At 73.5% G+C, this 40,481-nt stretch carries 34 protein-coding genes and 1 riboswitch (1 of these 35 running past the window's edge); of the genes, 19 read left to right on the forward strand and 15 right to left on the reverse strand.

Features of this window, described 5'->3' with window-relative positions; translation table 11 throughout:
• Positions 1-256: the final stretch of a cellulase family glycosylhydrolase gene (locus tag ACFYZF_RS10365; RefSeq protein ID WP_387017960.1), read on the forward strand. The gene continues 1,202 nt to the left of window position 1, outside the view; the window shows 256 of its 1,458 coding nt (coding positions 1,203-1,458); the start codon falls outside the window, past its left edge; it ends in the stop codon at positions 254-256.
• 62 nt (positions 257-318) lie between these two features.
• Here the strand turns inward: ACFYZF_RS10365 and ACFYZF_RS10370 are convergent, their stop codons facing one another.
• Positions 319-1,458 (reverse strand): DUF3103 family protein, encoded by a 1,140-nt coding sequence (locus ACFYZF_RS10370; protein ID WP_387017963.1) that lies wholly within the window; start codon positions 1,456-1,458, stop codon positions 319-321.
• Between the two features lie 411 nt (positions 1,459-1,869).
• Between ACFYZF_RS10370 and ACFYZF_RS10375 the strand changes: the two genes are divergently transcribed.
• Entirely contained in the window at positions 1,870-2,421 is a 552-nt protein-coding gene (locus ACFYZF_RS10375) for an STAS domain-containing protein (RefSeq protein WP_387017966.1), read from the forward strand.
• Between the two features lie 57 nt (positions 2,422-2,478).
• Here ACFYZF_RS10375 and nhaA read toward each other — a convergent pair whose 3' ends face one another.
• Positions 2,479-3,828, reverse strand: coding sequence for a Na+/H+ antiporter NhaA (gene nhaA, locus ACFYZF_RS10380; protein WP_387017968.1), 1,350 nt, complete (start codon positions 3,826-3,828; stop codon positions 2,479-2,481).
• A gap of 280 nt (positions 3,829-4,108) precedes the next feature.
• Between nhaA and ACFYZF_RS10385 the strand changes: the two genes are divergently transcribed.
• Positions 4,109-5,404 carry a PHB depolymerase family esterase gene (locus ACFYZF_RS10385; protein WP_387017971.1) on the forward strand — a complete coding sequence of 432 codons (1,296 nt, stop codon included), beginning with the start codon at positions 4,109-4,111 and terminating at the stop codon, positions 5,402-5,404.
• Positions 5,405-5,546: 142 nt separating this feature from the next.
• On the forward strand, positions 5,547-6,716 hold the full coding sequence (locus tag ACFYZF_RS10390) for a M20 family metallopeptidase (protein WP_387017974.1): 1,170 nt from the start codon (positions 5,547-5,549) through the stop codon (positions 6,714-6,716).
• Between the two features lie 126 nt (positions 6,717-6,842).
• On the opposite strand, the gene ACFYZF_RS10395 is transcribed toward ACFYZF_RS10390, so the two are convergent.
• Entirely contained in the window at positions 6,843-7,445 is a 603-nt protein-coding gene (locus tag ACFYZF_RS10395) for a CGNR zinc finger domain-containing protein (protein ID WP_387017976.1), read from the reverse strand.
• Positions 7,446-7,529: 84 nt separating this feature from the next.
• On the opposite strand from ACFYZF_RS10395, the gene ACFYZF_RS10400 reads away from it, so the two are divergent.
• Genes ACFYZF_RS10400 through ACFYZF_RS10410 form a run of 3 tightly spaced genes read left to right on the forward strand, consistent with a single transcriptional unit; the run spans position 7,530 to position 10,988 of the window.
• Positions 7,530-8,096 carry a hypothetical protein gene (locus ACFYZF_RS10400; RefSeq protein ID WP_387017978.1) on the forward strand — a complete coding sequence of 189 codons (567 nt, stop codon included), beginning with the start codon at positions 7,530-7,532 and terminating at the stop codon, positions 8,094-8,096.
• A 40-nt stretch (positions 8,097-8,136) separates the two neighbouring features.
• A complete protein-coding gene (locus ACFYZF_RS10405) occupies positions 8,137-10,206 on the forward strand; it encodes an ATP-binding protein (protein ID WP_387017981.1) in 2,070 nt (689 codons plus the stop codon).
• Positions 10,207-10,235: 29 nt separating this feature from the next.
• Complete coding sequence (locus ACFYZF_RS10410) at positions 10,236-10,988, forward strand: aminotransferase class IV (protein WP_387017983.1); 753 nt, start codon at positions 10,236-10,238, stop codon at positions 10,986-10,988.
• Between the two features lie 24 nt (positions 10,989-11,012).
• Here ACFYZF_RS10410 and gcvH read toward each other — a convergent pair whose 3' ends face one another.
• Both gcvH and ACFYZF_RS10420 read right to left on the reverse strand, forming a co-directional pair.
• Positions 11,013-11,390, reverse strand: coding sequence for a glycine cleavage system protein GcvH (gcvH, locus tag ACFYZF_RS10415; RefSeq protein WP_387017986.1), 378 nt, complete (start codon positions 11,388-11,390; stop codon positions 11,013-11,015).
• Between the two features lie 35 nt (positions 11,391-11,425).
• On the reverse strand, positions 11,426-11,854 hold the full coding sequence (locus ACFYZF_RS10420) for a hypothetical protein (RefSeq protein ID WP_387017989.1): 429 nt from the start codon (positions 11,852-11,854) through the stop codon (positions 11,426-11,428).
• 139 nt (positions 11,855-11,993) lie between these two features.
• Positions 11,994-12,085, reverse strand: a riboswitch (glycine riboswitch).
• A 437-nt stretch (positions 12,086-12,522) separates the two neighbouring features.
• Here ACFYZF_RS10420 and ACFYZF_RS10425 point away from each other — a divergent pair.
• Entirely contained in the window at positions 12,523-15,069 is a 2,547-nt protein-coding gene (locus tag ACFYZF_RS10425; protein WP_387017992.1) for a collagenase, read from the forward strand.
• Positions 15,070-15,187: 118 nt separating this feature from the next.
• Here the strand turns inward: ACFYZF_RS10425 and ACFYZF_RS10430 are convergent, their stop codons facing one another.
• The 10 genes from ACFYZF_RS10430 to ACFYZF_RS10475 all read right to left on the reverse strand — a co-directional run bounded on the left by ACFYZF_RS10430 (position 15,188) and on the right by ACFYZF_RS10475 (position 25,654).
• Complete coding sequence (locus tag ACFYZF_RS10430; RefSeq protein ID WP_387017995.1) at positions 15,188-16,573, reverse strand: FAD-dependent oxidoreductase; 1,386 nt, start codon at positions 16,571-16,573, stop codon at positions 15,188-15,190.
• Positions 16,570-16,824: a (2Fe-2S)-binding protein gene (locus tag ACFYZF_RS10435; protein WP_387017997.1), complete on the reverse strand. Its 255-nt coding sequence runs from the start codon at positions 16,822-16,824 to the stop codon at positions 16,570-16,572. The genes ACFYZF_RS10430 and ACFYZF_RS10435 overlap by 4 nt, the downstream gene beginning before the upstream one ends.
• Entirely contained in the window at positions 16,811-17,959 is a 1,149-nt protein-coding gene (locus ACFYZF_RS10440) for an NAD(P)/FAD-dependent oxidoreductase (protein ID WP_387017999.1), read from the reverse strand. Before ACFYZF_RS10440 ends, ACFYZF_RS10435 begins: the two co-directional genes overlap by 14 nt.
• Positions 17,956-19,302: an aminopeptidase P family protein gene (locus ACFYZF_RS10445; RefSeq protein WP_387018418.1), complete on the reverse strand. Its 1,347-nt coding sequence runs from the start codon at positions 19,300-19,302 to the stop codon at positions 17,956-17,958. Before ACFYZF_RS10445 ends, ACFYZF_RS10440 begins: the two co-directional genes overlap by 4 nt.
• 118 nt (positions 19,303-19,420) lie before the next feature.
• Entirely contained in the window at positions 19,421-20,815 is a 1,395-nt protein-coding gene (locus tag ACFYZF_RS10450) for an aldehyde dehydrogenase family protein (RefSeq protein ID WP_387018001.1), read from the reverse strand.
• Positions 20,812-21,813, reverse strand: coding sequence for a proline racemase family protein (locus ACFYZF_RS10455; RefSeq protein WP_387018002.1), 1,002 nt, complete (start codon positions 21,811-21,813; stop codon positions 20,812-20,814). Before ACFYZF_RS10455 ends, ACFYZF_RS10450 begins: the two co-directional genes overlap by 4 nt.
• On the reverse strand, positions 21,813-22,706 hold the full coding sequence (locus ACFYZF_RS10460) for a dihydrodipicolinate synthase family protein (RefSeq protein ID WP_387018005.1): 894 nt from the start codon (positions 22,704-22,706) through the stop codon (positions 21,813-21,815). Before ACFYZF_RS10460 ends, ACFYZF_RS10455 begins: the two co-directional genes overlap by 1 nt.
• A gap of 148 nt (positions 22,707-22,854) precedes the next feature.
• A complete protein-coding gene (locus tag ACFYZF_RS10465; protein ID WP_387018008.1) occupies positions 22,855-23,565 on the reverse strand; it encodes a GntR family transcriptional regulator in 711 nt (236 codons plus the stop codon).
• A 252-nt stretch (positions 23,566-23,817) separates the two neighbouring features.
• Entirely contained in the window at positions 23,818-24,453 is a 636-nt protein-coding gene (locus tag ACFYZF_RS10470; RefSeq protein ID WP_387018010.1) for a response regulator, read from the reverse strand.
• A complete protein-coding gene (locus ACFYZF_RS10475; protein ID WP_387018013.1) occupies positions 24,446-25,654 on the reverse strand; it encodes a sensor histidine kinase in 1,209 nt (402 codons plus the stop codon). The genes ACFYZF_RS10470 and ACFYZF_RS10475 overlap by 8 nt, the downstream gene beginning before the upstream one ends.
• A gap of 171 nt (positions 25,655-25,825) precedes the next feature.
• Between ACFYZF_RS10475 and ACFYZF_RS10480 the strand changes: the two genes are divergently transcribed.
• The 11 genes from ACFYZF_RS10480 (at position 25,826) to ACFYZF_RS10530 (ending at position 40,344) form a co-directional block, all read left to right on the forward strand.
• A complete protein-coding gene (locus tag ACFYZF_RS10480) occupies positions 25,826-26,914 on the forward strand; it encodes an ABC transporter permease (RefSeq protein WP_387018016.1) in 1,089 nt (362 codons plus the stop codon).
• A complete protein-coding gene (locus tag ACFYZF_RS10485; protein ID WP_387018019.1) occupies positions 26,911-27,594 on the forward strand; it encodes an ABC transporter ATP-binding protein in 684 nt (227 codons plus the stop codon). The genes ACFYZF_RS10480 and ACFYZF_RS10485 overlap by 4 nt, the downstream gene beginning before the upstream one ends.
• Positions 27,595-27,870: 276 nt before the next feature.
• Positions 27,871-28,872, forward strand: a complete 1,002-nt coding sequence (locus tag ACFYZF_RS10490; RefSeq protein WP_387018021.1) for a LacI family DNA-binding transcriptional regulator — start codon at positions 27,871-27,873, stop codon at positions 28,870-28,872.
• A 142-nt stretch (positions 28,873-29,014) separates the two neighbouring features.
• Positions 29,015-30,697 carry an ABC transporter substrate-binding protein gene (locus ACFYZF_RS10495; RefSeq protein WP_387018024.1) on the forward strand — a complete coding sequence of 561 codons (1,683 nt, stop codon included), beginning with the start codon at positions 29,015-29,017 and terminating at the stop codon, positions 30,695-30,697.
• Between the two features lie 88 nt (positions 30,698-30,785).
• Complete coding sequence (locus ACFYZF_RS10500) at positions 30,786-31,880, forward strand: ABC transporter ATP-binding protein (protein ID WP_387018026.1); 1,095 nt, start codon at positions 30,786-30,788, stop codon at positions 31,878-31,880.
• Positions 31,877-32,857: an ABC transporter permease gene (locus ACFYZF_RS10505; RefSeq protein ID WP_387018030.1), complete on the forward strand. Its 981-nt coding sequence runs from the start codon at positions 31,877-31,879 to the stop codon at positions 32,855-32,857. The genes ACFYZF_RS10500 and ACFYZF_RS10505 overlap by 4 nt, the downstream gene beginning before the upstream one ends.
• Before the next feature lie 3 nt (positions 32,858-32,860).
• The gene (locus ACFYZF_RS10510; RefSeq protein ID WP_387018033.1) at positions 32,861-33,898 is read left to right on the forward strand and encodes an ABC transporter permease; all 1,038 of its coding nucleotides are present in this window, start codon (positions 32,861-32,863) and stop codon (positions 33,896-33,898) included.
• On the forward strand, positions 33,895-34,899 hold the full coding sequence (locus tag ACFYZF_RS10515; RefSeq protein ID WP_387018036.1) for an ABC transporter ATP-binding protein: 1,005 nt from the start codon (positions 33,895-33,897) through the stop codon (positions 34,897-34,899). Before ACFYZF_RS10510 ends, ACFYZF_RS10515 begins: the two co-directional genes overlap by 4 nt.
• 59 nt (positions 34,900-34,958) lie before the next feature.
• Positions 34,959-36,362, forward strand: coding sequence for a GH1 family beta-glucosidase (locus ACFYZF_RS10520; RefSeq protein WP_387018039.1), 1,404 nt, complete (start codon positions 34,959-34,961; stop codon positions 36,360-36,362).
• 140 nt (positions 36,363-36,502) lie between these two features.
• Positions 36,503-38,158 (forward strand): pectinesterase family protein, encoded by a 1,656-nt coding sequence (locus tag ACFYZF_RS10525; RefSeq protein WP_387018041.1) that lies wholly within the window; start codon positions 36,503-36,505, stop codon positions 38,156-38,158.
• Positions 38,159-38,433: 275 nt separating this feature from the next.
• Positions 38,434-40,344, forward strand: coding sequence for a ricin-type beta-trefoil lectin domain protein (locus ACFYZF_RS10530; RefSeq protein ID WP_387018043.1), 1,911 nt, complete (start codon positions 38,434-38,436; stop codon positions 40,342-40,344).
• The last annotated feature ends 137 nt before the right edge of the window (positions 40,345-40,481 follow it).

Here is a 40,481-nt window from a genome sequence, read left to right on the forward strand (position 1 = left end):
CACCGAGTTCGGCACCGTCACGTACACCGGTGGCGGCACCGTGGACGCGGCCAGCAGCACCGCCTGGCTGGATCTGCTGGACCGGCTGAAGATCAGCTACGCCAACTGGACGTTCTCGGACGCCGACGAGGGCAGCGCCGCGTTCCGCCCGGGCACCTGCTACGGCGGGACCTACACCGGCCCCTCCGTGCTGACCGAGTCCGGCACCTTCATGCGCAACCGGATCCGCACCCCGGACAACTTCCCCACCAGCTGAGCCCCGCCACCCGTACCCGGTGGGACCGCCCGCGCTCGGCGGCCCCACCGGGTACGTCGTGGTCAGAGCGGCTGCACGAAGTACGGGGAGACCTCGAACCAACCGTTGCCGGCCGCGCCGCCCAGCCGGCCGCTGCTGGCGGTGGACAGGGTGTACCAGGAGTCCACGTAGTCCGGGTCGTCGGTGTACCAGGAGGTCGGGATGGCGTCGAGGATCGCGCTCACCAGCGGCTGGTACACCCCGCCGTCCACGATCACCAGCAGCGCGCCGACGATCGCCTGGACCAGGGCCTTGTAGTTGGTGTCGCCGTCGTCCTCCATCATCACCACGTCGGCCAGGTTGTACTTGTAGGCCGAGAAGTGCACCAGGAGCTGGTTCGGGCGGTAGGTCGTGCCGTCGTGGTCGAGGTAGGGCATCTGGACCAGGTCCACCGTGGGCTTGCCGTCGAGCCCGAACCCGGCCACGAGGCTGTAGATCTCGGCGTCGCCCTTGAGCCAGGGCTCGTGGTCGTCGTTGAGTCGTACCGCGTCGACTTTCGTGGCCCAGTAGCCGGACGCCGCCGCGCTCCGCGCGGTGGTCGCCGCCCGCGCGGCGGCGGTGTCGGTGACGCCCCGGCGGGCCAGTTCCCCCCGCATCAACTTCAGGCCGGCGGACAGCGCCCGGTTGGTGTCGACCTCCACCAGCAGCACCGGGCGGTCGGGAACCCGGGCGGCGTCCAGCCGTACCGGCCGGGCACCCCGGTCGTAGGCGGTGACGCTGGCCAGTTCGTCGTCGGTGGGGGTCGCCGCCACCAGCGGAACCGCGCCCCGGGTCGCCGCGGCGCGCATGTCCGGGGTGGCCCAGCGCAGCCGCAGCAGCGACCCGGCCGTTGCCGGCAGGCCCTTGGCCGCGAGCACCCGCCGGTTCGCGGCCCGCGCCTCGCCGGACAGGCCCGCTGCCGCGAGCGGGACGGAGAGCAGGTCGGCCGGGCCGTCGGCGGTGGCCACGAGGACCGCCCGGGTCGCCGCCGGGTCGGCGAGGGCCCCGGCGAGCCGGCGGGCCAGCCCGTCGGTGACCGAGAGGACAGCGCCGGCCGGGGCGGCGGCGGGCGCGGGGCCCGGGTGCTCGGGGAAGGCGTACGCGGGGGTGGCCACCGGGGCGGCCAGGACGGCCGCCGCGAGGCCGGCCGCAAGCGCGGCGCGGCGGAGGGTGGGAGTGTGCACGCGGGCTCCTCTGCATGGTCCGACCGCCGGCTCGTGGCGACGGTGCAGAGAAGATATACATCCAGACTGTTACATTTATCAATGGTCGGGGTCGGCCGCATCGCGCCCCGGCCCGAATGCGGAACCTGAGGCGACGAGACCAGGGGGGCGACGGGAGCCTCTGCGGCGGCGGCACGCCGCGCCCACGCCGATCCCGGCGGTTTTCGGTTTTGTCACACAACTGTCATGCGACTGGGAGATCCCCTCCAACACCACATAGCAGGGTTGCGGTTGCCCAGCCGCCGCAGCGGCCCCCGTGCCGCCGACAGGCGGTGACCGACGGGTCCGGGCCGGGTCGGTCGGTGTCACCCCGATGCCCGGCCGACGTCCTCCGGGGCCGACCGGGGCAGCGGACAACGAGAGGAATCCGGGATGACCGTCGTACCGGACGATCGTCTGATGACGCTGATCTGCGACGACTGCGGCGACACCACCACCGGTCACGCCTGCGTGCTGCCCGACGCCGAGGTCGTCTGGACGCTGGTGTCCGAGCACGGCTGGAGCGGCTCACCCTTCGCCGTCGGCCCCCACCGCTGCCCGCCGTGCAGCATCGCCGGCCCAGAGGGCGGCCCCCGCTGGGCCGGCCCGGCCCTCGGTCTGGACCGCGTCGACGACTGCGACGAGGTCACGGGCCGGGACGAGGGTGCCCTGCGCGCCGCGCTCGACGACACGGTCGAGTTCGACGGGCGGGCCGTCGTGGACCTGCACAGCGTGGAGCAGATCGACCCGGCCGGGTTGAGCCTGCTGGTGCGCGCGCACCAGCAGGCCAGGAACCGGGGGGTCGTGCTGTGCCTCGCCGCCCCGTCCCGGTTCGTCCGCACCGTGCTGCACACGATGCGACTGGACGGCGTCTTCCCGGTCTTCGACACCCAGGGCGAGGCCCTGCTGGACCGCCCCCAGCCCGTTCGTGCCCCCGGGCGGTGAACCCGGCCCGCCCGGCCCCGGGTGACCACCGGACCGGACGGGTGTGGACCCGCCGGTTCAGCGGCCGTCGGGCCGCCCGGGCTCCGGCTGGTAGACGTCGGGCACCCCGTCGCGGTCGAGGTCGACGTTCTCGGCCTCGTGCACCTGCCGGTACAGCCGGCTGCGCCCGCGCAGGATCACCGTGGCCAGGACGGCGGAGACCAGGGAGCCGGTGAGCACCGCCACCTTGACGTGGCCGTCGCGCTCGCTGCCGAGCCCGAAGGCCAACTCCCCGATCAGCAGCGAAACGGTGAACCCGATCCCGCCCAGCAGCGCCAGGCCGAGAACATCGAGCCAGTTCAGCCCCTCGTCGAGGTCGGCCCGGGTGAACCGGGCCACCAGCCAGGTGGCCAGCATGATGCCGATCGGCTTGCCGAGCACCAGGCCGACCACGACGCCGACCGCCGCCCGGTCGGTCAGGGCGGTGGCCAGCCCGGCGAGGCCGCCGATGGTGACACCGGCGGACAGGAACGCGAAGACCGGCACCGCGACGCCGGCGGAGAGCGGACGGAACCGGTGCTCGAAGTGCTCGGCCAGGCCCGGACCGGCGTCCGGGCCGCCGGCGGCCCGGCTGCGGAGCACCGGCACGGTGAAGGCCAGCAGCACACCGGCGACGGTGGCGTGCACCCCGGAGGCGTGCACCAGGGTCCAGGTCGCCGCCGCCAACGGCAGCAGCAGCCACCACGAGCGCACCCGGCGCCGCACCAGCAGGGCGAAGACCGCCAGCGGGACCAGTGCGCCCAGCAGCGGCCCGACGGCCAGGTCGGAGGTGTAGAACACGGCGATGATGACGATCGCCAGCAGGTCGTCGACCACGGCGAGGGTGAGCAGGAACGTGCGCAGCGCCGCGGGCAGGAACCGCCCGACCACGGCGAGCACGGCCAGCGCGAAGGCGATGTCGGTCGCGGTCGGGATCGCCCAGCCCCTCGCCGCGTCGGCGTCGGCGATCAGGGAGTAGAGGACTGCCGGCACGAGCACCCCGCCTGCGGCGGCGGCCACCGGCACCGCGGCCCGGCGCGGGTCGCGCAAATCGCCGGCGACGAACTCGCGCTTGAGCTCCAGCCCTGCGACGAAGAAGAAGATCGCCAGCAGGCCGTCGGCGGCCCAGGTGGCGAGGCTGAGGTCCAGGTGCAGCGCCGCCGGGCCGAACCGGAGGTCCCGCAGCGCCTGGTATCCGTCGGACCAGGGCGAATTCGACCAGATCAGGGCCAGCAGGGCCCCGGCGAGCAGGAGCGCCCCGCCGACGGTCTCCTTGCGCAGGATGGCCGAGATGCGACTGGTCTCACCCCACGAGCGTCGGGCGAACAGGCTGGTACGGCGCCGGGGGGCGTCGGTCACGGGGTCTCCTCGTCGGCAGGGTCGCGTCATCCATCGCCGACCAGACTTCCCGGCACACCAGGACACCAACGTTAGCCTGCACCCGGGCCGGACCGCAGCGGGGGCAGGATCACCTGCCGGGCCGGCCCGCCGCAGCAGGGGCGCGGACACCGGGCACGGGTGCGGATGACACCGCCATCCGGCCCGCTGGGTTGCCAGACGGACACGGGCTATCCATACTGATGGATGTTCCTGAGCCGGACATGATCGGGCGCCGGGCAGCCTCGATCGGCAACCCTGTCGCATTCGCATTCTCCGGAGGAACCCGTCCATGAGAGCGAAGATCAGACTGCTGTGCGCCGCCCTGGCGGCCGCCTCGGTGACCGCGCTGACGGCGCTGGCCGTCCCCACCCCCGCGTCGGCCGCGGCACTGACCGAGGTCACCGGCTTCGGCGCCAACCCGAGCAACCTGCGCATGTACCTGTACGTTCCGGACAACGTCGCGCCCCGGCCGGCGCTGGTGGTCGCGGTGCACTACTGCACCGGCACCGGCCCGGCCATGTACTCCGGCACCCAGTTCGCCGCCCTGGCCGACCGGTACGGCTACATCGTGGTCTACCCGTCGGTGACCCGGAGCAGCCAGTGCTTCGACGTCGCCTCGCCCCAGGCCCTGCGCCGCGACGGTGGCAGCGACCCGGTGGGCATCAAGTCGATGATCGACTACGTCCGGCAGCGCTACCCCGTCGACCCGAACCGGATCTTCGCCACCGGCATCTCCTCCGGGGCGATGATGACCAACGTCCTGCTCGGCCTCTACCCCGACGTGTTCGCCGCCGGCGCGGCGTTCGCCGGTGTTCCGTTCGCCTGCTTCGCCACCACGAACGGCTCGGAATGGAACAGCGAGTGCGCCAACGGGCAGATCACCAGGACCCCGCAGGCGTGGGGCGACCTGGTCCGCAACGCCTACCCCGGGTACACCGGCAAGCGGCCCCGGATGCAGCTCTGGCACGGCACGAACGACGAGGTCCTGCGCTACCCCAACTTCGGGGAGGAGGTCAAACAGTGGACCAACGTGCACGGGCTGAGCCAGGTCCCGACGTACACCGACACCCCGCAGTCCGGCCAGACCCGCACCCGGTACGGCGGCAGCGGCCCCACCGCGCCGGTCGAGGCCATCAGCATGAGCGGCGTGTCGCACAACCTGCCCGTGGACGCCGCCCAGGCCATCCGCTTCTTCGGCCTCGACGGCACCACCCCACCGACCACACCGCCGCCCACCACCCCGCCGCCGACCACACCGCCGCCCGGCGGGGCCTGCCGGATCGGGTACGCGGTCAACGCCTGGAACAGCGGCCTGACCGCCTCCGTCACCATCACCAACACCGGCAGCGCCGCGGTCAACGGCTGGACCCTGGCGTTCACCCTGCCCAGCGGACAGACCATCACCAACGGCTGGAACGCGTCCTACTCCCCCAGCAGCGGGGCGGTGACCGCCCGTAACGTCTCCTACAACGGCGCCATCGCGCCGAACGCCTCGGTCGACATCGGCTTCCAGGCGACCCACACCGGCAACACCGCAAAGCCGACCTCGTTCACCCTCAACGGGGCGGCCTGCGCCGTCGCCTGACCGTCCGCGCGGGAAGCGGTGGGCGTCGAGGACGCCGACGTCCACCGCCACCCCGCCCGCGCGTCGGTGAGGTCGGGTCGCGCGACCGGTTCAGCGCCGGGACATGATTGCCGTCGCGCTTCATCCAGGCAAAGATCCATGGATGCCTACGAGCGTATCCACTGACCGGCTCCACGACCTACGGACCCGCACGGCCGAGATGGTGGGGCAACTCGGCCGTCTGGTCTCGGTCGAGACGCCGTCCAACGACCGGTCGGCCTGCCAGGCCGGGGCGGAGACGGTGTCCGGTATCGCCGAGGAGATCATCGGCGTGCCCGCGGATTCCGTCGAGGTCGACGGACGGACCCACCTGCGGTGGCGCTGGCCCGCCGCGTCGGGCCAGCCGACCGTCGCCCTGATCGGCCACTACGACACCGTCTGGCCGTTGGGCACACTGGAACGCTGGCCGTTCACCGTCGACGACGCGGCCGGGACCGCCACCGGCCCCGGCTGCTTCGACATGAAGGCCGGGATCGTGCAGCTCTTCCACGCCGTGGCTGCACTGCCGGATCGCTCCGGGCTGGAGATCCTGCTGACCTGCGACGAGGAGATCGGCTCTCCCACCAGCCGGAAGCTCGTGCAGGAGACGGCCCACCGCTGCGACGCCGCGCTCGTCTTCGAACCGTCCGTCGACGGAGCGGTGAAGACGAGTCGCAAGGGGATCGGCCGGTACCGCTTCGACGTACACGGACGCGCGGCCCACGCCGGGCTGGACCCGGAGCTCGGCCGCAACGCGCTGACCGTGCTGGGTCGCCTGCTGCTCGACGTCGGGGAGCTCTCCCGGCCCGACCTCGGCACGATCGTCACGCCGACCATGGCCGGTGGCGGCACCGCCGGCAACGTGGTGCCCGCGCACGCCTGGCTGGGGGTCGACGTCCGGGTCGCCGTGGAGAGCGAGGCGGAGCGCGTGGACGGGGAGCTGCGCTCCCTCAAGCCCATCCTGCCCGACGTGTTCGTCGTCCTCGCCGGTGGGGCGAGCCGGCCACCGCTGCCGGCGTCCTCCACCGCGGCCCTGTTCGCGCGGGCTGTGGCCCTCGCGCCGGCGCTGGGCCTCGGTCCGCTGCGAGGCGCCGACGTGGGCGGCGGGTCCGACGGCAACTTCACCGCGGCCGCCGGCTGTCCCACGCTCGACGGTCTCGGCGCCGTGGGGGACGGCGCGCACTCCGAGGGCGAGCACGTCGTCGTCGCGGCCATGCCGGATCGGGCGGCGCTGGTGGCGGAACTGATCGAGGACATCCGCCGGAACCAGGACGAGGGTCCACGGGATCGCTGAAGGGTCTCTGGACGCGGCGGCGGGCCGGTTGCCGCCGCCGGTGTCCTCCTGCCGGTGGCCGTCGCCGTGGCGGCCTGCGCCGGTGGGTTGAAGAGCAGGGGCGCGCCGATCAGGGGTGCCTGCTCGTCAGTGGCGGTCGGCGTACGCCCGGACCTTGGCCCGGTTGCCGCAGACCGCCATGCTGCACCAGCGCCGCCGGCCCCGGGGGTCGAGGAACAGCCACCCGCAGTCGGCCCCCGGGCAGGCGCGGACGTGAGCCCGTGCCGGCGTGCAGAGCAGGTCCGCGGCGGACCGCGCGCACGCGAGCAGCGGCAGGTCGAGGGTGTTGTCCGGTGAGAGGGTCCAGGACGCGACGCCGTCGGCGCCCGCCGTCAGGCGTGCGGCGGCGGCGGCGCGCCGGGCCTGGGCCGCGACGGCGCGGAACGCCCCGGCGGCGCCCGGGTCGAGAAGGAGGGTACGCAGCGAGGTGCGGAAGGACCGCGCCTCGGCCAGGGCCCGCTCGGCCGTGGTGGGCTCCCGACGCGCGGCGGCGCGCAGCCGCCGTACGGTGGGCAGGTCGAGCAGCGAGGCGTGCCCGGCCCAGGTGGCGAGGTGGTCGTAGCCGCGCAGCCATTCCCGGTGCGGGTCGGGGGGATGGCCCCAGCCCGCCCAGGTGTTGCAGAGTTCCAGCCCGGGGTGACCGGCGAGCAGCACTGGCATCCGGAGGCCGTCGACATCGGTCCAATGCACGACACCAGTATGCCTTGACCGGCCCTCCACTAACCAGACATTGTCAACACACCGGTTAACCCAATGAGAACGGTTAGGTGAGGCATGTTGCTGTCCAAGGTCGCATCCCCGGTCCTACGGGTCGCGCTGGTGCTAGCCGCGGCGGCGGCGGCCGTCCCCGCGCCCGCCGTGGCAGCCGGCACGGAACATTCCGCCCAACGGCCACGCCAGCCCGAGCCCTGGCGGCCCTGGACGCAGGAGGAGTGGACCGCTCCGGCCGGCCGGTACTGCGCGTTTCCGCTACGGGTCCAGGTGGTCTCACAGGACGTCCGGGTCCGGGTGGTCGACCGGTATCCCGACGGGGCCGTCAGGCGCGAGGAGTTCGCCGGTCCGCTCGTGGTCGACTTCGTCGACGTCAGCACGGGACGGATGACGCGCCGGGACGCGGGCGGGTCCGGCGCGGCCGACTACCGCCCGGATGGCGGGTGGCTGCGGTACACCATCGTCGGCCCCGCGGGCTTCGGGTTCCGGGACGGGGACCGCTATCCGCAGGGTTACTACCTGCTCGACGGGCTGCACGTCATCACGTTCGACGCCGCCGGAACCCGCCGGATGGCGGTCGCCGTCGGCAAGCAGGACAACGTCTGCCAGACGCTCGCCGGCCCGGCCTGACCGGCCCGGTCAGGTGGACGGCAAGGTGGTCCCGGCGATCGTGTCGGGCCCGGCAGTGGCTGGTCCGGCCGCCGGGACCGGGCCCCGGTGGCGGATCGTGGCGTGGGCGGTGCTGACCGGTACCAGCGGGTTGACCGCCGCTTCCGTGGTGGCCTGGTGCGTGGCGGCGCCACCCTGGCACCCGTGGATGCTCTACACGCTGGTGGACCTCGTGGTCGGCGCGGTCTACGGGGTGGTCGCCTGGCTGACCCTGCTGCGCCGTACCCACCTGGCCGCCTGGATCATGGCCGCGGCGGGCGTCGGCGGATCGCTGTCGGCGGCGGCGGCCTGCTGGAGCATGGTGGTGTACCGCTGGCCCGACCTGTGGACGACCGGGCAGCTCGCCGGCGTCGCGTACTGGGCCTGGGTGCCCGGCTTCTACGCCCTCGTCGTGTTGCTGCCCTGGCTCCTGCCGGTACGGCCGCTCGACCGGAGCACCCGGGTCGCCGTCGGCGCCGGCGCCGTCCTCATCGTGGTCGCGCAGGCCTGCGCCCTCACCCTGCCCGGTGGCCTGCACGCGATCCCGCTCACCGACGACACTCTCCTCGCGGCCCGCGCGGCGGTCGATCCCTGGCTGGAGCCCGCGCTCGTCGTGCTCGGCGTCGCCGCCGCCGTCGGCGTGCTGGCCCGTCGCCGTACCCTGCCGTGGCAGCAGCGGCACGGCCTCGGCTGGCTCGCCATCGGCACCCTGCTGCTGACGGCGGCCTTCCTGCCGCTCGCGCTGAACCCGGCCTTCCACGTCACCGTCCCGGTGCCGTTCGCCCCGCTGCTCATGCTCGGCGCCCACGCCTTCTTCCCCGCCTCCGTGCTGGTCGTGGTGCTGCGTCAGCGGCTGTGGGGCCTGGAGTTGACCATCCGCCGGACGCTGGTGTGGGCGTTGATGACCGCGCTGGTGATCGGCGCGTACGTCGTGGGTGTGCTGCTGCTCGGTACGGTCATGCCGGCGACCTCGGCGGTGCCCGAGGCCGTGGTGACCGCGCTGCTCGCCGCCGGGTTCCAACCCGCGCGCGCGTGGGTGCAACGCAGGGTCGACCGGCTGGTGCACGGCGACGACGGGCCACGCCTGATCCGGCGGGTCGCCGGCCGGCTGCGCGCGGCGGAGCACAACACCCGGATGCTCGACGCGGTGGCGGACGGCATCGCCGACTCGTTGCGGCTGGCCTCGGCCACGATAACCCTGACGGGAGTCCCGCCCGTACCGCCGAGCCGCGCCTCGGCCGGGGACGGGCCGTCGGCGCGCGGGCCGGCTCTCGTGGTGTGTCTGGACGGCGGGAACGGGTCGGTGGGAGAGCTGTGGGCCTGGCCGCGCCCCGGTGAGCGGCTCGACGGGCGGACCGTCGCGCTGCTGCACGACCTGGCACCGGTCGTCACCGCGCTCGCCCTGCTCACCCTCGCCCAACGCGACCTGGACCGCTCCCGGGTACGGCTGGCGCAGAGCAGGGACGAGGAGCGCCGCAAGCTGCGCCGTGACCTGCACGACGACCTGGGGCCGGCGATCAGCGGAGTCGGGCTCGCACTCACCGCGGGCCGGAACATGCTGCGCCCGCACCGCCACCTGTCCGAGATCGCGGCGGCCGACGACCTCCTCGGACGGCTCGTCGCCGAGATGGACCGTCAGGCGGCGGGAGTCCGGGAGATCGCCCGGGACCTCGTGCCGCCACCGCTGGAGGGCGGCGGGCTGCGGCCGGCGCTGTACCGGCTGCGGGAACGCTACGCCGATGCCGGGTTGACGGTGCTGGTGCGGGCGCCCGACGTGGAGCTTCCCGACACCGTGGCGACCGCGGTGTACGGCATCGTGGGCGAGGCGGTGCGCAACGTGCGCCGGCACGCCGGTGTGGACCGGTGCGCCATCGACGTCTCCATGGGACCGGACAGCCTGGTCGTGTGCGTCACGGACGAGGGGGTGGGCATCCCCGCCCCGCTGGTCGCCGGCGTCGGCACGGCGTCGATGCGGGAACGCGCGGAGGGCATCGGGGCCGCGCTCACCATCGCGCGGGCGGATCCCGCCCACGCCCGCCCCGGCACCACCGTCGAACTCGTGCTGCCCGTCCCGGCGCTCGTGGCCCGCTGATCCATCCCGGCGGTGCCAGACTGGCCGCCATGACGGCGATCGACAACCTGGCGCTGACCAACTACGGGCACTTCACCACGATGCGGGTGCAGGACGGTGCGGTCCGCGGCCTCGGCCTGCACCTCGACCGGCTGGTCACCGACTGCGCCACGGTGTTCGGTGCCGAGCTGTCCGGCCGGTACGTCCGGGAGCGGATCCGCGCGGCGATCGCCGAAGCCGACGGCCCGCTGACGGTCCGGGTCACCGTGGCCGACCCCGGCCTGCGGCTCACCCACCCCGCCGCCCCGACCGATCCGCACGTGCTGGTCACCACGCGCGCCGCCACCCCGCAGGCGCAGCCGCCGATGCGGGTGCGCTCCACCACCTACGCGCGCGACGTGCCCTCGGTCAAGCACACCGGGCTGTTCGGCCCGCTGTTCGAACGCCGCCGCGCCCAACTCGACGGCTACGACGACGCGCTGTTCACCGACGGCGGTGGGCGGGTCTCCGAGGGCCCGACCTGGAACGTCGGCTTCGTCGACGGCGACACCGTGGTCTGGCCGCTGGCCGACGTGCTGCCCGGCGTGACCATGCGGCTGCTTGCCACGGCTCACGACGGCCCGCAGCGCACCGAGCCGGTCGAGCTGTCCCGGCTGGCCGGCATGGCGACCGCCTTCGCCACCAACGCGGCCGGCGCGATCCGGCCGATCGCCGCCGTCGACGGGGTCACGTTCGCGACCGGTCACCCGCTCGTCGGCCTGCTGCGCCGGCGGTACGCCGAGGTCGTGCCGGAAGCCGTCTGACCGCCACGGGCGGGCTGGCCTCCGTCAGTGGGATTCGGTGAGGTAGGTGCGGTACTCGTCGGCCGTCATCAGCACCGGCGGGTCGGTCATTCGAAGCCGGAACAGCCAGCCCTCCCCGTAGGGGTCGCTGCCGATCAGGCTCGGGTCGGCGACGACCGCCTCGTTGATTTCGAAGATCCGGCCGGTCACCGGCATGTACAGCTCGGCGACCGACTTGGTGGACTCGACCTCGCCGCAGACCTCGCCGGCCACCAAATCAGTACCCGGGTCGGGCAGTTCGACGTAGACCACGTCGCCGAGCGCCGAGGCGGCGAAGGCGGTGATGCCGACCGACGCCGGCTCGACGCTGTCGTCGACCCACTCGTGGTTGGCGCTGTAGCGCAGGCGCGCGGGAACTTCCATGTCCACTGCTACTTCCTTTTCGGCAGGGATGCGCGTCAGCGCAGGCGGCGGTAGGAGGGCAGGGGGCGATCTCCACCGGTTCGGTGTGCCCCCGGACCTGGACGCCCAGCCGGGCGGGCGCCTGTGCGACGTCGGCGCGGAGCCGGGCCATCGCGGTCGGCCGGTGCGGTGTCGGCGGCGAGGCGGTAGGCGACCAGGTCGTCCAACGCACCGCCGCTGTCAGCGCAGGGCATGGTGTTACGGGCGCGGCCGACCGGCACCGCCGAGAGGTGCCCGACCAGCGTGTGGTCCGGCACGGCCGGGGCCATCGGTCCACGGACCCCGATCTGTCCCATGTGGCTGAGGTCGAACAGGCCGGCCCGTTCTCGTACGGACGTCTCGCTGCCGTCGCGCAGCGGCATCGACCAACCGGCGAACCGGGCGCGCAGGGGTGGGCGAGTCAGGGTCGTCGGACTCTGATGCATGGAGGCGCTCCTTCGTCCCGACGCGGTCGCGTCGTACGGTCGGTTGCCTCCCGCTCTGTCATGGACCTGAGAGCTTCACCGCCGGTCGGCGGTTTGCACCGTGGGTGAGACGACGAATCGTCTGCTTTCCAGAGTTCACCTCGCCTGCGCGGTAACGGGGCCTGAGAGTTTCTTGGGAGTTTGCTCCTTCGGCGCCCCGACGATGGCCGGGGTCTCTCCCGCGCGGGTTCGAACGGTGTCTGTGCAGTTGTGGGCGATGCTGCCCGCGACCCTAGGCGACCGGCCGAACACGTGTCAACGGTGCGGCGCGGGTCACCGGACCGGTCCCGTGTCGGGCTCCCCGCCGGCCCCAGGGGTCGCCGGAAGTGGGCCGCTGCGGCCGGACATCCCGGCCCCATGATCGATCATCAACAATTCTTTACACCGATGTGTGATGTGTGCCATTGTACTGGCCACGTCCGGCACGACATCGACCCAGATCGACAAGTGTCGACGCGGGCTCCGCCCGCAGAAGCGGCGGAACCGACCACCACAACCGACCTGACGTGCGTGGAGACACGCAGGGATCCCCGCACCCGGCCGAGCCCGGTCCACACCGGACCCGACCTACATCCCCCATCGACCCGGCCCTGAAGCCCCGTCGACACCCCGCCCAGGAGGCGACCCCGATGATCCGACTGTTACGAAAGCGACGCGCCCGGCTGGCCGCCGCGCCCCTGACCCTGGCCTTGGTGCTGGGGCTGAGCCCGCTGACCGCCCCCGCCACAGCGAGCGCGGCACCGGCTGCCACACCGGCCCACGGCGCCGCCCCGGCCGACACCGGCACCGGCGACCGGCACGTCCAGCGGAACCCGCTGCCGCTCGACGAACGCGCCCCGCTGCCCGCCAACCTCGACGAGCTGCGCCGCGACTACGACGAGCCCGACGGCGGGCAACGGCGCACCGCCCCGTCCATGCGCGGCCGAGCCGCCCTGGCCGCCGCCCCCTGCGCGACCAGCGACTTCACCAGCCGCACCGGCAGCGCCCTGGTGCAGCAGATCAAGGCGTCCACCACCGACTGCGTCAACACCCTGTTCAGCCTGACCGGCAACGACGCCTACCTGGCGTTCCGCGAGGCGCAGATGACCAGCGTCGCGTACGCGCTGCGCGACGACGCCGCCTCCTACGACGGCACCAACCGCACCGGCACCGCCTCCCTCGTGCTGTACCTACGGGCCGGCTACTACGTGCACTGGTACTACCCGGCCACGGTCGGCACGTACGGCAGCGGCCTGCGCACCGCGATCCGCGCCGGCCTGGACGCCTTCTTCGCCAACAGCCACTCCGGCGACGTCAGCGACGCCAACGGCGAGGTGCTGGCCGAGGCGGTCACCCTCATCGACAGCGCCGAGGAGAACGCCCGCTACCTGTACGTGGTGAAGCGCCTGCTCACCGGCTACAACAGCTCGTACAACACGTCCTGGTGGATGCTGAACGCGGTCAACAACGTGTACGTCGTGCTGTTCCGGGGCCACCAGGTGCCCGAGTTCGTCACCGCCGTCACCGCGGACCCGAGCGTGCTGGACACGCTGTACGCCTTCGCCTCCGGCCACCGCGCCCTGCTCGGCACCGACCAGGGCTACCTGGTCTCCAACGCCGGGCGGGAGCTGGGCCGTTTCCTCCAGCACACCGCGTTGCAGGCCAAGGCCCGGCCGCTGGCCCGGGGGCTGCTCAACCTGAGCGCGATCACCGGCCCCACCGCCGCCCTCTGGGTCGGCGTCGCCGAGATGACCGACTACTACGACCGGGCCAACTGCGCCTACTACGCCACCTGCGACCTCCAGGCGCGGCTGGCCGCCGCCGTCCTGCCGATCACCTACACCTGCGGCACCAGCATCCGGCTGCGCGCCCAGCAGATGACCTCCGCCGAGCTGGACCGGGCCTGCGCCAGCATGCGCGACCAGGACGCGTACTTCCACTCGGTGGTGGCGGACCCCGGACCGGTGGCCGACGACCGCAACACCACCCTGGAGGTGGTGGTCTTCGACTCCAGCACCGACTACCAGACGTACGGCGGGCCGATGTTCGGCATCGACACCAACAACGGCGGCATGTACCTCGAGGGCAACCCGGCCGCCACCGGCAACCAGCCGCGCTTCATCGCCTACGAGGCGGAGTGGCTGCGCCCCACCTTCGAGATCTGGAACCTCAACCACGAGTACACCCACTACCTCGACGGCCGGTTCGACATGTACGGCGACTTCACCGCGAACATCTCCACCCCGACGATCTGGTGGATCGAGGGCTTCGCCGAGTACGTGTCGTACTCGTACCGCAAGCAGACCTACCAGGCCGCGATCACCGAGGCAGGGAAGAAGACGTACGCCCTGCGCACCCTCTTCGACACCACCTACGACCACGACACCACCCGGGTCTACCGCTGGGGCTACCTGGCCGTGCGGTACATGCTCCAGTCGCACCGCGCCGACCTGACCACGCTGCTCGGCCACTACCGCGCCGGCAACTGGGCCGCCGCCCGGACGCTGCTGACCAGCACCATCGGCAGCCGCTACGACACCGACTGGTACGCGTGGCTGGACACCTGCGCGGCCGGCGACTGCGGCGGCGGCACCAACCCGCCCGCCAACCAGGCCCCGGTCGCCGCGTTCACGGCGGTAACCAGCGGCCTGACCGCCACCTTCACCGACCAGTCGACGGACGGCGACGGCAGCATCGCCTCCCGGGCCTGGACCTTCGGCGACGGCACCACGTCCACGGCGGCCAACCCCACCAAGACGTACGGCGCCGCCGGCACCTACCCGGTCACGCTGACGGTCACCGACAACAAGGGCGCGACCGGCACCACCTCACGCACCGTCACCGTCACCGGTGGCACCACGCCGTTGCCGGAGTGCACCGGGAGTGACGTCCGGACGCTGGGCAAGAACTGCCGGCGCGCCGGCCTCCAGGCCACCGTCGGGAACCTCTACCACCTGTACCTCTACGTCCCGGCCGGCACCACCAGCCTGAAGCTCACGTCGTCCGGGGGCACCGGCGACGCGGACCTGTACTACAGCTCCACCGGCTGGGCCACCACGACCAGCTACACCCGTCGGTCGGTCAACACCGGCAACGGCGAGACGATCACGGTCAGCAACCCGGCGGCCGGCTACCACTACGTGAGCCTGCACGCCCGGCAGGCGTTCACCGGGGTCACGGTGACCTCGGAGTACTGAGCACGCCGCAGCGCCGCCGCGCCGTCCTCTTCGGAGCCGGAGGACTCCCGCCCTGGCGGGACCACCGCCTCCGCGAGGGCGGCGCGGTCCGCGCGACGTAGCCGCCGGGCAGGAGCGGTCAGCCCCCGGCGGCGAGGTGGCCGAGCGTGACCGGCTGCGCGACCGGGCGGGTGGCGAACCCGGCCAGGTCCGCCCCGGTGAGGGCCCGGCCGCCCGCCCGCGCGGTCAGGCAGGCGGTGGCGTAACCGCACGTCCGCCCCTGGCACCAGCCCATGCCGGCCCGGGTCATCAGCTTCGCGCCCCGCGCGTCGGCGACGGACAACTCCCGCACCGCCCGCCGTACCGCCCCGACCGGCACGTCCTCGCAGCGGCAGACCAGCGTGTCGTCGCCGCACCAGTCCGGCCAGCCGGCCGGCACCGGGTGCACCGCGTGCAGCGCCGAGGCGAACCGGCGCAGCCGGCGCCGGGTCCGCAGCAGCCGGCCGTGCCGGCGGCCCGACCAGGGCAGCGGGCGGCCCAGGGACAGCGCCGCGCCGGCACCGGCCAGCTCCCCCTCCACCAGCGCGAGCCCGGCCCCGCCCACCCCGGTCACCTCACCGGCGGCGTACACGCCGGGCACCGAGGTCGCCTGCGCCGCGTCGACGGTGAGCACCAGGCTCCCGTCGGCGTCGAGCCGGGTCGCGCATTCCAGGGCGAGGCCCAGCTCCACCTGCGGGGTGAAGCCGAAGCCCACCGCGAGCCCGTCGCACTCCACCTCGGACTCGGTGCCGGCCAGCACCGCGCCGCCGGCGTCGACGGAGGCGAGGGTGACCCCGGTCAGCCGGTCGGTGCCGTGCGCGGCGACCACCACGGTCCGACGCCGGTACGGCACCCGGTGCCGCAGCATCCGCCAGCCGTACCGCCCCGCCTCGGCGAGCTTGCCCGCAGCGCCGGCGACCAGGCGGAGCTGGTGGGCGTACCCGAGCGGGTCGTTCGCCTCGCAGACGCCGACGACGACGCTGCCGGCGGCGGCCAGGCCGGTCGCGACGGGCAGCAGGAACGGGCCGGTGCCGGCCACCACGACCCGGCTTGCGAAGCTCACCCCCTGCCCCTTGAGCAGGGCCTGGGCGCCGCCGGCCGTGACCACCCCGGGCAGGTCCCAGCCCGGGAAGGGCACCACCCGGTCGTGGGCGCCGGTGGCCACGACCAGCCGCCGCCCGTACACCGTCCCGGCCCGGGTGTGCACCGCGAAACCCGGCTCACCGGCGGTGGTGTCGGCCTCGACGAACCAGACGGCGGCGTCGGCCCGGTACGCGACCCGGCCGAGCTGTTCGCGCAGTCGGGTGAACGTCTGCCAGTCGTGGTGGCCGGCCCCGTCGGCCCCGGGGCGGTGCCGCCAGAACTGCCCGCCGGGCCGCGCCGCGGCGTCCAGCACCACCACCAGGCAGCCGGCCCGCGCCGCGGCGGCCGCCGCGGCCAGCCCGGCCGGGCCGGCGCCGACCACCACCACGTCGTACTCGGTCATTCCCGCTCCTCGCCGTCGTCCTGGCTGTCGACCACGTCGCCCGGGCGGGCCACCACCAGGCAGGCCCGCTGCCCAGACACCCCGTTGACCCGCACCAGGCAGTCGAAGCAGACCCCGATGCCGCAGAAGGCGCCCCGGGGGCGGCCCTCGACCCGGCTGCGCCGCCAGGAGTTGATCCCGGCGGCGAGCAGCGCGGCGGCGATGCTCCGCTCCCCGTCGCTGGGCACCGGCCGGCCGTCAAACGTGAACATCGTGGCGCTCCGGGGCGAACGGTCGGAGGTCCACCTGCGGGGCACGCCCGGTCAGCAGGGCCGCGACGGCGTGCCCCGTAGCCGGGGCGAGCCCGATCCCGGCGCCCTCGTGGCCGCAGGCGTGGAACAGGCCCGGCACCCGGGGGTCGGCCCCGATCATCGGCAGGTGGTCGGGGCTGTATGGCCGGAACCCCCGGTACGCGCGGATCACCGACACCGAGGCGAGGACCGGGAAGAGACGCACCGCCCCGGCCGCGAGCTGGCGCAGGGCCGACAGCGGGACGGTCCGGTCGAAGCCCACCCGCTCCCGGGTGGAGCCGATCAGGACGGTGCCCGCCCGGGTTCCCTCGACCACCGGGGAGACCTCCAGCCCTTCGGAGCCGCGCCCGACGTTGGCGACGTAGCCGGCCGCGTACACCTTGTGCCGGATCAGCGGCGGCAGCGCCTCGGTGACCAGGACGAACCCGCGCCGGGGCAGGACCGGCAGCCCCACCCCGGCCAGGCCGGCGATCTCGGCGGCCCACACCCCGGCGGCGTTGACCACCGCCGTGGTGGGCAGCGGTCCCCGGTCGGTGACCACGCCCCGGATCGCGCCGGCCGCGTCGCGTCGCAGGCCGGTCACGGTGGTCCCGGTCAGCACCGGCACCCCGGCCGCGCGCAGCAGGTGCGCGGCGGCCAGCATCGGCTGGACCTGCATGTCCTGCGGGTAGTACATCCCGCCGGCGAGGTCCCGGGCCAGGTGCGGCTCGTGCTCGGGCAGCGCCTCGGCGGGCACCTCCGCCACCTCCACCCCGGCGGCGCGCTGGCCGGCGGCGAACGCCCGCAGCGCGGCGTGCTCCGCCGCCGAGGCGGCCACCACCAGCCCGCCCTTGCGCTCCAGCTCGATCCGCTCGCCGCCCAGGTCGTCGCCCAACCCGTGCCAGAGCCGCACGGAGTGCCGGGCCAGCGCCAGCTCCGGACCGGGCGGCTTGTCCGAGAGCAGGATGTTGCCCTCACCGGCGCCGGTGGTGCCGCCGGCCACCCCGGCCCGGTCGACCACCGCCACCGCCAGCCCGGCCCGGGCCGCGTAGTAGGCGCAGGCCGCGCCGACCATTCCCGCCCCGATGACGACGACATCCGCGCCGGTGACGCTCATGACCCGATCCGGTGCATCCACGCCTCGACGTCGTCGGCCCGACGGGGCAGGCCGTCGGAGAGCACCCGGTAGCCGTCGTCGGTGATCAGGATGTCCTCCTCGATGCGGAAGCCCAGCCCGCGCAGTTCGACCGGGATCAGCTCGTCGTCCGGCTGGAAGTACAGCCCCGGTTCCACGGTGAGCACCTGCCCGGCCGCGAGCCGACCGTCCAGGTAGGCGTCGGCCCGGGCGGCGGCACAGTCGTGCACGTCCAGACCGAGCATGTGGCCCGACCCGCACAGGGTCCACCGCCGGTACAGGCCGGACTCCTCCGCCAGCGCCTGCTCCGGCGGGCAGGGCAGCACCCCGAGGTCCGCCAGCCCGTGCGCCAGCACCGTCATCGCCGCCCGGTGGAACGCCCGGAACTCCACGCCCGGCCGCAGGCAGTCCAGCGCGGCGTCGTTCGCCCGCCGGCACAGCTCGTACAGGTCCCGTTGCAGGGGGCTGAACCGGCCGGAGACCGGCAGCACCCGGGTGATGTCGGCGGTGTAGAGCGACCGCGTCTCCACCCCGGCGTCGAGCAGCAGCAGGTCCCCGTCGCGGACCGGCCCGTCGTTGTCGGTCCAGTGCAGGGTGGCCGCGTGCGCGCCCGCCGCCACGATCGAGTGGTAGCCGACGTCGTTGCCCTCCAGCCGGGCCCGCTGCCAGAACACCCCCTCCAGGTGACGCTCGGAGGTGCGCATCGCCGTCGGCAGCGCCCGGACCACGTCCTCGAAGCCCCGGGTCGTGATCGCCACCGCCTCCTCCAACTGGGCGATCTCCCACTCGTCCTTGACCAGGCGGAGTTCGGCCAGCACGGAGGCGAACTCCGCGTCGGCGCCCCCGGCTCGGCCGGGCACCAGGGTGTCGACGTGCCCGTCGACGCCGCGCAGCACCCGGGTGGGCGCGGCCACGGCCACCGCCTCGGCCAACTCGGCGACGTGCCGGGTCGGCAGCCCCAGCCGCCGGCTGCTCTCCCCCAGCGTCGGACGCCGGCCGGCCCACAGCTCGCCGTAGACCCGGTCCCGGAAGAACTCGCCGTCGGCGCGGCCGGAGCGGGGACGCAGGAAGAGCGTCGCCTCCCCGTCCGGCGCGACCACCAGCACCCCGTCGGAGGACTGGTCACCGGTCAGCCAGGCGTAGGCCGAGTGCGGCCGGAACCGGTGGTTCTGGTCGTTGGCGCGCCGCTGGTAGCCGCCGGCCGGCACCACGAGCCGCTCGCCGGGGAACATCCGGTGCAGCCGGGCGCGGCGCGCCGCAGCCCAGTCGGCCACCTCGTCGACCGGCAGGTCAGGCTGCTCGGTGTCCGCCCAGCCGGTCAGCATGAACTCCTCGAGCGCGGAGCTGACCGGCAGGTCGTGGCTACCGGTACGCAGGTCGGCGCGGGTCACAGCGGCTCCTTCACGGGACGGGGTGGGGCTGTCGGACGGGGCAATGGCCCGGTCAGGGCTGCGGCGGGGCCGCGAAGGTGACGGTCCGGGTGGCGGTGTAGAAGTCCAGGGCCGCGGTGCCCTGCTCGCGCGGGCCGTAGCTGGACGCCTTCTCGCCGCCGAAGGGCGCGTGGAAGTCCACCCCGGTGGTCGGCGCGTTGACCCGGACCAGGCCGGTGTCGAGGCCACGTACGGCGTGCAGCAGCGCCCCGACGTCCCGGCCGTGCACCGAGGTGACCAGGCCGTAGCGCACGCCGTTGGCCAGCTCGACGGCGCGGGCCAGGTCCGGCGCGGACAGCACGGTCGCCAGCGGGCCGAAGGTCTCCTCCTGGGCCACCGGGTGGGTCGGGTCGACGCGGTCCAGCAGCACCGGTGCGACGAAGAATCCGTCCCCGGTCCCGGGCCCGCCCCCGGTGAGCACCCGCGCCCCGGCCTCCCGCGCCGCCGTGACGGCGTCGCGCATCCGGGTCCGGGCGGCGGCGCTGATCACCGGACCGGCGGCGACCGCCGGGTCGGCGGGATCACCGACCCGGACCGCCTCGACCGCCGCCACCAGCGCCTCGGTGAACTCCGCGGGGTCACCCACGACCACGATCCGCCGGGTCGCGGTGCACTTCTGCCCGGCGTACCCCATGGCGGCGCCGGCCAGCAGCGCGGCGGTCGGGCCGGGGTCGGCGTCGGGCAGCACCACAGCGGCGTTCTGGCCGCCCATCTCCGCCTGCACTGGCAGGCCGGCGCGGGCGGCGGCGACCGCGACCTCCGCGCCGACCGAGGCGGAGCCGGTGAACGACACGACGTCGCTCGCCGCGACGACCGCACGCCCAGTCTCCGGCCCACCCTGTACGACCTGCAGCAGCCCGTCCGGCAGCAGCCCGTCGAACAGCCGTTGCACGGCCTCGCCGCAGGCCATCGCGTCCGGGGAGGGCTTGAGCAGCACCGCGTTGCCGGTGGCGAGGGCCGGGGCGGCCTTCCACAGCGGGATGGCCAGGGGGAAGTTCCACGGGGTGAGCAGCCCGGCGACGCCACGCGGCCGGCGTTCGGTGTAGAGCAGGCCGGGCTGGTCCGCCGGCAGGGACGGTGGCAGCAGCTCGCCGGTGGCGGCGAGGCATGCCTGCGCGTAGTAGTCCAGGATCGCCGCGCCCCGGGCCACCTCGGCGCGGGCCTCGCCGACCGGCTTGCCCACCTCGCGGACGATCAGGTCGGCGAGCACGTCGGCCCGCTCCCGCAGCCGGTCGGCGGCGGCCCGCAGGGCGGCGGCGCGGCCGGCCGCCGGCTCCCGGCACCAGCCGGCCTGCGCGGTACGAGCCCGCGCGGCCAGCGCGCGGACCTGGTCCGGGGCGACCGCCGCCCGCTCGGCGACCAGCTCGGTGGGGCGCTGCGGGGAGCAGCTACGGATCAGTTCGCTCACAGCTGGAATCCTGCCGGGAAGGGGTCATCGGGGTCGAGGAAGAACTGTGCCGTGCCGGTCAGCCAGGCCCGCCCGGTCACCGTCGGCACCACCGCCGCAGCGCCCGCGACCGTGGCGGTGCCGACCAGCCGGCCGACGAACCGGGTGCCGAGCAGCGACTCGTTGGTGAAGTCCCGCTCCAGCGGAAGCAGCCCCCTGGCGTGCAACTGCGCCATCCGGGCCGAGGTGCCGGTGCCGCAGGGCGACCGGTCGAACCAGCCCGGATGGATCACCATGGCGTGCCGGGAGTGCTGCGCGTCCGAGCCCTCCCCGGCCAGGTACACGTGGCGGCAGCCGGAGATCTCCGGCTGCTCGGGGTGCACCGGCCGGTCGGCGGCGTTGATCGCCGCCATGATGGCCAGGCCCGCGTCGAGTAGCCGCTGCCGGTCACCCCGGTCCAGCCGCAGTCCCAGCTCGGCGAGGTCCACGATGGCGTAGAAGTTGCCACCGTAGGCCAGGTCGTAGCGGACCCGCCCCAGGCCGGGCACCTGCACCGAGGCGTCCAGCGCCACCACGAAGGAGGGCACGTTCCGGATGGTCACCGCGGTGGCGCGACCGCCGGTCACGGCCACCGACGCCACCACCAGCCCGGACGGGGTGTCCAGCCGTACGGTGGTGACCGGCTCGGTGACCTCGACCATTCCGGTCTCGACCAGCACGGTCGCCACCCCGATCGTGCCGTGGCCGCACATCGGCAGGCAGCCGGACACCTCGATGTAGACCACGACGACGTCGGCGTCCGGCCGGGTCGGGGGTTGCAGGATCGCCCCCGACATCGCCGAGTGGCCCCGGGGTTCATACATCAGGAAGGTCCGCAGGTGGTCGAGGTGCGCGATCAGGTGTTCCCGGCGCTGGGCCATGGTGGCGCCCGGGATCACCGGGACGCCGCCGGTCACCACCCGGGTGGGCATCCCCTCGGTGTGCGAGTCGACCACGTGGATCACCCGGCTGCTGCGCATCAGCGGTGACCCGCCGCGAGCAGCCGTTCGGTGGTCTCCCGGATGACCGTCGCGACCGCCGGAGGCAGCGGCTGGCGCGGCTGGCGGGTGGGCCCGCCCGGACGGCCGGCGACGTCCATGGAGAGCTTGATCGCCTGGACGAAGTCGGGCCGGGAGTCCCAGCGCAGCAGCGGGTGCAGCGTGCGGTAGAGCGGCAGTGCGGTCGCCAGGTCCCCGGCGACAGCGGCCTGGTAGAGGCGGACACAGCTGGCCGGGACCGCGTTCTGGTAGCCGCCGATCCAGCCGACCGCCCCGCCGAGCAGGAGTTCGAGGGACACGTCGTCGGCGCCGGCCAGCAGGTCGAGGCCGGGGGCGAGCTCGGCCAGCTCGTACGCCCGGCGCACGTCGCCGCTGAACTCCTTGACCGCGACGATCAGGCCCTCGTCGTACAGCCGGCGCAGCAGGGCCGGGGTGAGGTCGACCCGGGTGTCCAGCGGGTTGTTGTAGGCCACCACCGGCAGGCCCGCCTTGGCTACCTCGCGGTAGTGCGCCACCACGACGGCGTCGTCCGCCCGGTAGGCGGTGGGCGGCAGCAGCATGACGGCCGGGCAGCCCGCCTCGGCGGCCTGGTCGGCCCAGCGCCGCGCCTCGTCCGCGCCGTACGCCGACACGCCGGGAACCACCGAGAAGCCGGGCGGGGCCGCCGCGACCGCGGTGCGCACGACCTCCGTGCGTTCGGCTGCGGTGAGCGCCTGGTACTCGCCGAGCGAGCCGTTCGGCACGACGCCCTGGCAGCCGTTCTCGGCGAGCCACCTCACGTGGGTTGCGTAGGCCTCGTGGTCGACGCCCAGGTCGGGCAGCCGGAACGGCAGTGCGGTGGCCACCAGGACGCCCCGCCACGGAATCTGTTCCACCGAACCTCCACCAGTAGTATGTTACATGGCACCGTAGCATGGTCGACGAGGCCGACCAATAGCCATGAATGTCTCCCGACAGGCGCCGCCGCCCCCGATTCGTGAATGGCGGCCGGGGACGAGGGCGGCGCGCAACGCCGCCGCGCCGCTACTGCTCGGGCCGGGCGGCCCAGATTCCCCGTACGTGCTGCAGGTGCCGGCGCATCAACGCGACGACCGCCGGCCGGTCCTTCGCCTCCAGCAGGTCCACGAGCTGGACGTGCTCGTCCGCCGAGCTGACCAGCTGGCCGCTCTTGACCAGCCCGTCCAGCCCGTACAGCCGGGTGCGGTTACGCAGGTCGGCCACGGTGCTCACCAGCCGCAGGTTGCCACCGGCGCCCAGCAGAGTCAGGTGGAACGCGCTGTCCGCCTCGATGTACGCGACGATGTCGCTCCGGCTCGCGGCGGTCACCACGGCCTCCGCCAGGGTCCGCAGCTCCCGGAGTTGCTCCTCGCCGAGCCGGCCCACCTGGTCGGCCACCACCGGGATCTCCAGCAGCTCGCGGATCTCGGTGATCTCGTCGAGCTCCCGATCGGAGAGGGACTTGATCCGGAAGCCCTTGTTCTTGACGATCGTGATCAGGCCCTCCTTGGCCAGATCGAGAATCGCCTCCCGCACCGGCGTCGGGGAGACGCCGAACTGGACCGCCAGGGTCGGCGCCGAGTAGATGATGCCGGGCCGGATCTGGCCGGCCACGATCGCGGCGCGCAGCGCCTGGGCCACCTCCTCGCGCAGGCTCAGCCGGCCCTGCAGGGCCACCAGCGCCAGTCCCGACCCGGCGGCGCCGACGCCCCCTCCTGCCTGCCAGTCCACTGTCACGACCACTCCCACCCCGGCTCGTCCGCCCGCGTCACGACCCACCACGCCCGGCGTCACCGCCGGGTCTCCCGGGGTCGACCGGGCCGGCCGGACGACGATCGGCGACCGGTCCACCGGCGCGTGCTCACCCGCCGACAGTACGCGCGCTGGAGGATGCAGCTTACCGACCGGCCCGCACCGGGCCAGGTGACCGGCGGCGGCCACCGGCCCGAGACCGGCAGGGAGCACGGCCGAGGCTCGGGCCCCACCGGCTCAGCGGCGGATGAGGCCGAGATCCGTCGCCGCGGCGACGGCGGCGGTACGGGAGTCGACGCCGAGCTTGGCGTAGACATGGGCCAGGTGGGACTTGACGGTGCCCTCGGTGAGATACAGCCGCTGGCCGACGGCCTGGTTGGACAGCCCCTCGGCGACCAGGGCGAGAACCTCGGTCTCGCGCCTGGTCAGGGCGGCCCTGGGGGTGCGCAGCCGATTCATCAGCCGGTCGGCGACGGTGGGCGCCAGGGTGCTGCGTCCGGCGGCGGCGGTGCGTACGGCGGCGGCCAGGTCCTCGGGCGGGGCGTCCTTGAGGAGGTAGCCGGTGGCGCCGGCCTCGATGGCGGGCACGACGTCGGCGTCCGTGCCGTAGGTGGTGACGATCAGGACCCGGGGGGCTCCGGGCCGGGCGGTGATCACGGCGGTGGCCTCGGCCCCGTTCATCCCCTTGCCGAACTGCAGGTCCATCAGGACGACGTCGATGTCGCCCTCGGCGGCGCGGGTGACGGCGCCCTCGGCGGTGGCCGCCTCGGCCACGATGGTGAAGCCGGGCTCGGTCTCCAGCACGGCACGCAGCCCGGCGCGCACCACCGGGTGGTCGTCGGCCAGGAGCAGCCGGATGAGGGCCTCAGTCACGGCGAATCCCCACGGCGGTGAGCGGGAGCTGGGCGGCCAGGGCCGTGCCTCGGCCGGCCGTGGACTCGATGGTGAGGGAGCCGCCCAGGGCATCCACGCGGGCGCGCATGGCGGCCAGCCCGAACCCGCCGTGGGGCGGGCCGGCGGCGGGCGGCCGGTCCTGGGCGAAACCGGCCCCGTCATCGACGACGTCGACGGCGACGCGGTCGCCGAGATAGCTGAGGGTGACCTCGGCATGGGCGGCGTGAGCATGCCGGACGGTGTTGGACAGGGCGGACTGGGCGATGCGCAGCAGGGCGACCTCGTGCGCGGTGGGCAGGGGCACGGGATCGCCGGTGAGGTGGAAGCGGGCGGTGACCTGGTGGCGGGTGGAGGTGGTGGCGCACAGGCGCTCCAGTGCTCCGGCCAGGGTGGTGTTCTCCAGGGTGGGCGGGGTGAGCGCGACGACGAAACGGCGGGCCTCGGCGAGGTTGTCCACGGCTGCCTGACGGGCCTGGTCCACATGGCGGGCGGCGGCGTCGGGCCTGCCGGGCAGGGCGCGTTCGGCGGCGCGCAGCAGCAGTTGGATGCTGGACAGGCCCTGGGCGAGGGTGTCGTGGATCTCGCGGGCCAGGCGTTCGCGTTCGGCCAGCACACCGGCGGCGTGCTGGGCCTCGGCCAGGTCGGCGCGGGTGGTGGTGAGTTCCTCGATCAGCTTCCGGCGCTGCTCGCTCTCCCGGTACAGCGCCTGGTACCCCCACACCACCGCCACCGCCACGGCCGCCCCGAGGGTCGGGCCGACCGCGATGGCCAGGGTGAAGGCGCCGGTGTGGGCGGCGAAGGCCACGACGGCCGCGGCGGCGGTGGCGACGACCGCGACCAGGCCGACGCGGCGCGGCAGCAGGTGGAGCTGGAGGAAGTACAGCGGAAAGGCGACCCAGATCCCGTCGGGTGACAGGGCCAACAGCACCAGCCACAACGCGCCGACGGCGGCCAGCCACACCGCTGCGGCGCGCCGGTCGGCGCGCACGCGCGGCAGCAGTTGGCCGGCCGCGTACACCACCGCCGTCGCGGCGGCCGTCACGACGACGGCCGTGGACCGCGGCGCCCCGTCGGCCACGGACCGGGCCGCGGCCAGGGCGAGCAGGCCGACGATCAGCAGGTGCAGACACCACGCGAGCGTGCGGGTGGTGGGGGTCGGCGCGGAAGCGGTCGTGTTCACGGTCCTTCCAGCCTAGGAGACGGCGACCCGCCGGCGCGTCGATCGAAAGTTAGAGACCGGCTGCCACCCTCCGATCCGGAAACTGGCCCCCTGCGCCAGATGTCCCGACCGGGGACCGGCTGCGACGGTGGACGAGTACCGCTTCCACCGAATGAAAGTGCAGGTCATAGCATGTTTGTCGCCTGGAGGGACCTCAGGTTCGCCAAGGGGCGGTTCGCCCTGGTCGGGGCCGTCATCGTGCTGATCACCCTGCTGGTCGGGCTGTTGTCCGGGCTGACCGCCGGACTGGGCCAACAGAACGTCTCCGCGATCACCGGCCTGCCCGCGAACAGGATCGCCTTCGGGTCTCCGGGCGACGGGCAGGACCTGTCCTACGCCAACTCGACGGTCACCGAGGAACAGTGGCGGCAGTGGGCCGGCGCCCCCGGTGTCACGAGCGCCGAGCCGATCGGGATCACCACGACCAAGGCCACCGCCGGGGACAGAAGCGCCGGCGTGTCCGCCTTCGGCGTCCGACCCGGGGCCGCGCTGGCCCCGGACAGCGACCGGATCGACGGCGACTCGGCCGTGCTGTCCCGCGACGCCGCCGACGAACTCGGGCTCAGGCCCGGCGACGCCGTCACCGTCGCCGGCCGCCCGCTGACCGTCGCCGCCGTGAGCGGTGACGCCTCCTTCAGCCACACCCCGGTGATCTGGATCAGCCTCGACGCCTGGCAGAAGATCACCCCCACCACCGGCGCCGACCACGGCCCCAGCGCCACCGTCATCGCCCTGGACACCACCTCCGGCGTCGACGTGCAGGCCACCGACGAGGCCACGGGCACCAGGACGGTCTCCACGAACGACTCGTTGTCCGCGATCGGCTCCTACACCTCCGAGAACGGCTCCCTGCAACTGATGCGGGGCTTCCTGTTCGCCATCTCCGCCCTGGTCATCGGCGCCTTCTTCACCGTGTGGACGATCCAGCGAAGCGCCGATGTCGCCGTCCTCAAGGCCCTGGGCGCCTCCACCGCCTACCTGCTGCGCGACGCGCTCGGCCAGGCCGTCCTCCTGCTCGTCGGCGGCACCCTCGTCGGCACGGTCGTCGCGGTCGCGCTGGGCGCTCTCCTCGCCGGCACCGCCATACCGTTCCTGCTCACCCCCGCCACCGTCCTCGCCCCCGCCGCCGTGATGATCCTGCTCGGCGCGCTCGGGGCCGCCCTGTCCATCCGCCGGATCACCTCCGTCGACCCGCTGACCGCCCTGGGGAGCGCCCGATGAGCCTCAACCTGACCGACGTCACGCTCACCTACCCGGACGGGGACAGCCGCCTGACGGCCCTCGACCACGTCAGCCTGGACGTCCCCAAGGGCACCCTGACCGCCGTCATCGGCCCCTCCGGCTCCGGAAAGTCCAGCCTGCTCGCCGTCGCCGCCACCCTGATCACCCCCGACTCCGGCACCGTCACGGTCGACGGCACCACCACCACCGGCATGACCCGGGGCGAACTCACCGACCTGCGCCGCCACAAGATCGGCATCGTCTTCCAGCAGCCGAACCTGCTGCCCTCCCTCACCGTCGCCGAACAGCTCCAGGTCATCGCCCACCTCGACAGCCGTTCCCCCGGCAGGGCGCGCGGTCGCGCCATGGAACTGCTCGACGCCGTCGGCCTGGCCGCCCAGGCCAACCGGCGCCCTCACCAGCTCTCGGGCGGCCAGCGTCAGCGCGTCAACATCGCCCGGGCCCTGATGAACGACCCCACCGTCCTGCTGGTCGACGAACCCACCAGCGCCCTCGACCACGAACGCGGCGCGGCCGTCATCGACCTGATCACCCGTCTCACCCACCAGCAGGCCACCGCCACCGTCCTGGTCACCCACGACCGCACCCTCCTCACCGCCGTGGAACAGGTCGCCGAGGTGGACGACGGGTGCCTGCGGCTGCCCGCCCCGACCCGCTGAGCACCACCCGGCCGGCAGCATCTCGTCGACGCCGTACCGCGCACGCCTGACGGACCGGACCGGGGCATGGCCGGGGTGGCACCCACCGGCCATGCCCCGGTCCGACGGACCCGGAAGGCATCGACGCGTCGCTTCTTTAAGATCTTGAAATTAGCCATGTTTCGTTACCTGCGCGTTATTGACGTGGCCAGCGTCACTCCGGTTGACTGCGACCGGAACCGCTTCCGCAACCGGTTCCGAACCACTCCCTCAACACCTCCGGACCGGGAGCGTCACGTGCCGATCACCATCGCCGACGTCGCCATCCGGGCGGGGGTGAGCAAGACGACCGTCTCCCGGGTCCTCAACGGCAAGGGCGAGCTCGGCCAGGCCACGGCAGCCCGGGTCCGCGCCGTGATCAAGGAACTGGGCTACGTGCCCAGCGACCGCGCCGTCGGGCTGGCCCGGGGCCGGGCCCGGGTGGTCGGCATGCTGGTCCCCTCGCTCACCTGGCCGTGGATGGGCGAGGTGCTCCAGGGAGCGGTCGACGTGGTGGAGAGCGAGGGCTACGGCCTGCTGCTGTTCACCTGCAACCGGGGGGACGAGTCGATGCGGCGGTTCGCCTCCCAGGTCTCCGCGAAGTCCTTCGACGGCCTGCTGGTGGTCGAGCCGGAGGGCACCCTGGACTACATCACCGCGCTGCACGACCGAGGGCTGCCGGTGATCCTCATCGACGACCGGGGGCACCAGCCGCAGTTCCCCTCCGTCCGGACCACCAACCGGGCCGGCGCCCTGGCCGCGGCCGAGCACCTGCTCGCCCTCGGCCGGCACCGCCCCCTGGTCGTCACCGGCCTGCACCGGTTCGGCTGCACCAGCGAGCGGCTGGATGGCTTCGCCGAGGGCTACGCCCGGGCCGGCCTGCCGCTGGACCCGGACCTGGTGGTCGAGGGCGACTTCACCCTCGACTGCGGGCGGGCGGCGGCGCAGCGGCTGCTGGCGGCCGGTACGCCCTTCGACGCCGTCTTCGCCCACAACGACCTGTCCGCCGCCGGGGCACTCCAGGCGCTGCGCGCCGCCGGCCGCCGCGTCCCCGAGGACGTGGCGGTCGTCGGCTTCGACGACCTGCCCCTGGCGGCGCACACCCATCCTCCGCTGACCTCGGTGCACCAGCCGTTGCGGCAGATGGGCGAGGCCGCCGCCCGTGCCCTCATCGCCCACTTCGACGGCACCCCGCTGCCCGACACACCGACCGTCATACCCACCACGTTCACCGTGCGTGGCTCGACCGCCGGGTCCTGAGCCGGCCGCACCACCCGCAACCCGAGAGACACACCATCCACGCCACCGGTCGGGGCTTCGAACCGACCGGGCGCGACACCGCACACCCTTACCCCCACCACCGACCCCGCGCCCGCAGCGGGGAGCATCGAGGGAGACCACCATGAGAAGACGCCAGTTCGTCGCCGTCGCGCTGGCCGGCGCGATCGCCGCCACCGGGACCGCGTGCAGCGAGACCGCGAACACCCGGAACCGGGACAAGGGCGGCAGCGGCGCGACCGTGCTCAACGTCGGCATGCCCAACGGCCCGCAGACGGAGAACCACAACCCGTTCCTGACCACCTCGTCGGCGGCGTCGCTGGGCTACCGGTGGCAGATCTACGAGCCGCTGATGATGTGGAACCCGGTCAAGCCCGCCGATCCGTTCAAGCCCTGGCTGGCCTCGAAGGCCGAGTGGACCGCGGACTACCGCTCGGTCACCGTCACCCTCCGGGACAACGCCACCTGGTCCGACGGCAAGCCGGTCACCGCCGCCGACGTCGCGTTCACCTACAACCTGCTGAAGGCCAACGAGGCGCTCAACATCGCGGCCACCCCGTACACCTCGATCACCACCGCCGGCAACCAGGTGACCCTCGGCTTCGCCTCGCCGCAGTTCGTCAACCAGCAGAAGATCATCGCCCAGGTGCCGATCGTGCCGCAGCACATCTGGTCGGCGATCAAGGACCCGGGCACCAACGTCAACAAGAACCCGGTGGGCAGCGGCGCGTACACGCTCACGTCGTTCACCCCGCAGACCACCACCCTGACCGTGCGCACCAGCGGCTACTGGCAGGAACTGCCGAAGGTCAAGGAACTGCGCTACACCTCGTTCACCGACAACAACGCGCAGACCACGGCGCTGGCCAACGGCGAGTCCGAGTGGAGCTTCGTCTTCATCCCCAACGTCAAGACGGTGTTCGTCGGCAAGGACCCGGCCAACCACAAGGTGTGGGCGCCGCCGGTGCTCGGCATCCACGGCCTGTACATCAACACCACCCGTAAGCCGTTCGACAACCCCGCCCTGCGCCGGGCGATGAACATGGTGGTCAACCGGGAGGACATCTTCCAGCAGGCCTCGGCCGGGTACTTCCACCCGGTGGTGACCAGCGTGACCGGGCTGCCGAGCCCGGCCGGCGACGCCTACGTCGCCGCCGAGTTCAAGGGCCAGCAGCAGCGGATCGACGTCGACGGCGCGAAGAAGGTGCTCACCGAGGCGGGCTTCCGGTACGCCGGCGAGAAGCTGGTCGACCCGGGCGGCAAGCCGGTCACCCTCACCCTGACCGACCCGTCCGGCTGGTCGGACTACCAGACGAGCCTGGAGATCGTGAAGGACAACCTGTCCACCATCGGCATCACCGCCACCGTGGAGAAGGCCAACCAGGACGCCTGGTTCCGCAACGTCGAGGAGGGCCGGTTCGACGCGACCTTCCGGTGGACCAACGGCGGCGCGACCCCGTACGACATCTACCAGACGGTGATGGACGGCCGGCTGCTCAAGCCGATCGGCAAGGCCTCCCCCGCCGGCAACTTCGGCCGCTTCGACAACCCGCAGGCCACCGCCGCGCTCGCCGCGTACGCCAACGCCACCGACGACGCCGCCCGCACCGCGGCCCTGGCCACGCTCCAGAAGGTCTTCGTGGAGCACACGCCGATCATCCCGGTCGGCGCGGACAACGTCGGGTCCGCGTACAGCACGAAGAACTGGACCGGGTGGCCGGACGACGCGAACGCCTACGGCGCGGGGCAGCCGACCCAGCCCAACGCGGCGGACGTCGTGCAGCACCTGCGGCCCGCCGGATCCTGAGCCGGGCGCCGGTGGTCCGGGCGGTCCACCCCCCGCCCGGACCACCGGCGGCCACGCCGCGACCATCCCTGAGCAGACAGGAACCCGGATGACGACGCCCACCCCGTCGGCCCCGGCCGCCGGCGAGGAGGTGCTGGAGGCGATCGGCCTGACCAAGCACTTCCCCGTCCGCAGGCGGCTGCGCGGCCTGTTCTCCCGTACCCGAACGGCCGTGCACGCGGTCGACGACGTGCAGCTGACCCTGCGCCGTGGCCGGGTCACCGCCCTGGTCGGCGAGTCCGGCTCCGGCAAGTCGACCGTCGCCCGGCTGCTCGCGCAGCTCTATCCGCGCACGGCGGGCACCATCGCGCTGCACGGCGAGCCGGTCACCGTCCGTGGCGGACGGCCGTTCCGGGCGTACGCCCGGAAGGTCCAGCTGATCTTCCAGGACCCGTTCGCGTCGCTGAACCCGGTGCACACCGTGCGCTACCACCTGACCCGGGCGCTGCGCGTGCACGGCAACGCCGGCCGCACCGACGCCGACCTCGACGCGGCGCTGCGGCGGCTGCTCGAACGGGTCCGGCTCACCCCGGCCGAGCGCTACCTGGACTCCTTCCCGCACGAGCTGTCCGGCGGGCAGCGGCAACGGGTCGCCATCGCCCGCGCGCTCGGCGCCGACCCGGAGGTGCTGCTCGCCGACGAGCCGGTGTCCATGCTCGACGTGTCGATCCGGCTCGGCGTGCTCAACCTGCTGCGCGAGCTCAAGGAGCGGTTCGACCTGGCGATCCTCTACATCACCCACGACATCGCCTCGGCCCGCTACTTCGCCGACGAGACGCTGGTGATGTACGCCGGCCGCCTGGTCGAGGGCGGGGACAGCGAGACGGTCACCCAGCGCCCGGCGCACCCGTACACCCGGCTGCTGATCGGCTCGGCGCCCGACCCGGACCGGATCACCGGCGGCGGCGGGGCGGACGTGGCCGAGCGCGGCGACGGCGAGCCGCCCAGCCTGATCCGGCCGCCCGCCGGCTGCCGGTTCCACCCGCGCTGCCCGGTGGCCCTGCCGCGCTGCGCCGAGGAGCTGCCCCCGAGGCTGACCGTCGGCGACACCGACGGGCACTGGACGGCCTGCTGGCTCTACCACCCCGACGTCACCGGGGCCGGCGGCGCGGCAGCCACGGTGGGCGGGGAGGCCGGCCGATGATCTTCCTGCTGCGGCGCGTCGCCTTCTACGTGTTCACCGCCTGGGCGGCGCTGACCATCAACTTCTTCATCCCCCGGATGATCCCCGGCGACCCGGTGAAGTCGCTGGTCTCCCGCTTCCAGGGACAGCTCAGCACCGACGCCATCCACTCGCTGTACGTGCTGTTCGGCCTCGACTCCGACGACAGCCTGTGGGACCAGTACGTCGACTACTGGCGACAGCTCGCCCACGGCGACCTGGGGCTGTCGTTCACGGCGTTCCCGTCGCCGGTGTCGGAGGTCATCGGCGACGCGCTGCCCTGGACCCTCATCCTGGTCGGCGTCACCACCGCGGTCAGCTTCGTGCTCGGCACCGGGCTCGGGGTGCTGGCCGGCTGGCGGCGCGGCTCCTGGGTGGACGGGCTGCTGCCGGTCACCACGTTCCTGTCCTCGGTGCCGTACTTCTGGCTGGGCCTGGTGGCGATCGCGGTGCTGGCCGGGCCGGGCAGTTTCTTCCCGTCCTCCGGCGGCTACGAGCCGGGCCTGGTCCCCGCCCTGGACAGCATCTTCCTGGGCAGCGCGGTGCAGCACAGCCTGCTGCCCGCCGCCACCATCCTGGTCTCCTCGATGAGCGGCTGGATCCTCAGCATGCGCAACATGATGGTCACCGTCGCCGCCGAGGACTACATCACGGTGGCGCACGCCAAGGGCCTGCCCGAGCGGCGGGTCGCGATGAGCTACGCGGCGCGCAACGCGCTGCTGCCCAACGTCGCCGGGTTCGCCCTGTCGCTCGGGCTGATCGTCGGCGGCACCCTGCTCGTGGAGATCGTCTTCTCGTACCCGGGGCTCGGGTTCCTGCTCTTCCGGGCCGTCAGCGCCAAGGACTACCCGCTGATGCAGGGCATCTTCCTGGTCATCACGTTGTCGGTGCTGGTGGCCAACCTGCTCGCCGACGTGGTGTACCTGTTCCTCGACCCGCGTACCCGCAAGGAGGGCTGAGCCGTGAGCATTCCCACCTCCAGCGTGGAGCAGGTCATCCCGGAGCAGGGCGCGATGGCCCAGCCCAGCGTCCGGCCGAGCCGCCGCCGTCGGCTGCGGTTCGTCAGCGGCGGCAAAGCCGCCACGGGACTGGCCGTGGTCGCCGGGTACCTGCTGCTCGCGGTGATCGGCCCGTGGATCGCACCGTACGACCCGGACGCACGCAGCGCCGACCTGCTCCAGCCGCCGTCGGCGGCGCACTGGTTCGGCACCACCCACCTCGGACAGGACGTGTTCAGCCAGATCCTGGTCGGCACCCGCGGGGTGATGCTGGTCGGCCTGACCGCGGGCGTGATCGCCACCGTGCTGTCCGTCCTGGTCGGGGTGACCGCCGGCTACCTCGGCGGGCTCGCCGACGACGGCCTGTCCGCGCTGTCCAACGTGTTCCTGGTGATCCCGGCGCTGCCGCTGATCATCATCGTCACGTCCACGGTCGAGGGGGCCGGCGACCTGGTCGTCGCCCTGGTCATCGGGCTCACCTCGTGGGCGTGGGGCGCCCGGGTGCTGCGCGCCCAGACGCTGTCGCTACGCCGGCGCGACTACGTGGAGGCCGCGCGGGCCACCGGCGAGCACACCTGGCGGATCATCGGCTTCGAGATCCTGCCGAACCTCACCGCGATCATCGCCTCGGGCTTCGTCGGCACGGTGATCTTCGCCGTCATGTCGGAGATCACCCTGGCCTTCATCGGCATCTCGTCGGTCTCGTCGTGGAACTGGGGCACCATCCTGTTCTGGGCGCAGAGCCAGCAGGCCCTGGCGCAGGGCGCCTGGTGGTGGTTCGTGCCGGCCGGGCTGGCCATCGCGCTGCTCGGCACCGCCCTGGCGCTGATCAACTTCGGCATCGACGAGTTCGTCAGCCCCCGCCTGCGCAGCGCCGGACGGTCCCGGATCCGCACGGCCGACGGGCGCACCGTGCGGATGCGGGTGGGCTTCACCCCGGTGCTGGCGCCCCGGCCGGCGTCGCCGGCCGCGCCCGGACAGCGAAAGGAGGCCGGTCGATGAGCGAACCGGTGCTGGAGATCCGTCGGCTCAGCGTCGACTACGGCCTCGGCGACTCGGCCGTGCGCGCCGTCCGCGAGGTCGACCTCACCCTGCACCGGGGCGAGGTGCTCGGCCTGGCCGGGGAGAGCGGCAGTGGCAAGTCCACCCTGGCGTACGGGCTGACCCGGCTGCTCCCGCCGCCCGGGGTGATCAGCGGCGGCGAGGTGGTCTACCACCCCGTCGACGGCCCGCCGGTCGACGTGCTCACCCTGTCCCCCGCGCAGCTGCGGGCATTCCGCTGGGCGGAGACGTCGATCGTGTTCCAGGGGGCGATGAACTCCCTCAACCCGGTGCACAAGGTCTCCACCCAGCTCGTCGACGTGATCAGGGCGCACCAGCCGGGGCTGAGCCGCCCGGCCCGGCTGGCCCGGGCCCGGGAGCTGCTGCGGCTGGTCGGCATCTCCGCCGACCGGCTGGACAGCTACCCGCACCAGCTCTCCGGGGGCATGCGGCAGCGGGTGATGATCGGCATGGCGCTGGCCCTGGAGCCGCAGGTCGTCATCATGGACGAGCCGACCACCGCCCTGGACGTGGTGATGCAGCGGCAGATCCTCAGCCAGCTCGCCGAGCTGCGCGAACGGCTCGGCTTCGCGGTGCTGTTCATCACCCACGACCTGTCGCTGCTGGTGGAGTTCTCCGACCGCATCGCCATCATGTACGGCGGCCGGATCGTCGAGCAGGCACCGGCCGCGCAGCTGTACGGCGCGGCGCTGCACCCGTACACCGACGGGCTGTTGCACTCCTTCCCCGCCCTGCGCGGGCCGCGCCGGGAGCTGACGGGCATCCCCGGCTCCCCGCCGGACCTGCGCGCGATGCCCGACGGGTGCGCGTTCCACCCGCGCTGCCCCCGGGCGGTCGCGCCGTGCGACAGCCGGCTGCCGACGCTCGGCCCGCCGGCCGGCGACCCGGGCCGGGCGGTCGCCTGCTGGCTGCACCAGGCCGACGAGGTGGTCGCCCGGTGATCGGGCACCTTCCCGGGCCCGGTTCCGCGGACCGGCCCAGCGCCGCACCGAGGAGCAGCATGGAGTCCACCGCCGCCGGGTCGGCGGCCGCCGACCCGATCGACACCCTCCCGGCTTCGTTCCGCTGGGGGGTGGCCACGTCGTCGTACCAGATCGAGGGCGCGGTCGCCGAGGACGGGCGGACACCGTCGATCTGGGACACCTTCTGCCGGGTTCCGGGGGCGGTGGCCGGCGGCGACACCGGCGACGTGGCCTGCGACCACTACCACCGGATGCCGCAGGACGTGGCCCTGATCGCGGACCTGGGCGTGGACACGTACCGGTTCTCGACGGCCTGGCCCCGGGTGCAGCCGGGCGGGCGCGGCCCGGCCAACCCGGCGGGCCTGGCCTTCTACGACCGGCTGGTCGACGAGCTGCTCGGCCGGGGCGTCGACCCGTGGGTCACGCTCTACCACTGGGACCTGCCGCAGGAGCTGGAGGACGCCGGCGGCTGGCCGGCGCGGGACACCGCCCACCGGTTCGCCGACTACGCGATGCTGGTCTTCGACGCCCTCGGCGACCGGGTGCGGACGTGGACCACGCTGAACGAGCCGTGGTGCTCGGCGATGCTCGGCTACGCGTACGGCGAGCACGCCCCGGGCCGCCGCGACCTCGGCGACGCCATCGCGGCGGCGCACCACCTGCTGCTCGGCCACGGGCTGGCGATCCGGCGGATCAGGGCGGCGGCCACCGCCCCGGTCGAGGTGGGCATCACGCTGAACCTGGCCACCGCCGAACCGGCCACCGACAGCGCCGCCGACCGCGACGCCGCCCGGGCCGCCGACGGGCTGGGCGCGCGGCTCTACCTGGACCCGCTCGTGCACGGCCGGTACCCCGACGACGTGCTGGCCGACCTGGCGGCCGACGGGGTGACGGTCCCGGTGCGCGACGACGACCTGACGGTCATCGCCGCCCCGCTCGACGTGCTCGGGGTCAACTACTACTTCGGGCAGGTCTTCTCCGGGGTGGACGCCGACGGCCGGGACCGGGACGCCGGCGGCCGTCCGGTGCGCCGGGTGATCCCCAGGGGCCGGCCGCGCACGGCGATGGGCTGGGAGATCGTCCCGGAGTGCCTCACCGACCTGCTGCTGCGGATCAGCCGCGACTACCCCGGCCTGCCGATGGTCATCACCGAGAACGGCGCGGCGTTCGACGACCGCCCGGACGTGCGCGGCTTCGTCGCCGACGACGACCGGGTGGACTACCTCGCCGAGCACCTGCGGGCGGTGGCCCGGGCCCGGCGGGCGGGCGCGGACGTACGCGGATACTTCGCCTGGTCGCTGCTGGACAACTTCGAGTGGGCGTACGGCTACGACAAGCGGTTCGGCATCGTCCGGGTCGACTACGACACCCAGGAACGCGTCCCGAAACGCAGCGCGCTGTGGTTCCGCGACACCGTCCGGCGGGTGCGCGGGCGGGGCTGAGCGACCGGGCGGCCGGGGCGCGTGCGGCACCCCGGCCGGCGTTCATTGACACACTTGAGTCCGGGGGCTACGGTGCGCCAGGAAAGCGCTTTCACGTGCGATGTCCGACCTCCCCACCCGCCCCCGGAGGTTCCCCCACCATGCGCAGAAACCGCCGACTCCCCCTGCTCGCCGCCGCCACGGCCACCACCGCACTGCTCGCCCTCACCCAGCTCGGCGGCGCGCAGTCCGCGTACGCCGCGACCCTGTTCGGCGACGACTTCTCCGACGGCGACACCGCCGGCTGGTCGAAGTCCGGCGGCACCTGGTCCGTGGTCACCGACGGCAGCCCGGCCCTGCAACAGGCCAAGGGCGACACCGACAACGCCCGGCTCTTCGCCGGCTCCTCGTCCTGGACCGACTACACGGTTCAGGCCCGGGTCAAGCCGCTGACCCTGCCGGCGGACGGCGCGACGGCCCTGCTGGCCCGGGCCTCCGGCTCGACGACCTTCTACCGGCTCGCCCTGCTCCCCGGCAACCAGGTGCGGCTGGAGTCGGTGCGCAGCGGCACGGCCACCGCCCTGGGCTCGGCGTCCCGGCCGGTCGCCGCCGGCACCTGGTACACGCTGCGGATCGAGGTCGCCGGCTCGACCGTGCGCGGCTACGTCGACGGCGCCCTGATCGCCTCGGGCACCGGCCCGCTCACCGCGACCGGCCGGATCGGCCTGCAGACCCGCTACGCCACCGCCCGGTACGACGACGTGACGGTGACCAGCGGCGGCGACACCCCCACCACGCCGCCGGCCACCGTCAGCCCGACGGCGACCCCCACCCCCACCAGCACCCCTCCCGCCGGGCAGTCCGCCGTGGTCGCCAAGGACGGCAGCGGCGACTTCTCCAGCGTGCAGGCGGCGGTGAACGCCGTGCCGTCGGGCAACACCAGCCGGCACACCATCACCATCAGGCCCGGCACCTACCAGGAGTTGGTCACCATCCCGGCCGACAGGCCGTACGTCTCGTTCGTCGGCTCGACCGGCGACGCCGGCGACGTGGTGATCACCTACGACAACGCCTCCGGCACGCCGAGGCCGGAGGGCGGCACCTACGGCACCTCGGGCAGCGCCTCGGTGACCATCGACGGCCACGACTTCACCGCGAAGCACCTCACCTTTTCGAACAGCTTCGACGAGGCGGCGCACGACTACAGCGCCGAACAGGCGGTGGCGGTGCTCACCCGCGCCGACCGGCTGGTCTTCGACAACGTCCGGTTCCTCGGCAACCAGGACACCCTGTACCACAACAGCGCGAACAGCGGCACGATCGGCCGGGCGTACTTCCGCAACTGCCACGTCGAGGGCGACGTCGACTTCATCTTCGGCCGGGGCACCGGGGTCTTCGACCGCTGCGAGATCAGGTCGCTGAGCCGGGGCTCGTCGAGCAACAACGGGTACGTCACCGCGCCGTCCACCATGATCAGCAACCCGTACGGCCTCCTGTTCAACCGGTGCACCCTGACCACCGACTCGGCGGGCGCGCAGAGCGTGCACCTCGGCCGGCCGTGGCACCCGAGCGGCGACGTCAACGCGATCGGCCAGGTGGTGTTCCGCGACAGCGTCCTCGGCGCGCACATCAAGGACTCCCCGTGGACCGACATGTCCGGGTTCCCCTGGAGGGACGCCCGGTTCTTCGAGTACCGCAACACCGGAGCCGGGGCGACGGTCACCGCGGACCGTCCGCAGCTGACCGACGCGCAGGCGCCGACGTACACCGCGCAGAAGTACCTGGCGGGCTCGGACGGCTGGAACCCGATCTCCTGACCGGGCCACGGGGGCGGGGAGGCGGCAACGGGGCCGTCACCCCGCCCCTGCCCGTGCCGGTCATCGCTTTTTTCAATGCTTGACATAAGAGTTACAACAGTGTTTCCTCAGTCATGACCGTCGATTCCCTGCCGGGCAGGGCCGGGCGACGGCAACCCTGGCGACGGCTGCGGCGCGCTGGCCGCACCGCCCGCCCCGTCCCGGTGCCGGCGGACAGGTCCACGCCCCGCCCGGGTGCACCGCCGGACACCGCCGCCCGTCGAAGGGAGCACTCCGTGTCCCTCACCCCACCCACCATCCACCGCTCGCCGGCCCGCGCCGCACTGGCCGGGGCCCTCACACTCTGCCTGACAACCGGCGTCCTCACCCTCGCGGCCCCGACCGCGCAGGCCGCCGGTGAGAGCGTGAACGTCTGGCTCACCACCACCTCCGACTCCGGCGGTCGCACCGTGACCCGCGGGCTGCAACAGCAGACCCCGGTGAGCTTCGCGGCGTCCAGCGGCGGGGCCACGCACACCGTCACTGTCGACGAGAACACCCGCTACCAGCCGTTCGAGGGCGCCGGAGCGTCGATCACGGACACCACCGCGTACCTGCTGCGCGGCGGCCCGGTCAGCGCGGCCACCCGCGACGAGGTGATGCGCAAGCTGTTCAGCCCCACCGACGGCATCGGGCTGTCCTTCGTCCGCAACCCGATCGGGGCCTCCGACCTGTCCCGCCCGGGCCACGTCTCCCTCGACGACACCTGCTGCGACCTCACCGACTTCGGCGCCAACGGCTACGACACCAACGTCGAGCTGCTCACCGCCCAGGCCCGGCAGCTCAACCCCGCCCTGCGGGTCAAGGTCGTGCCGTGGAGCGCGCCCGGCTGGATGAAGGACAACGGCCGGATGGACCAGATGGGCTGGCTGAAGTCCCAGTACTACGCCACCTACGCCCAGTACTTCGTCAAGACCGTCCAGGCGTACGCGGCGCGCGGCGTGAAGGTCGACTACCTCTCGGTGCAGAACGAGCCGAACTGCTGCCAGTCGGGCAACCCGACGGCGATGGACTACCCCGGGATGAGCTGGAACTCCTCCGGCCTGGCCGAGCTGACCAAGAACTTCGTCTACCCGGCGTTCCGGGCCGCCGGCATCACCACGAAGGTGCTGGTGCACGACTGGAACTACGGCGACTACGCCACCATGGGCTCCGGGGTGCTCGGCGACGCCGCCGTCCGCAACGACCCGCTCTTCGGCGGGATCGCCTGGCACGGCTACTTCGGCGACCCGGCGGTCGGCGGCCAGGTGCAGGGCCAGTACCCGTCGGTGCCGCAGTTCAGCACCGAGCACTCCGGTGGCACCTGGATCGGCAACCAGCACAACGAGGACATGGCCGACATCGTCAACTACGCCCGGAACTGGAGCCGGAGCATCGTCAAGTGGAGCCTGGCGCTCAACCAGAACATGGGCCCGCACAACGGCGGCTGCGGCACCTGCACCGGCCTGGTCACCGTGCAGGAGGGCGGCTCCCGCGCCGGCCAGGTCGACTACACGATCGAGTACTACACCACCGGGCACCTGACCAAGTTCGTCCGGCCCGGGGCGCAGCGGATCGCCTCCACCGCCAACGGCACCGTGCAGAACGTCGCCTACCGCAACTCCGACGGTGCCAAGGCGCTGCTCGCCCACAACGGCGGCACGTCCGCCCAGTCGGTGAAGGTGGTCTGGGGCGGGCAGTCGTTCACCTACACCCTGCCGGCCCGCACCACCGCCACGTTCACCTGGGCGGGCACCCAGTCCGGGCCCGGGACGCCCACCGGGCCGACCGGGCCGATCACCGGCCTCGGCGGCAAGTGCCTGGACGTCACCGACAACAGCAGCGCCGACGGCGCCGCGGCGCAGATCTGGAGCTGCGCCGGCAGCGCCAACCAGACCTGGAACCGCGCCTCCGACGGGACGCTACGGTCGCTGGGCAAGTGCCTCGACGTCTCCGGCGGCGGCACCGCCGACGGCACGAAGGTGCAGCTGTGGACCTGCAACGGCAGCGCCGCGCAGCAGTGGACGTGGACGGCCGGGCGGGACCTGGTGAACCCGCAGTCGAACAAGTGCCTCGATATCACCGGCAACGTCTCCGCCGACGGCACGAAGACGCAGATCTGGTCGTGCACCGGCGGGGCCAACCAGAAGTGGAGCCTGCCGGCCTGACGGCCCGCACAGTCGGGGGCGCCCGGGCCAGGGCGCCGCCGCCCGGGGTGGGGGGGGCGGCGCGCACGTGCCCGCGTCGCTCACCCGTCATAGCCCCGCCGCCCTCCGCGGCGACCGCCGGCCGATCGCTCAGCGGG

Source organism: Micromonospora sp. NPDC001898, from assembly GCF_042891255.1.
Taxonomy (GTDB): Bacteria; Actinomycetota; Actinomycetes; order Mycobacteriales; family Micromonosporaceae; genus Micromonospora.

What these genes read in the sequence shown, in the direction of transcription:
- ACFYZF_RS10375 (WP_387017966.1), top strand. Translation starts at nt 1,870, where the DNA reads ATGACCGTCGTACCGGACGATCGTCTGATGACGCTGATCTGCGACGAC.
- nhaA (WP_387017968.1), bottom strand. Translation starts at nt 3,828, where the DNA reads ATGACGCGACCCTGCCGACGAGGAGACCCCGTGACCGACGCCCCCCGG.
- ACFYZF_RS10385 (WP_387017971.1), top strand. Translation starts at nt 4,109, where the DNA reads ATGAGAGCGAAGATCAGACTGCTGTGCGCCGCCCTGGCGGCCGCCTCG.
- ACFYZF_RS10390 (WP_387017974.1), top strand. Translation starts at nt 5,547, where the DNA reads ATGCCTACGAGCGTATCCACTGACCGGCTCCACGACCTACGGACCCGC.
- ACFYZF_RS10400 (WP_387017978.1), top strand. Translation starts at nt 7,530, where the DNA reads ATGTTGCTGTCCAAGGTCGCATCCCCGGTCCTACGGGTCGCGCTGGTG.
- ACFYZF_RS10410 (WP_387017983.1), top strand. Translation starts at nt 10,236, where the DNA reads ATGACGGCGATCGACAACCTGGCGCTGACCAACTACGGGCACTTCACC.
- gcvH (WP_387017986.1), bottom strand. Translation starts at nt 11,390, where the DNA reads ATGGAAGTTCCCGCGCGCCTGCGCTACAGCGCCAACCACGAGTGGGTC.
- ACFYZF_RS10420 (WP_387017989.1), bottom strand. Translation starts at nt 11,854, where the DNA reads ATGCATCAGAGTCCGACGACCCTGACTCGCCCACCCCTGCGCGCCCGG.
- ACFYZF_RS10425 (WP_387017992.1), top strand. Translation starts at nt 12,523, where the DNA reads ATGATCCGACTGTTACGAAAGCGACGCGCCCGGCTGGCCGCCGCGCCC.
- ACFYZF_RS10430 (WP_387017995.1), bottom strand. Translation starts at nt 16,573, where the DNA reads ATGACCGAGTACGACGTGGTGGTGGTCGGCGCCGGCCCGGCCGGGCTG.
- ACFYZF_RS10435 (WP_387017997.1), bottom strand. Translation starts at nt 16,824, where the DNA reads ATGTTCACGTTTGACGGCCGGCCGGTGCCCAGCGACGGGGAGCGGAGC.
- ACFYZF_RS10440 (WP_387017999.1), bottom strand. Translation starts at nt 17,959, where the DNA reads ATGAGCGTCACCGGCGCGGATGTCGTCGTCATCGGGGCGGGAATGGTC.
- ACFYZF_RS10445 (WP_387018418.1), bottom strand. Translation starts at nt 19,302, where the DNA reads ATGCTGACCGGCTGGGCGGACACCGAGCAGCCTGACCTGCCGGTCGAC.
- ACFYZF_RS10455 (WP_387018002.1), bottom strand. Translation starts at nt 21,813, where the DNA reads ATGCGCAGCAGCCGGGTGATCCACGTGGTCGACTCGCACACCGAGGGG.
- ACFYZF_RS10480 (WP_387018016.1), top strand. Translation starts at nt 25,826, where the DNA reads ATGTTTGTCGCCTGGAGGGACCTCAGGTTCGCCAAGGGGCGGTTCGCC.
- ACFYZF_RS10485 (WP_387018019.1), top strand. Translation starts at nt 26,911, where the DNA reads ATGAGCCTCAACCTGACCGACGTCACGCTCACCTACCCGGACGGGGAC.
- ACFYZF_RS10495 (WP_387018024.1), top strand. Translation starts at nt 29,015, where the DNA reads ATGAGAAGACGCCAGTTCGTCGCCGTCGCGCTGGCCGGCGCGATCGCC.
- ACFYZF_RS10500 (WP_387018026.1), top strand. Translation starts at nt 30,786, where the DNA reads ATGACGACGCCCACCCCGTCGGCCCCGGCCGCCGGCGAGGAGGTGCTG.
- ACFYZF_RS10505 (WP_387018030.1), top strand. Translation starts at nt 31,877, where the DNA reads ATGATCTTCCTGCTGCGGCGCGTCGCCTTCTACGTGTTCACCGCCTGG.
- ACFYZF_RS10515 (WP_387018036.1), top strand. Translation starts at nt 33,895, where the DNA reads ATGAGCGAACCGGTGCTGGAGATCCGTCGGCTCAGCGTCGACTACGGC.
- ACFYZF_RS10520 (WP_387018039.1), top strand. Translation starts at nt 34,959, where the DNA reads ATGGAGTCCACCGCCGCCGGGTCGGCGGCCGCCGACCCGATCGACACC.
- ACFYZF_RS10525 (WP_387018041.1), top strand. Translation starts at nt 36,503, where the DNA reads ATGCGCAGAAACCGCCGACTCCCCCTGCTCGCCGCCGCCACGGCCACC.